This is a genomic window from Pannonibacter indicus, assembly GCF_001418225.1.
Taxonomy (GTDB): Bacteria; Pseudomonadota; Alphaproteobacteria; order Rhizobiales; family Stappiaceae; genus Pannonibacter; species Pannonibacter indicus.
The window spans coordinates 54,548-112,218 of record NZ_LIPT01000008.1 but is presented as its reverse complement, the minus strand read 5'-3'; the positions used below and the strand labels follow the sequence as shown (position 1 = coordinate 112,218).

Sequence of the window (57,671 nt, the reverse complement as noted above, 5' to 3'; positions counted from 1 at the left end):
GACCTGGAACCCTCTCGTCTCCTCGATCATGGAAGATCCCTCGGCCCGCAAGGTCTTCGACAGCTCGCAGATCCCGGGCGAGATCATTGACCTCATGGTGGCAAAAACCGAAGTGCTGAAGGACAATCCGGAGTTCGGCAAGGCGCTGGCCGGCATCTGGTACGAGACCATGGGCATCATGCTGGCCGATAGCCCCGAGGGCAAGGCTGCGCGTGAGGCCATGGGGGCGGCGTCGGGCACGGACCTTGCCGGCTTCGAGGCGCAGATGGCGGCCACGAAGCTCTTTGGCAAGCCGGATGAGGCCTTGGCCTTCACCCTCTCGGAGAGCCTGCCCAAGACCATGGACCTGGTGCGCAACTTCCTTTTCGAGAAGGGGCTCTTGGGCAGCGGTGCCGCCTCTGTGGACGTGATCGGTATCGAGATGCCGGACGGCAGCGTGCTGGGCGGCAAGGAGAACATCCAGTTCCGCTTCACCGGCACCTTCATGGAAGCAGCCGCCAAGGGCGACCTCTGATCTCCTGCCCGGTCCGGGAATGGCGGAGAGCCCCCATTCCCTCTCCCGTTGTCCCGAGAGGTACCTATGCGCTGGATCAATTCACGCCCGGGAAAAGGCGCCAGCCTGGCGCTGATGATGCTGCCCTTCGTGCTGCTGCTGGCGGCCTACATACTGGGCTCAGCTGCAAGGCTGGCGGAAAACCCCAATGACAAGCTCTTGCCGGGCCTTGCGGCACTTGGCGATGCCATCAGCCGCATGGCGCTTGAGCCCGATGTGCGGACGGGAGACTATCTCCTCTGGTCCGATACCTTGGCAAGCCTGAAACGGCTGTTTGCGGGTCTCGGGATTGCAACGGTCATCGCGCTGCTGACCGGTCTTGTCACCGGCATCCTGCCCTATGCACGGACGCTGCTTTCGCCCTTCGTCGGAGCCTTTTCCATGGTGCCGCCGCTGGCGCTGCTGCCGGTGCTTTTCATCGTCATGGGGCTGGGGGAAGCTTCCAAGATTGCCTTGATCGTCATCGGCGTTGCTCCCGTCATGATCCGCGACCTGGCGCTCAAGGCCATCGAAATGCCGCGCGAGATGATCGTCAAGGCGGAAACCCTCTCCGCCTCCTCCTGGCTGATTGCCTTGCGTGTGGTGCTGCCGCAGGTGCTGCCCCGGCTGATCACCTGCCTTCGGCTGCAGCTTGGGCCTGCCTGGCTGTTCCTGATCGCGGCGGAGGCCATTTCGGCGGACAGCGGTCTTGGCTACCGCATCTTTCTGGTGCGCCGCTATCTCTCCATGGATGTGATCTTTCCCTATGTGGTGTGGATCACCCTGCTGGCTGTCGTGACAGACATACTGCTGGACCGTCTGCGCATCGCCGTCTTTCCCTGGTCTGAACTGGAGAAGGGCAAATGAGCGCGCTGTCCGTCAGGCACCTCTGGAAGGAATATGGCGACCAGATCGTGCTGGAGAATGTCTCCATCGAGATCGAGTCCCGTGCCTTCGTTGCGCTGGTCGGCCCTTCCGGCTGCGGCAAATCCACCTTCCTGCGCATGCTGCTTGGGCAGGAGGTGCCCACAAGGGGCGAAATCCTGCTCGACGGGATGCCGCTGCCGAAGGAGCCGGGCCCGGACCGGGGTGTTGTCTTTCAGCGCTATTCGGTGTTTCCGCATCTGACGGTGCTGGGCAATGTGATGCTGGGCAAGGAACTGCAAGCCTCGCGCATTGCCGGGCGGCTGTTCGGCGCGGCCCGCCGCACCTGTGCAGATGAGGCGCGTGCGATGATTGCGGCGGTTGGCCTTGCCGGCGCCGAAGCCAAGTATCCGGCCCAGCTTTCCGGCGGCATGCAGCAGCGGCTTGCCCTGGCGCAGGCGCTGATCATGCGGCCCAAGGTGCTGCTGCTGGACGAGCCCTTTGGCGCGCTCGACCCCGGCATCCGCGCCGAGATCCATACATTGATGAAGAGGCTCTGGCACGAGGCGCCCATGACCGTGGTCATGGTCACCCATGACATGCGGGAGGCTTTTACCCTCGCCACCCGCGTTGTCGCCTTCGAGCGCCCGCGCGATTGGCCCGAGGAGAAGCTGCGCTACGGGGCCACCATCACCCGCGATATCGGCATCTGGCCGCCCCGCAAGGCGGGACAGCCCTCACTCTTTCGCCCTGACCGGGACGGCCCGGTCTCTCTGGACGGGCAATAGCCGGGACGGCCCGGCCATCCATCCACAGGAGCTGCAACCGTGCACATCCGCCGTTCTCCCGAAGAGATCGCCGCCAACAGGGCGCGCTATGAGGAACATCAGAAGAAGGGTCTTGAGTTTGCCCCCAAGGCCCTGCCGGGCAAGAGCGTGAAGCCCGCGCCTGCCATCGCCGCAGACAGGATCATCCACCGGGAGGTCATTCCCGGCGGCTGGCACTGGACGACACGGGTCAAGGCCGGAGAAACCCTGCGTGTTGCGCTGGATGAGGGCCTGTCCACCGTGTCGCTGGTTGCCTGGAGCGCATTGGACCCGAGCGAGCGGCTGAACCTGCCCGATACGGTGAAGGTTCAATGGACCACGGCGCTGGCAAAGGGCCGGGTGATCTTCTCTGATATGGGCAAGGTGATGTTTTCCATCGTCGAAGACAGCTGCGGTGCCCATGACTGTCTGATGGGGGGCTCCACGGCGGCGTCCAATGCCCGCAAATATGCCGGCGCAAACGGAGCTTCCTTGCGCAACACCCGTGACAACTTCGTGCAGGCCGCCACCAAGGCCGGGTTGGACAAGCGCGACATTCCCGCCGCCCTTGCCCTGTTTGCCCCTGTGCGTGTTGATGCAGAAGGCCGGTTCTGCTGGATGGCGGAAATGGTCTCGGCCGGGGACTACGTGGAGCTGCGCGCCGAGATGGATATGACCGCCGCCTTCTCCAACTGCCCGCATCCGCTCGACCCGAACCTGGTCTATGCGCCCAATCCCGTCACCATCACCCGCATTGCAGCCAGTCTGCCTGCTGCGGATGACCTGTGCCGCACGGCAACCGCCGAAGCCGTTCGCGGCTTTGAAAACAATGCGCTGGCAGCACTGTGAGGGGGAGACAGACCGATGACCGCATTCATTCAGACATCTCCCGCCCGCACGCCTGAAACGGCTGTACAGGACCATTACATTCCTGCCGAAGCGCCGTTTTCCACCTTTGTCCGCAAGGGGCAGGTGCTGCGCATTGAGGACAGCCATGGTCAGCAGGCCGTCGACACGCTGTTCTACAACGCCCATGACTTCTCCGAGCGCTATTCCAGCCAGGACACCATGCGCGAGCAGGGGGCGGCCTATGTCTCCACCGGCACGAAGATCATGTCCAGCGAAGGCCGGGTGATGCTGACGGTAACCGCGGACAGCTGCGGCCGCCATGACACATCCGCCGGGGCCTGCTCCTGCGAGAGCAACACGGTGCGCTTTGGCGCCTACACGAAATATCTCCACGCCTGCCGCGACAATTTCGTCATCGAGGTATCGAAGCACGGCATGAGCAAGCGGGACGTGGTTCCAAACATCAACTTCTTCATGAACGTGCCGATCGAGCCGTCCGGCAAGATGACCATTGTTGACGGCATTTCCTCGCCCGGCGACTACGTGGAAATGAAGGCGGAGATGGATGTGCTGCTGGTCATCTCCAACTGCCCGCAGATCAACAATCCCTGCAATGGCTTCGATCCGACACCCATCCGGGTGCTGGTCTGGGATGACGGGGCGGCGTGATGTTCCAGAAGGTTCTGATCGCCAACCGCGGCGAAATCGCCGTGCGCGTCATCAAGACGCTGCGCAAGATGGGGATCGCAAGCGTTGCGGTCTATTCCGATGCGGACCGGTTTTCCAAAGCGGTGCTGATGGCCGGTGAGGCTGTGCGGCTGGGGCCCGCCCCGGCGGCTGAAAGCTATCTGAATGTGGATGCGGTCATCGCCGCCTGCCGGGAGACGGGGGCAGAGGCTGTCCACCCGGGCTATGGCTTCCTGTCGGAGAACATCGGCTTTGCCGAAAGGCTGAAGGCGGAGGGGATCACCTTCATCGGCCCCTCGCCGGACCATATCGCGGCCTTCGGCCTCAAGCATACGGCACGGGAACTGGCGAAGGCCAGCGGCGTGCCGCTGCTGCCGGGTTCGGGCCTCATTGCCAGCGGGACTGAAGCTCTCGCAGCGGCGGAGGCCATCGGATATCCGGTGATGCTGAAGTCCACCGCCGGGGGCGGGGGCATCGGCATGCAGCTGTGCGAGACGCCGGAAGCGCTGGGCGCCGCCTTCGAGACGGTGCAGCGGACGGCGCAGGCCAGCTTCGGCGATGCCCGCGTCTATCTGGAGCGCTTCGTTGCAAGAGCCCGCCATGTTGAGGTGCAGATCTTCGGGGACGGCAAGGGCAACGTGGTGGCGCTGGGCGAGCGGGACTGCTCGCTGCAGCGGCGGAACCAGAAGGTGATCGAGGAAACTCCGGCGCCGGGTCTCTCTGATACTGTCCGGCAGAAACTGCATGCGGCAGCCGTGGCGCTGGGCCGTCAGGTGAACTACGCCTCGGCCGGTACCGTGGAGTTCATCTACGATCCGGCGCGGGAAGAGTTCTATTTCCTTGAGGTCAACACCCGCCTGCAGGTGGAGCATCCGGTGACGGAAGCCGTCTTTGGCATCGATCTGGTGGAATGGATGATCCGTCAGGCCGCCGGGGAGGATGTGCTGACTGGCGCAGAGTATCTGAGGCCAAAGGGAGCGGCCATCGAGGCGCGTGTCTATGCGGAAATGCCCCATGCGGGCTTCCGCCCCAGCGCGGGCCTTCTGACGGAGGTGCGCTTTCCTGAAGACGTGCGCGTGGATGGCTGGGTGGAGACGGGCACGGAGGTGACCGCGTTCTATGACCCGATGCTGGCCAAGATCATCGTCAGCGGCAAGGACAGGGCCTCGGCCATTGAAGCTCTTTCATCTGCACTGTCACAGACATCCCTGTGCGGGATCGAGACCAATCTCGGCTATCTGAGGGCGATTGCCGCCTCGGACCTGTTCCGCAGCGGTCAGGTGGCGACGACGGCGCTCAGGGATTTTGCCTTTGTGCCGGATGTGATCGAGGTGATCGCGCCGGGGGCTCAGTCGAGCCTGCAGGAGCTGCCGGGCCGTCTTGGCCTGTGGCATGTGGGGGTGCCTCCCTCAGGACCGATGGACGAACGCTCCTTCCGCCATGCCAACCGGCTGGTGGGCAATGCGGATGAGACGGCAGCGCTGGAACTGACCGTTGCCGGCCCGGTGCTGCGGTTCTTCTCGGATGTGCGAGTGGCGCTGGCCGGAGCCCTGATGCCTGCTTTGCTGGACGGCACGCCGGTGCCGCACAACGAGGCCTTCGAGGTGCTTGCTGGCCAGACGCTCTCCATCGGAGCCATCAAGGGGGCCGGACAGCGGACTTATCTTGCTGTTGCAGGCGGGCTTGATGCGCCAGTGGTGCTGGGCTCACGTGCCACCTTCGGGCTGGGCCAGTTCGGCGGCAATGCCACCGGCACTCTGCGGGCGGGCCATGTGCTGCGGCTGGCGCGGGCGGAGCAGGCTCCGGTCAAGCCTGCCGGTGTGCCTGCGGAGCTGACGCGGGAATGGCAGGTGGGCGTGCTGTATGGCCCGCATGGTGCGCCGGATTTCTTCCTTGAGGAAGATATCGAGACGCTGTTTTCCGCCGCTTACGAGGTGCATTACAATTCGGCCCGCACGGGCGTGCGGCTGATCGGCCCTGCACCGAAGTGGGCACGGGCTGATGGCGGGGAGGCGGGGCTGCACCCTTCCAACCTGCATGACAATGCCTATGCCATCGGCGCCATCGACTTCACCGGCGACATGCCGATCATCCTGGGGCCGGATGGCCCCAGCCTTGGCGGCTTCGTCTGCCCGGCGGTGATCGCCCGGGACGAGCAGTGGAAGATGGGACAGTTCAAGCCCGGCGACCGGATCCGTTTCCATGCGGCCGGGCGCAAGGGCGATCCGCTGGCGGGGCCTGCCGTCCGCAAGCTGGGTGAGGAGGCGGGGCCGCCTGTGCTGGCAACGGGCATGGCCGGAACCGTTCCCGTTGTCTACCGCCGTCAGGGCGATGACAACCTGCTGGTCGAATATGGCGCGATGCAGCTCGACATCGGCATCCGCATGCGTGTCCACCTGCTGATGGAAGCGGTGAAAGCGGCAAAGTTGCCCGGATTGATCGACCTGACACCGGGCATCCGCTCGCTGCAGATCCATTATGACGGCATGAGCCTGACCCGCAGCCGCCTGCTGGGGCTTCTGTCGGAGATCGAGCAGACCCTGCCGCCGGCCTCGCAGGTGAAGGTGCCGAGCCGCACCGTCTGGCTGCCGCTGTCCTGGAACGATCCGGACGCGGAACTGGCGATGCGCAAGTATCAGGAACTGGTGCGCCCCAATGCGCCCTGGTGCCCGTCCAACATCGAGTTCATCCGCCGTATCAACGGCCTTGCGGATGAGCAGGCGGTGAAGGACACCATCTTCAACGCAGCCTATCTGGTGATGGGGCTGGGGGATGTCTATCTCGGTGCACCGGTGGCAACGCCTGTCGATCCGCGCCACCGGCTGGTGACGACCAAGTACAATCCGGCCCGGACCTGGACGCCGGAAAACGCGGTAGGCATCGGCGGCGCTTACATGTGCATCTATGGCATGGAAGGGCCTGGGGGCTATCAGCTGTTCGGGCGCACCATCCAGATGTGGAACACATGGCGGCAGACGGATGTGTTCGGCAAGGACAAGCCGTGGCTGCTCGATTTCTTCGACCAGATCCGCTTCTTTCCTGTCTCGCATAAGGAACTGACCGAAGCGCGGGCCGCCTTTCCCCATGGCGGTTATCCGGTAAGGATCGAGGCGGGCATCTTCTCGCAGGCAGAGTATGAGGCTGGCCTTGCGGCTAATGCGGCCAGTATCTCCGCCTTCAAGCAGGGCCAGCAGGCTGCCTTCGAAGCAGAGCGCCAGCGCTGGAAGGACGCGGGGCTCGACAGTTTCGTGGCGGACGAGGGGGCCGGGCCGGGCCTTGGCGGTGACATTCCGCAGGGGTGCACGGGCATTGAAAGCGCCGTGCCCGGTAATGTCTGGAAAGTACTGGTGGAGCCCGGTCAGAAAGTGGAAGCTGGCGAAACGCTCGCCATCATCGAGTCAATGAAGATGGAAATCACGGTCACCGCCCATGTGGCCGGACGGGTCAGCGAGCTGCGTGCCGCCCCCGGCCGCAGCATCCGGGCGGGTGACGTGCTGGTGGTACTGGAGGATGCACTATGATCCCGGTGATGCTTGACCTTGCCTCCCTGCGGGCAGCCTATCAGAATGGCCTGACGCCGCTCGCTCTGGTGGAAGAGGTGATTGCCCGGTGCAATGCCTGTGATGACCCGGCAGTCTTCATCACGCGTGCGAAGGACGAGGATCTTCGGGCCGCCGCCATGGCGCTGATGGCGCGGGCGCCGGAGCCCAACAGCCTGCCACTCTGGGGAATTCCCTTTGCGGTGAAGGACAATATCGATGTGGCAGGCCTGCCGGTGACAGCAGGCTGCCCGGCCTATGCCTATCTGCCGGAGGCGGATGCGGTGGCGGTGGCGCGGCTGAAGGCTGCGGGGGCTCTGGTGGTGGGCAAGACCAATCTTGACCAGTTCGCCACCGGGCTCAACGGCACCCGCTCTCCGCACGGGGCACCGCGCTGCGTCTTCAACAAGGACTATGTCTCCGGCGGCTCTTCTTCCGGTTCGGCGGTTGCCACGGCGGCGGGGCTTGTCAGTTTTGCACTTGGCACGGATACGGCAGGATCTGGCCGCGTGCCTGCGGCCTTCAACAATCTCGCCGACATCAAGCCGACGCCGGGACTGGTGCCCAACACGGGCGTCGTGCCCGCCTGCCGCAGCGTGGATGTGGTGTCGGTGTTTGCCGCGACTGTGGGCGATGGCGTTGCCATCCGCAAGGTGATGGATGGCTTTGACGCGGGCGACCCCTATTCCCGCAAGGCAGAGCCTGTGAGCCTGCCCGTCTCCGGGATAAGAGTTGGTGTGCTCTCAGGTCCAGAGCGGGAGTTTTTCGGCAATGCCAGCGTCGAAGCGCTTTATGATGCGGCCATCGAGCGGGCGCGGGGGCTGGGGGCAACCATCGTGCCTTTCGATTATGCGCCGTTCCGGCAGGCGGCGGAGCTGCTCTACAACGGCCCCTGGGTGGCGGAGCGGCTGGCGGCGGTGAAGGATTTCTTCGCCACGAATGCCGCTGACTTCGACCCCACGGTGCGCGCAATCATTGAAGGGGCGAGGGCCTATGATGCGGTTGCTGCCTTCGAGGGGCAGTACAGGCTGGGCCACCTGCGCCAGAAGACGCTGGCCGAGTGGGCGAAGGTGGATGTGCTGATGCTGCCGACCTCGCCCACGATCTATACGGTCGAGGAGATGCTGGCTGATCCTGTCACCAGAAACAGCCACTTTGGCCGCTACACCAACTTTGCCAATCTCTTCGGCTATGCCGCCATTGCCGTGCCGGCCGGGTTCGGCCCGGATGGCCTGCCGGGCGGGGTGACCCTGTTCGGTCCTGCCTTCAGCGATGATGCGCTCGCTCCCTTCGCCGATGCCCTGCACCGGGCAGCTGCCTGCGGCATGGGCAAGGACAAGACGGCGGAGCTGCCTCAGGCCAGCCGCGTGCCGGAGCCCGATGACGGGCTGGTGCCGGTTGTGGTGGTTGGCGCGCATCTGAGCGGCATGCCGCTCAATCACGAGCTGACCGGTGCGGGCGGCAAGCTGGTGAAAACCTGCCGCACGGCGGGCGACTACCGCCTCTTCGTGCTGCCGGGCACCACGCCGCCGAAGCCAGGGCTAATCCGCGAGCCGGGCTTTGCAGGAAGCGGGCTTGAGGTGGAAGTGTGGAAGGTGACGCCGGAGGCTTTTGGCCGGTTCGTCCAGAAAATCCCGGCACCGCTCGGCATTGGCAAGGTGACGCTGGATGACGGCAGTGCCGTCTCCGGCTTCCTGTGCGAGAGCCATGCCGTGGCCGGAGCGCAGGAGATCACCAGCCTCGGCGGCTGGCGGGCCTATATCGCGCAGCGAAATTGAACGCAGGAGCGGCAGAAGGGCAGGGACTTGCTGCCGCTCGTCCACAAGGCGATCGCAGAAGAGCGGGGGAAACGGCTTCACCCCCGCCTGAAAATCGCTATGTTTGCGGCGCAGAGCATTGACCTTGCCCACCTTGAGGGAGTACCGCCGGACGGCCGGGTTTGACCGGCAAGTCTCAGGCGGCGGCAATGCCATGCCCGAGGTCTGTAGACCTAACCGGATTTCAGCGGCACGGGACGGGGAATGACGGTCAGCATCGATATCGGCGAAATGTCAGGCGGCGCAAAGGCGCTGATGGATCTGGAAGAACTGCTCGCAACGCGCCTGCTGGTGCAGGGCAACTCCGGCTCTGGCAAATCGCATCTTCTGCGCCGTCTTCTCGAACAGTCCGCCAGCTGGGTGCAGCAGGCGATCATCGATCCGGAGGGCGACTTCGTCAGCCTTGCCGAGAAATTCGGCCATGTTGTGGTGGATGCCGCCGGAACCGAGCGCGACCTGCAGATGATCGCTGCCCGCGTGCGCGCACACCGGGTTTCCGTCGTGCTCAATCTGGAAAGTCTGGACGCCGACCGGCAGATGAAGGCGGCTGCAACGTTCCTTGACGGCTTGTTCGATGCGGACCGTGACCAGTGGTATCCGATGCTGGTGGTGGTGGACGAGGCGCAGCTTTTTGCCCCTGCGGCTGCCGGTGAAGTGAGTGAAGAGGCGCGCCGCCGCTCGCTGACCGCAATGACCAACCTCATGTGCCGCGGCCGCAAGCGCGGGCTGGCCGGCATCATTGCCACGCAGCGCCTCGCCAAGCTTGCCAAGAACGTGGCGGCGGAGGCTTCCAACTTCCTGATGGGCCGCACCTTCCTGGACATCGACATGGCCCGCGCGGCCGATCTCCTCGGCATGGAACGGCGGCAGGCGGAAGCCTTCCGCAATCTCGACCGGGGGCATTTCATTGCCTTGGGGCCTGCCATGTCGCGCCGTCCGGTGCCGGTGCGCATCGGGCCGGTGGAGACCTCCGGCCGTGGCGGCGGGCCGAAGCTGACGCCGCTGCCAGACAAGCCGGCGGAAGACGCCAAGGATCTGATCTTCACGCCCATGCCGGATGAGGCCTTGCGCATCCGCCCGCGTGCGCCGGAGCCGGTTTCGACGGCGGAGATCCTGACGCAGCTGTCGGCTGCGGGCCGCATGGAAAGCGCTCGCAACCAGCCCGCACCGCAGCCGGACGAACCGCCGGTGGACACGGCCGAGCGGGATGCGGCAATCGACGAAATCATGACGGCAATTCTGGCTGAGCCCGAGGCGGCCTTCCAGCCGGTGGCGGCGCTTTATCAGGACTTTCAGGTCCGCTGCCGTATCGCCAAGGTGCCCGGCGGCGTGCCGGATCTCTCCGTCTTCCGCGAGAAGCTGTCGGTGGCCCGTGCGGGCGTCCACAGCGGCGAGGTGGACACCAATGACTGGGAGCGGGCAGCGCTGATTGCCGCGGAACTGCCGGAGGACATGCGCGGGGTCTATCTGCTGCTGGCCAAGGCGGCTCTCGCCAAGGCGCCATGCCCGCCGAATGCGGAAATCGCCAAGGCCTATGGCACCCGCTCGCCGGGCCGTGCCCGCTGGCTGCTGGCCCATATGGAGGAGCGGGGCTTCCTGCTCTGTGCCACCGACATGCGCGGCAACCGCATTGTCACGCTGACGGATCTGGGCTGGCAGACAGCACCGGGCGATGCGGAAGCGGCAGCCTGAGAGCATTCTCAAGGCCTGACACGCCAGAGCTCGCTCCTCTGACATGAAAAGGGGCGCCGCAGCGCCCCTTCGGTTCCTTATGACGGTTGTTGCCTGTCAGGCGGCGCGCACGCGCTGCAGGAAGCTCGCTATTGTCTCTTCCAGCTTTGCCGCCTGACGGGTCACATCCTGCGAGGCCTGCAGAACATCGCTGGCCGAACCGCTGGTCTCCTGGGCCGACTGCATCACATTGCCGACACTGCCGCTCATGTCGCTGGTGCAATCTGCGGCGCGCTGAACGTTGACCGTGATTTCACGCGTTGCCTCTCCCTGCTGGGAAATGGCATCGGCGATGGTGGTGGTGAACTGGTTAACCTCACTCATGGTCTCGGCAATTTCCTGGATCGAGCCAACCGCCTCGCGGGTGGACGACTGGATGCCGCTGATCTGCGACGAGATTTCCTCGGTCGCCTTCGCGGTCTGGTTGGCGAGTTCCTTCACCTCCGCCGCCACAACTGCAAAGCCCCGCCCGGCTTCGCCCGCACGGGCCGCCTCGATGGTGGCGTTGAGGGCCAGAAGATTGGTCTGCTCGGCAATGGCCTGAATGAGCTGCACCACTTCGCCGATCTTCTGGGCCGCGGTGTCAAGGCTCCCAACCCGCTCGTTGGAGAGGGCGGCAGCGCGGGCCGCAGCTTCCACCACGCCCTTGGTCTGCTCCACCTGGCGGCTGATTTCGCCGATGGAAGCGGACAGCTCCTCCGCCGCAGAGGCAACCGTCTGAACGCTGATCTGGGCCGTTTCAGAGGAGGCAGCCACGGTGGAAACCTTGCTGGAGGTCGCCTGGGCAATCGAGGTCAGTGCACCTGCCGTTTGTTCCATCCGGCCCGAGTTGGCCGATACCTCGGAAATGGCCTGGCGGACCTCTGCCTCAAAGTCCTGGATGAGCGCCTCGACATGCTCCTGCCGGGCAAGGCGCGCCTGCTGCGCTGCTTCGCTTTCGCCCTGGAGCTTCACCCGTTCAATCGCATTTTCCACGAAAACGCCGAGGGCGCCGGCCATCATGCCGATCTCGTCCTTCCGCTCCCGGTGTGCAACGGGGCTGTCCACATCCCCGGCCGCAAGGGCACGCATGCGCTGGGTGAGCTGGGAAATGGGGCGGGAGATATTGCCGCCCAGCAGCCACATCAATGCCGTGCCCGCCGCCAGAATGACCAGAGCCAGGATGATGGCGGTGTTGCGGGTGGTGATGGCGGCAGCCAGCAGCTCGCTTTCCTCAACGGTAAGGATGACGAACCACTTCTGGCTGGTGTTGACCAGCGGAATGGCGCGGATTGCTTCATAGACGCCATCCGTCTCCTTCATGCTGATGCCGTCCTGCACCTGCGAAAGGCGGGAGATTAGGCTCTGGTCCGCCGTCTTGCCCAGCAGGCTGCTGTCGGGATGAGAAACCCAGACGCCGCCCTCGCTGATCAGGCCGACGTAGCCTGTCTTGTAGGGATCGAAGGAGGCGACCTGCTTCTGCAGTCCTTCCAGAGACACGTCGATGGTGGCGCCGCCTGCGCCGCTGCCCCTGACATCGATGATGGGAGAAGACGCGGTGGCCATGAGGACATCAACGTTGTTGACCGGGTAGAGATAGGGCTCGGTCACCGTGTCCTGCCGCAGCTGGCGGGGCTTGTCGTACCAGTCCTCCGATCCGCTGTCGCCGCCAAAGATCAGCGGCTCCATCGCCACCTTGCCGTCCGCATGATAGAAATAGGGAATGAAACGGCCGTTCCCGTCCGAGAAGCCTGTTCCCTTGTTGTCCGCATCAAGGCCGGCGAGATCGGGTTCCAGGATGGCGCCGCCGCCGACAAACTGCGGGTTGCGGGCAATGATCTGCTGCATGACCGCGCCATAGGCATTGCGGTCCGTGATTCCGGCATGGAGCAGGCCTTCCATCGCATCTGCGGCAGAGCGTGCGGCCAGCTGAGCTTCGGCCACGGTCTTGCTGACCTGTGTGGCAAGCGACAGCGTTGCCTGTTCAACCTGCTTTTCGCCTGACCTGCGGGCAGACGATTGCATCATTGCCGAGATCACCGCGATGACCACGACAAACCCGATGATGAATACGGCACTCGCCGAAATGAAGATGCGGCCCTTCAGTGACATGGAATGCTCCAGACATATTGAATTAAGTGCCAGAATTCTGCGTGTGTGCGGTGAAAAAAGTGTAACCCTTCAGGAATAAATATAAATTCGGTAGTCGGCTATTGAATATATAGTCCAGTATTCCTCAGCGTAAGACGGGGCTGCCACAGTTTATTGCGCACGGCGCATCCGTGTCATGGGGGCAGAGGATGGCTGCACCGCTGGGACCGGAAACTCCGGGGCCGCCAGTAAAAATTTCAGCTGTGCCAGTTCCAGCTCCAACCCCTCAATGGTACGGGCGAGCACTGTGTCGAGGTAGCTTCCGGCCGGGGCGTTGCTGCGGATGCGGCTGGCCTGATTGAGCGTTGCCCGCAGATAGCGCGCAATGTCTTCCACTTCGAAGCGGGTGATGCTGATATCCATCTGTCCGTCCATGTCAGTGACTCTGGTTTGTTCTCTTTTTGTTCTTATACCCCGTTCCTTCAAGACAGGCAAGGGGAGTCTGCGCTCCTGTCTGGATCCACCCGGTCAGCTCCTGCCGGATCAGTATCAATGCCTGTCCATTCCCGGCTTGCGCTTTGCCGCAAGGCTGACATGATCGCCTGAGAGAGAAAGCGGCATGGCAGGGATTCTGCCGCTTTAAAACATGCTGCAGTCCCGGCGGGGCCGGGTGCGCCAGATGGGGTGAGTGCCGGAAATGCTGAAGACAGCCGTGTTCACAATTGGGCTTGTCCTGCCGGGGGCCGTTCTTGCCGCCGATGCCACCGCGCCCGTGCGCGAGATCATGAAGTTGACGGAAGCGAATTGGTCCGAGAGCGGGGCTGAGTATCAGGACATCTTTGACGCCAGCCGGCTGAAAGTGCTGTTCAGCTCCGATTTTGCTGCCCGCTACGAGAAGGCGATGCAGGGCGAATATGCCCGCGAGAGCGGCTCGCCCTTTGATTATGATGTGATCGTCAACGGTCAGGATGGCTGTCCTCTGAAGAATATCACGATCACCGCCGCTCCGCCGCAGGGCGCCGTGACAGATGTGAAGGCCCGTTTTCAGGCCGTGACCTGCTTCGGTCAGGAGGCCGAATATCAGGTCTATAACGAGACGCTGTTCAAGGTCATCGTCGAGAACGGCAAGCCGGTGGTCGATGACATCGTGCTGTCGATGGATGGCACGCCCTTCTCGATCAAGGCGGAACTGGGCGCTGCCGCAGGTCAGTAATCTTCCCTCGCGGGAGGTCATGAAATGGCAGGCGGAAGGCCTTCCTAACCTTCCGCCGTCAGAATCCTGTTGCGTTATTTATTTCGGGCAAGCGCCTGCTCTTGAGTCGAGGCTGCGCCGCCCCGGGCTCGGAGCAGAGTCAATCCGCTGAAGAGTGCGGTTTTAAAGCTGTGCCCTCTGCTGCGCATAAGGCCTGATTTATTTAACCTGGCGGAATTTACTGAATTTTTATTCCGATGCCCCGTAATTCCTGCAAGAGTAACGGGAGTTGAATATGCCGGGGCTGCGCGGGTTTTTTTCCCATCTGAAAGTTTCCACCAAGCTGGCGGGCGGTTTCGCCGCCATGATCCTCCTGACAGGTCTTGCTGGAGGCGCGGGCACGCTGGCCGTGCTGGACCTCAAGGACAAACAGGCAGTCAGCAGTCTGGCAACGGAGTCGATTGCCGCGCTTCAGGAGGCGTCGGCAGCCAGTCAGGCCTATCTGGCAGCGCCTGCCCCGGAAGCTGCGCAAGCGGCAGAAGACAGGCTTTCGGCACTGGCGGGCCAGCTCATCCAGCTCCAGTCCCGTCTCACTGACGGCCAGGCCCGTGCCGCGACACAGGCGGCATCGGGCGCTGTCGCGGAGCTGCAGGCGAATTTTACTGAAGTGGTCGGTACCATCGCTGCCCGTCAGGCTCAGCTTGAGCGGCTGACGGCTTCTGCAGGCAAGCTCGACACACTGGTAACCTCGATCAGTGACCAGATGCAGCAGGCGCAGCGCGCCGCCATTGACGAAAGCAAGAAGGCTGGCGGCACACGTGACCGGGCTGACCGCGTTGTGCGGCCGCTCTCCGCTATTCTTGAAAATCTGCTTCTGGCCGAAATCACACTGCTGCGTGCCGGCCGGGATGGAAATCTGGCCCTGATCGGCGAGGCCGTCTCACTTGGTGGAAACCTGACGGATAGCGCCGGGGTGATTGCAAAAGTGAAAGGCAGCGGCATAGAGCCGTCTGATCTGGCAGCTCTGACCGAGGGGCTGACAGCCTTTGCTTCCCGCCTGCAGCCGCTTGGCGCGATGGACAACCCGTGGGGCCGCCGCGCGGCGGTGGCTGTTGTGGCCGGTGAGCTGGAAGACGTGCGCAAACAGGCCTCCAGCCTGCAGCAGCGCCTTTATGCCGTGCAGGACGATGCCCGCAAGTCGGCTGCTTCCGCCCAGAGCCGGGCTGGAATTGTAGACATGGTGAAGGGCAACGTGGACAAGCTGACCCGCGCCGTGCTGGAGCTGCGCTCGGCCACGATGGAAACGCTGGCCGCAGATGGGCCGTTCAAGCCCGATCCGGTGCTGAACCGGATGGAATCCCTGCGGACCCTTGCCAACACGCTGGCTGCTGACGCAGGGGCCTTTCCGGAAATCAAGCCCGCCGTGGATGCGATTACGGCCGAGGTGGATGTTTATGCGGCCGAATTTACCAGCTTGACCAGCGCCCTGCAGCAACTGGCCGAAACGGCCACGGCACTGGATGCCTTGTCGGCAGATGTGCGCCAGCAGATCAGCCAGCTTGCCAGCGCTCAGTCCCAGGCTGCGTTTTCCGCCGCCAATGGCGCTCTGGGCACCATTGGTGGTGCGGTCGCGCTTGCCATTGCCGCGGGCATCGGCCTTGCGGTCCTGCTGGCCATGCTCATCACCCGGCCGCTGCGTGCCATTGGCGTGCAGATGGAGCGGCTGGCGGAAGGGCGCACGGATATTGACCTGTCGCAGGAGGCGCGCCGGGATGAATTCGGCGGCATGATGCGCACCATCCGTGTCTTCCGTGACAATATTCTCGAGCGTCAGCGGCTTGAAGCGGCCAATGAGAAGGAAGCCCGCGCTCAGGTGGAGCGGCAGGAACGGATGACGGCCCTGATTGCCAGCTTCCGGGACCGGGTGCAGGAAACGCTGGCGGCTGTGGGCGAAACCGCGTCCGGCATGGAAGGCACTGCGCAGGCGCTGGCCGGGATTGCAGGCGAAAGCGCGCGCCAGGCCGGCGATACGCTGGATGTCAGTGGCGTTGCGGCCCACAGTGTCGAAAGCGTTGCAGGCGCCGCCGAGGAACTGGCCGCCTCCATCGGCGAGATCGGCTCCCAGGTTCAGCGCACCAGTCAGGTTGTTGAAATGGCAGCCGCCTCCGTGGACGACACCAACCGTAAGGTCGAAAGCCTGTCTGAAGCGGCCGACCGCATTGGCGAGGTCGTGACCCTGATCCGCGCGATTGCCGAGCAGACCAACCTTCTGGCCCTGAACGCCACCATCGAAGCTGCCCGTGCCGGTGAAGCCGGCCGCGGCTTTGCGGTGGTCGCCTCAGAGGTGAAGGAACTGGCGACGCAGACGTCCAAGGCAACCGAGGAAATCTCAGGACAGATTTCCGCCATTCAGGATTCCACCCGGGCCGCCGTCGATGCCATCGCGGGAATTGCCCGTATCATGTCGGACGTCAACAGCTACACCACGGCCATTGCAGGAGCCGTGACGCAGCAGGGGGCGGCAACGGGTGAAATCTCCGGCAACGTCCAGAAGGCCGCCGAAAGCACGCAGGCCGTGCGCGACAACATGAACGCCCTGTCTGCCACCGTGGAACAGGCCAGCGAAGTTTCAGGCCAGGTGCTGGAAGCCAGCGAAAAGCTCGCCGCCCGCACCACGGACCTGCGCAGTGAAGTGGAGCGGTTCCTCAACGGTATCGCGGCGGCCTGATACCAAGGCGTGATGAGCGGATACCGCAAGCGCGGACGTCATCCCAGGTCTTATGATGCTGACGCATCACGCCTTGAAACTGCTCAAGCGCTGCACGGGCCTAGCCACCTCTCGATGTGCCATTCTCATTGAGAGGTGGCGTCAGCCGAGGGGCGGATTCCGGCGCTTGACGGGCTGTGACTTGACGATCGAAGTGTTGGTCTCTGCCTTGCCGGCGATCCGGTCCAGCAGCTTGTCCAGTTCATCAATCGACCGCACGGCAATGCGGGCAATGTAGCAGTCGTCACCCGTCACCTTGTCGCATTCAAGCACCTGAGGCAGATCGGCAATCATCTGCTGCACGATATGCAGCTTGCCCGGCAGGGGGCGGATGCGGGCAATGGCCTGCAAGGTGTAGCCCAACGCCTCGTGGGAGAGATCAGCCGTGAAGGCGCGGATGATGCCGCGCTCCTCAAGACGGCGCAAACGCTCCGATGTGCTGGGCGATGACAGGCCGGCGGCTTGCGCCAGTTCCTTCAGTGAAACGCGTGCGTCCCGGGTGCGGATGTCAATGATCCGGCGGTCGGTGCCGTCAAGCATCGGTTTTCTATCAGGTGTCTGGCCTGTTTCACCTTCGTAAATAAGATCTGGGTAAGATATTACCTACTTTAGATCATGTTTTGCGCTTCTGTCTGCCCTTATCATGAGGGCCTTCAGGATGGAGCGCCACGCAGATTTTCTGGTTTCCGGGATCAGGCTGGAGCCGCTGCAAATGGCTGGTGTGGCCGTCATCCTGCTGGCTGCAGCCGGTGCCGCATCCGGCTGGTCCCTTACGGGCCGCCCGGCTGAGCGGACAGGATCTTGTTAAACGGAAACCGTCCAGAGCACTGTGGCATTGTGCCAGGACAGTGATCACGCTGTCTGCATAGCAAAAAAGGGCTCAGCTAAGGCTGTGCCCTTTTTGATGGTGCGGCGCAAGGGCTTGGGCTCAGTAGCCCGAGCAGCGCGTCAATTCGTTGACCAAGGTCATGACGATGATTTTCAGATCGCCGCGCGTGCTCTGGGACCTCAGATATTCGAGATCATACTCGAGACGCATGGACGCATGATAAGGGTCGGTCGTCTCGCCGCGAAAGCCGTTGACCTGTGCAAGGCCGGTGATGCCGGGGCGCACCTGATGGCGGGAAAGATAGCGGGTGTCGAACTCTTCATAAAGCTTGCCGGCGGCGAGCATACCCGGAACATGCGGGCGCGGGCCGACGAGAGACATCTCACCCTTCAGCACGTTCCAGAGCTGCGGCAGTTCGTCGAAGTTCGACTTGCGCAGGAAACGCCCGATCGGCGTGATCCGCGGATCGTTTTTCCGGGTCTGGACAACGCCGGTGGCATCCTGCTTGGCCACATACATGGAGCGGAACTTGAGCGCCATGAACAGTTCGTTGTTCCGTCCATAGCGGGCCTGACGGAAGATTACCGGGCCGGGGCTCGACAGCTTCACGCCAATGGCAAGACCGGCGAGCAGGGGGCTCAGCAGGATGAGGCCCGCAGCGCTGCCGGCAATGTCGATGCTGCGCTTCAGGAAAGGACGGATACGGCTGCGAAGGCCGCTTTGAATACCGCTGGCAGCGGATAGAGCATTTTGAAGCGCCTCTTCAGGTGCCTGAATGGAAGGACGAAGCGCCTGTCCCACGCCTGAAGACTGTGCTGCCAGTGGGCCGCCCAGTTCCGCTGTTTGGGTGACGCCATGCTGCCGGCCGGCGGCCAAAGGGCCAAGATGCCGGGCAGGCGCAAGATTACGCTCTGAAAGGGCTCTGGAGAGAAAGGGAAGGCGTTTCGTGGGCTTCTGCGGGGTGGATCGCTTGCGTGCTTCACCTTCAATAAACTCGTGCACCATTGCAATCTCCAAACTCACAAGAAATTAACACGTCAGGTGCCTGAACGGCGTTCTGTCCGATGCGATCTCCGCTTCAAAACCAGCGCGGATGTTGATCAATTTAAATCAATTCTCAGATTTACTTTAGGTCTTTGGTAACATATTCCGCACCGCAGCGCAATCGGCGGGATGCGGCACTTTTAGGCACGGTCTCCTTCAAGGCGCTGAAATACCGGCGTGACACGCCTTGAAATTGCTCACGGGCCGCGCCGGCTGGACCGGCATTCGCTGCATTCGGGTCATCGGACACCGGTCCATACGCCGTCTTTTCAGCCAATCTGCATCCGGCGCGGGAAGTCTGCGCGGCGATGGAACCTGACGTAGCTTCAGGCAGCCTCCGGCCATGAAAAAACCGGCTGCGCAGCCGCAGCCGGCCAGTTGTGGGGCTGATTGTCAACGGCCGTTGATGAGCCGGCTTGTCCATCGCCCTCCGGCGGACAAGCCGCCCCCTGCGCCCGTACCTACTCCGTGTAGTAGTCGGAATAGGTGTTGTAGAAGGTCGTCTTGCCTTCCTGCTGGTTCAGGGCGATCAGAATGCGGCAATGCTCGCTCTTTGTCTGGCTGAGGCGCTGGATGGCGTTGACGCACATGCGTTGCGGCGTCCGGGCCCAGCGGATGACGAAGGTGATCACATCCGCATATTTTGCGAGATAAAGGCCATCGACCACCGGCTCGATCGGGGGGGAATCCAGCACGATATAGTCAAAGCGGGGACGTGCGGTCTGAATGAGGCGGGAGAACTTTTCCCGAGTCAGCAGCTGATCCGTCGGCACGTCTGCCCGGCGGGCGCCGACCACGGCCGTGAGCGACGTTTTGGGATCAGACCTTACGATGTTCTGCAGCAGTTCATCCGAGCCGATGTCACCAATCAGGAAGTCCACCAGCCCATTGGAGGGCTCGATGTTCAGATGGCGCTGGATACTCGGCTTGCGGAAGTCGCAGTCGATGATCAGCGTGCTGGCGCCCGAAAGAGCGAGCGTGCGTGCCAGTGACAGGGCGAGAGTCGACTTGCCTTCTCCGGGCATGGCCGAAGACAGCATGATCACACGGCCAGACTTGCGGGCCTCTTCCGGCTGCTGTACCCAGGAGCTTTGAAGCGCATTGTCGAGTGTCGCCCGGAGCCTGCGGATGGATTCCGCATACATGGACAAAGGACTGTCGACAAGCGCATCTGAAATGGAGTGCATGCCGGCCACATTGCTGTTGTGCCGGGGGACGACGGTTGCAAGCGGCAGGCGTGTCACCGCCTGAACCTGCTCCTCGTCCGTAAAGCCGCCAACGAAATTCTCGAAGATGAAAGCCAGTGCAAGGCCGGCGCCAATGGCAAAGAGAACAGCCACTCCGAGAATCAGGGGCACTTTCGGCGAACTGGGCCTGTTCGGCGGATAAGCCGGAGAGACGACACGGCTGTCGGCAATCTGCAGGGCGGCTTCCGTTTCCAGCGTCTGCGAGCGGGCAAGAAGCATCTGGTACTGGGAAGTCGCGTTACGGGAGATCTGCTGGAGCCGGTAGATCTGCGCCAGCATGTCAGCAGGCAGATTGCTGTTGAGGATGGCGCTGCTGAGGTCCCGCCGCAGCGTTGCAGCTTCCTGCTCATACTGAGATGCGGAGTTCTGCAGCTGTTGCAGCGCCGAGGTCGTTTCCTGCTGCAGGCTGGCGTTGATCTTGTCCAGTTCCTCGCGCAGATTGATTGCCCGTGCAGAGCCGCCTTCTACCTGTGCCAGGCTGCGCTCCAGTTCCATGCGCTGACGGTTCAGCTCGGTTACAGCGGCCGTCTGGAGATTGTCGGCAACGCTTTGCCAGTCGCTCCGCGCCACGCTTTGGCGCAACGCCATGGCCTGGCTTTCTGCCAAGGACCGGTCCGCGATCAGCTGATCGATCCGCCCGCGCATGCTGGTCAGATCAGTGCGTCCTGTCTGCTCGGCAATTGCGTTGACATTGGAGAGAATGAAATCGTCGTAGGCCTTCTCGGCGGCGATGACGGCATTTTCAGCATCGGCCACCTGGCGCTGCACGATATCGCGCGCCTCTCTTGTATTCGATGTCTTGGACTCGATCTGCAGCCGGATGTAGGTCGTGGTGATTGTGTTGGCGAGCTCGGCAGCACGGGCCGGATTCTCTGACCGCACGCTGACCGCAATCAGATAGGTAAGGCCGCGGCGGGACACGGATACATTGTTCTTGAGCTTGGCCAGAACCGAGCCAAGTGCCTCTTCGCCCGTCGGAATCGTTATGTCTCTGATACGCAGGAATGCGAGCAGTTTGTCCCGAAGGCCAATCTTCACACCGAACTCGGGATCGGTCACAAGCCCCTTTTCAGCAATGACAGAAAGAAGAACAGCGTCGGAATCGACTATTTCCACTTCGCTCTCGACGCGCGCGCTGTCAGCTGCCGAAGATCCTATGGAATTGCTGGGGTCCAGAAGATTTTTGCGGCTGGGATCAACAAGAACGAGGGCGGTTCCGGTGTAGAGCGGTGTAATCGAGAAAAGTGCGATGCTCGCAATGGCGAGGATGATTGCAATTGTTGCAATGATTAACTTGAGCTGGCGGCGAACTATGCCAAAAAGGCGGCGGAAATCAATCTCTGCGTCATCCATGAAAAGACATCTTTCCTGTCAGACTGAGGGGAAGGCTCAGATCTTGGGTCAATGATTGGAGACAAAACATTATCGCGCAAAGTCATACTTGAGCAGCGCCTTTGCGTCCAGCGCTTGCCTGCAGGAAGGAAATATGCCCGTCGTAGGTCACGCGCAGAGCTGTCAGTACTCCGGTTGCATATGCGCCGGTATCGATGGCGATGCGGTTGCTATGGACCTCGGGCGCCTGAACGACCGTATGCCCATGCACCACGATGGCACCATGGTCGGCGGTGCTGGACAGAAAATCCTGTCTTATCCAGGCCAGATCCAGATCGTCCTGCAGCGCAAGCGGCACATTCGGGCGGATGCCCGCGTGAGCGAATATGATGCCGGGCATCGCGTATGCCGCCGGCAGGCTGTCCAGCAGCTGCACATGCTCTTCCGGGATGTAGCTGCGCAATAGCATCGCAGCCGTTCTGGGATTGCGCCGGAGGTTGTCAATTTCCTCCGCGCTCATGCCGTAGGAAAAGAGCGCCTCCTTGCCGCCGTGGGCCAGCCAGGCCATGTTCGCTTTCGGATCCTCCAGGAAGCCGAGCATCATCATTTCATGATTGCCCGCAAGAATGGTGCGCCTCATGCCGCCGCGAGGCGGGGCCAGCATGCGATCGAGCATCTGCGCGGTCGAAGGGCCGCGGTCGACGAGGTCGCCGAGCAGAATGAGGTCTGCAGGGCCGGAGAACTGGGCCGCGTCCTCCAGGATCATGGCCTCGAGCTCTTCATAAAGATCAAGGCATCCGTGGATGTCGCCTACGGCATAGAGCACCTGTGGCCGGTCTTCGCGCAGGATAACGCGCGGATTGACGCCTCCGGTTTCCCGCGCTCTGCCCGAAAAGAGGCCGCCAAATGCAGTCAGCAGGCGCCTCATGCGCTGCCTCCTGCATCTCCCGCGGCGCGCGCAGCGCGTTCACGCGCTGCGGCATAGCCAAGGCCCAGCATGATGACAAAGAGGAAGGTGACGGCTTCGATCTCAAGACTGAAATCGACAAGCGAGTGAACGGCGCCCAGGACGATCGCTCCTGATGCCGCGCAGATTTCGATCTGCCGGTTGCCGCGAAACAGAGCCGCCGGCAGAAGCGAGGCGGCAATGACAAGGACGATGACGATCGGCAGGCTGCCGAACAAGAGGCCCATCTCGCTCCAGTGTGCCAGGTACGTGGAGTGCGCCTTGTCAAAGACGACGGAGGTGGACCGGGGCATGACATTGTAAAGCGGATAGGCCGCTTCGAACGTGCTTGCGCCGAAACCGAGAAGGGGGCGGTCGCCGATCATTCTGAAGGTGTTTTCGTAGACTGCCCAGCGGACGTCGGCATCCCGTTCAACGGTCAGGCTGCGTTCCAGCGTGCCTTGGCCATAAACGGCAACGATCGCCAGTCCGCCCGCTATCAGCAGGCTGAAGGCAATGAGGCGGCTGCGCAGTGAGGGCAGGCGCAGGAGCACGGCGGTTGCGACGCCGCAGCCGCCGGCAAAAAGACCCATGCGCGAATTGGAGGCGGCAAGTGCCGCTATGATGATGAGGAAGGCGGTGGCAGCCAGGACCTGCTGGGATGAGATCCTGAAGCCCCGCTTGGGCAGGCCGCTGCGCTCGCCGACGCCGCGCAACTGCGGCGGGGGCGAGCCGGGTTCGTTCTCAGCCGGTGGCAGGACAAGCAGGGCAGCCAGAATGGCGCCAAACCCCATGAAAGTGGCAAAGGAGTTCCGGTTGATGAATGTGCCTGTGGCATCGCCCATGTACTGCGACTTTTCGACGAACAGCACGCCATCACCCAGGTAAAGCAGGGCGATGATGGCATAGAGCGCCTGGGCCGTGACGATGCCTGTCAGAAACAGCGTGATCCGCCGCGCGCGGTTCTTGCGCACGCCTGCCTGTACTGCGAGGAAGAAAAGCACGCCATAGGACAGCCAGCGCAACAGGGCGAGAAATGTGTCGCCCGGCACAAGGCTGATGCTGCGGCTTTCGAAAACGGCACCGGTCTGCCCGGTGAAGGTGAAATTGCCGAGCGGCAGGGTCTGGGCCAGCATGAAGGCAGCAACGGCGAAAAACGGGATCGCCACCGGCCATGTGGCGGAAAGAGGCATCCGCAGGCTGACGCTGCCGGAGCGGCTGAACTGCAAGCAGTACCAGGCGAGCACAAGCCCGAGCACCAGGGCCCAGAGCGCCCAGAAAACAGGCCTGTTGCTGCCGAATGGCACCGGGGCCACAAGCATGACGGCAAGGAGAACCCTGCCGGCGGCGTCATTGAGACGGGTGGTGCCGCTGCCGTGTGAGGACAGTCTGTCCCGGGTTGCTCTGGGCCTGCTGCTGAACATTTAGGGGTCTCTGAATAACGTCGTTCTTATGGACCGCGTCAGGCGCCCTGACGCGACTGGGCCCGTAGCTGCCGCAAGAATTGCGTCTTTGGCTCATTCGGCAAGTTGTCGATTATACCGATCAGAGCCTGACCGTTTTCACCGTTCTGCTGGTAGAGTTCCGCAAGGCGGGCCGGACCGTTGCGTGACATGGCCAGCAATGTCACGTCAGGCACAAGGATGGCCCGTCCCTCCTCACCCATCGCCGAAAGTCTCGGCAGCAGAAAGCGGATGCGTGAAACGGCGAGCCAGCCTTCTCCCGCCGACGCCTCCTGGGAGCGCCGGATCGCCGCCGCTGCCGCTGCCCGATCTCCGAGCACGTCCTGTGCCTTTGCCTGAATGAGCCATGCCACGCCGCTGGCAGGCGAGCTGCCTGTCACTTCCCGTGCAAGGGCAAGGCAGTTGCGCGCTCCGGCCTCCCGCTGCTCCTGGGGAAGAAGACGGGCATAAACGGAGGACAGGGCTTCGTCGCAGTCCCGCATCAGCAGCTTGTTCGAGTAGGTCGACAAGCTGGGCCGGGCCTTGCCATCATAAAGCGGCTGCAGCCGTTCGGCCTGATTGCCCGACCGGGTGAAGAAGGCGCTGCTTTCGCCGATGACCGCATCCAGCCCGGCAAGGGCGAGGCCGAGACCGGCGATGCAGCCGGCAAGCGCCAAACGCACCGGCCGGCGCCCGGTTGGGAAATTTCCTTTACGAGACTTCAAGGCTAAAGTTGCTCTGCTTTTTTGCCTGCAGTGCCTGCAGGACGTGAACATAAACCCATCCTGATGCGTCTGACACGGCAAAATCTGTCATTGGCATCACGTTATTGCGTATTACACCAAAATTCTAAATAGATGTGGAAGGAGGGCGGAGGGCAGTGTCCCCAGAAAGTGCCGCCAGGCGGACTTTCCTTCGCGGAAAATGGCAGGTAACCATGATCCTTGCATGGGTTAACGGAATCTGTAAAAACTGATGACAAGTTTTGAAAGGTATGGCATAGAAGAGTCCGAGATTGCCGGACTTTACGGCATGCGCTCCGTTGCGTGATGAAATTTATAGTTTTAGGAGACACAAAATGGCTCTTTTGAAGATGGTCCAGGCTGCTGCCGCAGCCGCAATGATCGCAGGTGTTTCTGTTCCGGCGCATGCTCAGCAGGCGTTGACTGTCGAGGCGGTCGTTGCAGGCTGCGCGTCCGGCAGTGATTGTGCCGCGCTCGTCAATGCGTACCTCGCCACTGTGCCGGCTGCCCGCCGTGTCGCCGCGATCGCCAATCTCGGAGCGCGCCTTGCAGAAATTCCGGGTGCCGGCGCAAACGTGGCCCGCGGCATTCAGGCCGCAGCCGCATACAGCCCGGATGCCGGTCAGCGCGCCCAGCTTGCCAGCCTCGCCAGCACCCTCAGCGCAGACGCCGGTGGCCTTGACATCGAGACGGCTGCCAGCGAAAGCTGATGCTGCTGCCTGACCTCGTCAGGCTTGATGTGAATTCCTGACGCTTTGCGGTAGAATGAAAGCGCGCCATTTGGCGCGCTTTTCTTTTGTGTGGCACGCCTTTTCCTCATCCGGTCTCACGCCGCTGCGTGCAGCGGGAGGGCGGGGGCGCAAACAGCCCGCGAGAGAGAACATGCATGATCTCCCGCAGCGCCATTTTGAAAAAAAAGCACCGCCTGAGGCGGAGCCAGGCGGCGCTTTGGCACTTCAGGGCCCAATGCGTTTGTGTCATATGTCCCGTGTCAGAGGCGTTCCCACTTCAGCGGGTCGGCAGAGGCAAGGCCGATCCAGCGGTAGTTCGTCTGTTCGCGGGTGAGGACTTCATCCTTGGTGTTGTCGAGAACGAGGTCGCCTTTGGTGGTGCGGACCACCAGAACAGCATGCCCTTCGCCCTTGCGTGTCTTCACGACGGCCATGCGCAGTGCTCCGGCAGGAACGCCCATGCGGACCAGGCGGCTGCGCTTGGTCAGGGCAAAATCCTCACAGTCGCCGGCTGCGCCGCCAACCTTCCAGATATCGCGCTCGTCCTGCCTCCACTTCATTGAGCGGTTCACGGACAGGTTCACCCGTTCGATCTTGGCGGCGAGGGCGGCCGAGTAGGGAACAGACGTTGCGCCCTTGGACTTCCGGCACTCGGCACTGTTGCGCAGGCAGAAGATCTGATAGGCCAGCGGCGCGCGAACAGTGTTCTTCGGCTCGATGCGCGAGATTTCCGGGTCTCCGAGTGTGCGGGCACCGCCAAACCAGCTGGCTTGGGCCGGTTGATATGCGGTTGCGCTGAGAAAAAGCGCCGCGGCCGCCGCTGCAAGTACTTTCTTGAACATGACCTTTTCCCATCTTCGAATGGTGGAAGCAGCAGCCATCGGCTTGAGACCTTACGGCGCATGACTTTCCCTTGATCCTGTTCCGTTGATACAGCGTCTCCTCCTGAAAGCATTTTAAATGGATCGGGACAATTTTATCGAAGTGCTCTTTTTCTGGCGCTTGAAGAGAAGTGTGGCGGGGCCGTGGAGCCGTTACGGAAGTTCAAGCCTTGTTAATGATTTCCAGTCTATGAATCGAATTGCTCAAATGCCGTGGATCTCCACCGGGTGGCAGTGCCCGCGGAGCCTGGCATCGGCAGTTGACCGGCGTGGAGTTTGCGATGACTGGAACCCTTGTTCTGAGCCTTCTCGGTGGCGGGATCTATTGCATTGTTGCCGGATTTTTCCTGACGTTCTCCTTTGCCGAGCTGGTTGAAACCCGTAACTTCTCCCGCTTCTCCGCCGCACTTGCCGTGGTTTCCGCGCTGTTCTGGCCTGTTGCGCTTATGGTGGCGACGCTGGCAGCGCTGATGATGCGGCCGAAGGCTGGCTCCGTCCTTGGCCAGCAGGCGCGTGCAAGGGCTGGAACCCAGCCCGCAGAACGTCTTGCGGCCTGAGGGCTTTCAGCGAAGCCGCTGATTTCATTCGCAACTTCTGCTGCCAATTTCCGCTCGCGCTGCACAGCTTTCCTCTGTATGAGAAGAGCAGTGTAAAGCGTGGGGATCTGGTGTGACGGAGCTTGGCCATATGGCTGCGGCGAGAGAAGCTGCCATCGACTGCAAACCTCTGATCAGCATGGCGCTGGAGGCGGGGCGGGCTATCCTCGAAATCTATTCCGGTGATCATGACGCGGCCGAAAAAAAGGACGGATCGCCCGTGACCCTGGCTGACCGGGCGGCTGAAGCGGTCATCCTGAAGGGCCTTGCGGATGCCTGCCCGGACATTCCGGTTATTGCGGAGGAGGCGGTTTCGGCCGGGCATGTGCCGGCTGCTGCAAGCCGTTATTTTCTCGTCGACCCGCTTGACGGAACCCGCGAGTTCATCAGCCGCAACGGCGAATTCACGGTCAATATTGCGCTGATCGACCGGGGTGTTCCGGTGGCCGGCGTCGTCTATGCTCCGGCTTCAGGCGAAATTTACTGGACCGGCGGTGCGGATGCCCGCATGGCCAGGGTCAGCCCTGACGCGCTGGAGGCGGGGGACGGTGTGCCGGTCCATGTTCGCCCGGCGCCTGAGGGTGGTTTGACGGTTCTGGCCAGCCGTTCCCATGCCTGCGCGCGCACCAAGCAGCTGATTGAGCAACTGCCCGTCTCGGATGTCACGTCTGCGGGATCTTCATTGAAATTGTGCCTGGTGGCGGCAGGACGCGCGGATGTCTATCCGCGCCTGTCGCCGACCATGCAATGGGATATTGCTGCCGGTCACGCGGTTCTGCGTGCAGCCGGCGGAAGGGTTTTGTCTCTGACCCCGGGTGGGGCAGAGGCCACGGAACTCGCGTATCACGCTCCCGCCTCACGGGATGGCAGCGGGCTCGAGAATTCCGCTTTCATCGCAATCGGCGATCCGGAGCTTGCTCCGGTGGTTCTGAAAGCAAGTCATATTTGATTAAATGAGGTTACCGCCATGCGCGTGACAATGATTGGGACTGGGTATGTCGGGCTTGTTTCCGGCACCTGCTTTGCGGATTTTGGTCATACGGTCATCTGCGTCGACAAGGACGCCAGCAAGATTGACGCACTGAACCAGGGACAGATCCCGATCTATGAGCCGGGCCTGGCTGAACTTGTTGCCAAGAACGTGCGCGAAGAGCGCCTGTCCTTCACCACTGATGCGGCAGACGCCATTGCCGGTGCGGATGCGGTGTTCATCGCCGTGGGCACGCCGTCGCGCCGTGGCGATGGCCATGCGGACCTGAGCTATGTCTATGGTGCGGCCGAAGAGATCGCCGCCGCCATCAAGGATTTCACGGTGGTGGTCACCAAGTCCACCGTTCCGGTGGGCACCGGTGACGAGGTGGAGGACATCATCCGCCGCGTCAATCCGGCAGCTGACTTTGCCGTCGTATCCAACCCGGAATTCCTGCGCGAAGGCGCGGCCATCGAGGACTTCAAGCGTCCGGACCGTATCGTCGTCGGTACGGATGATCCGCGTGCCGTCGAGGTGATGCGCGAACTGTACCGCCCGCTTTATCTCAATGAAACGCCGATCCTGGTGACGCGCCGCCGCACGTCCGAGCTGATCAAATATGCCGCAAACGCCTTCCTCGCCGTGAAGATCACCTTCATCAACGAGATGGCCGACCTTTGCGAGAAGGTGGGGGCCAACGTTCAGGAAGTGTCGCGCGGGATCGGCCTTGACAACCGCATCGGCTCCAAGTTCCTGCATGCAGGTCCCGGCTATGGCGGCTCCTGCTTCCCGAAGGACACTCTGGCCCTGTCCAAGATTGGCCACGAGGCAGGGTCTCCTGTGCAGATCGTCGATACGGTGATCAAGGTCAATGATGACCGCAAGCTGGCCATGGCCGACAAGGTGATCCGTCATCTGGGCGGTGACATCGCCGGCAAGACGGTGGCCGTGCTTGGCCTTGCCTTCAAACCAAACACCGACGACATGCGCGAGGCGCCGTCCATTCCGATCATCAAGCGCCTGCAGGAAGCCGGTGCCACGATCCGCGCCTTCGATCCGGTAAGCATGCATGAGGCGTCCAAGTCCATGACGGACGTGATGTTCTGTGACGGCCCGTATCATGCGGTCGAGAATGCCGATGCGGTAGTGATCATCACGGAATGGGACCAGTTCCGTGCGCTGGATCTCAACCGGCTGAAGTCGATCATGCGCGCGCCGAACGTCATCGACCTGCGCAACATCTACCGCATTGATGACATGACCCAGCGCGGCTTCAACTACGTCAGTGTTGGCCGCAGCTACTGATATCTGTCAGGTCTCATGAAACAGCAATGCCCCGGCGGTGAGCCGGGGCATTTTCCATTTCGCAGGGGGATTGGACTCATACCAATTCTCGATGTGCTTGACTCATCGAGAATTGGCTAAGCCCGTGCGGCGCTTGAGCATCTTCAAGGCGTGATGCGTCAGCATCGAAAGCCTTGGTATCAGTTTCCGTCCATGACCTCGACGGTGACGCGGCGGTTGAGCGCGCCGGTGCGGCCGAAGCGGCGGGTTTCGCCGACGGTGACAATGGTGATGCGGTCCGCGCTGGCGCCCTTTTCCGTCAGGAAACCTGCCACGGCCTGCGCACGCGCATGGGCAAGGGCCTCGTTCGTCTTGCGCGGGCCGGCGACACTGCTGAAGCCGGTCACCTCCAGCTTGCAGCCCTCTTTTGCACTCAGCTCCGCCAGCGTCTTCAGCGGCAGGTGCGCTTTGCCGGGCAGGTCCGAGCGGTTGAGCGGGAAGCCGGTCACATCAACGCGCTTGGGCGCGCATTTGGCTTTCGGGCTCGGCGTTGCCGTGTTGGCCGATGCCTTGGACTTCGGCGCGTTCGGCACCTTTTCACCAGCGGCAGGCACGGCAGCTTCCGGCGCAGAGGCCTGAGGAACGGCCGGGGCGTCAGGAACGGCCGGGGACGTGGACGGCTCGGCAGTGGCGTCAGCCTGTGCTTCCGGAGCCTTGTCCGCGGGAGCAGGCTCGGCCGGAGGCAGGGCCCCCTGTCTTGGTGCGTCCGGTGTTTGCGTCTCTTGTGTTTGCGCGTCCGCAACCGGAGGCACCGGATTTTCGGAAGGCGTGTTTTCCCCGGCCTGTGCAGAGGCCGGCAGCCAGCCGGTTGCCGGCGGCTCGATCACGGCAATGCTGGAATTGTTGCTAAGCCGGGCGCCGCGCGGTCCGGTGGCGTTGTCCTTGGGCTGAGCCTTGTCAAGCACCTTGATGTCTTGCGCTGGAACCTTCACGCTGCCGATTTCCGCCGACAGCACGTAGAGGTTCCGGTCCATTGCCGTGCCTGCGCCGCCCCATTTGTCATTGGTGAAGTGGACGGAGAAGGGCTGGTTCTTTTCAAGATCGGCAGAATCGACGGTGAAAGTGACTGCCTTCTGATGATCCTGCCAGTCCGTCAGCTTTGAGAGCGGTCCGTCTGTTGATGTATCGATTGCGTTTTCAACAGTGCCCTTGGCTATTTCCTGGTCACCATATCGGATTTCGTATGCGGGCGGGCCATCGAATGCCTCGCCAGCCAGAGTGAATGTAACGTTGATGCTCCCGGCATTTGCCGGGAAAACGAACAGGGAAACGCCGGCAAGGGATATGACGGCGAGCCGGGCAAGAGAATAACGGGTTGAAATCATCTGGTCCGCTCCGCGAATAGAAATCTGGAGCGGCATTAAGGCCAGAGAATGCGGCGGCAAGATGAAGCCGCAGGACGGCGTTCAGGCGTCCTGCGCGGCGGCTTCCGGCTCCCGGCAGACATCCACCCAGATGGCATCCGTCAGTTCGGCCATGCGCTCCGGGGTGATGCAGACGGCAGCATTGACGGCACCAGCTGCGGGATAGACCACATCAAAGGCCTTCAGCGACACATCGCAGTGGACCTTCAGAGGGCGGGCGAGGCCGAAGGGGCAGACACCGCCGACCGGGTGGCCGGTGATCTCTTCCACCACATCCAGCCCCAGCATCTTCACCTTGCTGCCAAAGGCGGCCTTGGCCTTCTTGTTGTCGAGGCGGGCATCGCCGCGTGTGACCAGAAGGATCGTCTCATCGCCGGCAGCGATAGAGAGCGTCTTGGCAATCTGCGCTGGTTCAACGCCAAGAGCCGCAGCAGCTTCTACAACGGTGGCGGTGCTGGCATCCTTCACCATCACCTCGATATCCGGTGCCTTGCTGGCAAAGAAGGCGCGCACGCTCTCAAGGCTCATAGTCTTCCCCTGCAACTCTGGTGATGATCCGCGTACCGAACCGTTCGGTTCGCTTCTGGGAGGGTAACGACCTGTTGGCGGAGTGTCCAGCCCTTCACCTCACATGTGCAGCGTACCTGCGTCCCTTGGAATGGAAGCCTCTCCTCGGCGGGAGGCGAATGTCAGCGCCCTCCCGGGGCTTTGCCGGATGGGCATAGGGAGGCCGGAATGCCAGATGGTCAAACTGCGGGGTCAGGCAAAGTGGGCGCTCGTGCGGAAGGTCGGGGGCAGGGGGTGCTCAGGCTCCTTGCCGCAAAGCTCGGCGGCAAGGGCCGCACCAACAAGATGGGCAATGCCAAAGCTGATCTTGAAGCCGCCGGTGGCGGTAAAGATGCTGTCGAAGCCGGGAACGCGGCCAACCAGCGGATCACGGCCAAACGGCTTCGGACGCACGCCGGCCCAGGTCTCCACAAGCGCGCGGCCCGCCAAGGCGGGGCAGAAGCGTATGGCACGGGCGAGCAGGGCCGCGGCGGGGGCCGCCTCCGCTTCGGTGTCCGTGCGGCCGGCGATCGCGGTGCTGCCGATGGCGACGGTGCCGTCCCCGTGGGGCACAACGTAGAGGCCGTCGCAGTAGACGGCGGGCATGGCGGAAAGCTCCGGGGCGGCGACGCGCAGGGCCTGTCCCTTCTCGCCCTCGCCAAGCGGTTTGCCGGTCAGCGCCTCCAGCATGGCAAAGCTGGAAAAACCCTGCGCCAGAACGATGGCACCGGCACTGAGAATCTCTCCATCCGCGAGGGTGACGGAAGGGGCGCTGCCGCTGACGCTAGCAACGGGCGCACCGGTGATGAGTCGGCCGCGCGCGGAAAAGGCCAGCGCCAGCGCCTGAAGATAGCGGCGGGGGCTGATGCGCGCGGCCAGCGTCTCGCGGACAACGCCAAAGGGGGCGGCTTCGGGGGCAAGCCAGGCAGCGTGGTCCCCCGCCTCCTCGATCTCGTAGGCAAAGCCGGTAACAGGGGTGTTCCAGTGCGTCCGCGCCTCAGCCGCCCGGGCGTGGTGGTGCGTGAGAAGATCCGCCGTGGTGATGGGAAGAACCCGGCCGCAGCGGCGGTAGCCGGTCTCAAGGCCCGTCTCGGCCTCAAGTTGGGCAATGTGCCCCTCAAGACCGGCAAGGGCCTCAAACTGAAAGGCCTTCTTGGCATTCCAGCGGGCAGGCATATGCGGCATCAGCGCACCAAGAACGCCGCCGCTGGCACCTGACCCCACTTGATCCGCTTCCACCAGTGTGACCGACAGACCGGCCTCTGCCGCAGCCCGTGCGATGGAGAGGCCGAAGACGCCAGCACCGATGACCAGAACATCCGGTGCCCCCTGAAGGATGGCGGGGCTGGGCTGCTGGGTCATGCGGGGCGTCCTTGGCTTGTACTGATGGCGCGGGCAGAAGGATGGATTGGCTTTGACATCTCGTCCGGAAGTGATGCAATCCAAGGCAACTGTCACGATCCGATCAGTAGCGCATGACACAGGCAGGGCAAGAGGATTTGAGGGCTGAATTGCCGCAGGCAGGCACAGCGCCGGAGCTGGAATGGCTGGAAGACGGAGTGCCCCGCGCCGGGCGCTTCGGCGACACCTATTTCTCCCGCGCGGGTGGTCTGGCCGAGACGGGCCATGTGTTCCACGCAGGCAATGGCCTGCCGCAGCGCATGGCGGGGCGTCAAGGCTTCACCATCGGCGAGCTTGGCTTCGGCACCGGGCTGAACCTTCTGGCCACACTGAAGCTGATCCGGACACTGGAGGCGCCGCCGCAGCTGACCTTTCTGTCCTTCGAGGCTTATCCCCTGACGCTGGCGCAGCTGGAGCGGGCGCATGCGGCCTTTCCCGATGTGGCCGGGGAAGCGGCTGAGCTGCGCGCGGCGCTTGCCGGCATGGCTTCAGATGACGGCGCGCTGGCGCCGGGCTGGCATCTGGCGGCGGTGGACGGGGCGCGCCTGTGGCTTGGCATTGGCGACGCGCGCGTTCTTCTGCCAGCGCTGACATCGGGACAGGGGCCTGACGGGCTTTTGTCCGCGCTGCCGGTCGAGGCGTGGTTCCTCGATGGCTTCTCCCCGGCGAAGAATCCGGAGCTCTGGAGCCCGGAGCTGATGGCGTCTGTGCATGGCCTGACGGCAGCGGGCGGCACCTTTGCCACCTATAGCGCCGCTGGATGGGTGCGGCGCAATCTTGAGGGTGCGGGCTTTGAGGTGGAGCGTATCAAGGGCTTTGCGGGCAAGCGGCAGATGATGCGTGGCATGCGGCGCTGAGCGCTTCAGAAGCCGATGGAGAGGCGCCCCGTGGCGCTCCAGCTCTGGCTGCTGGCGCCGATGCCGGACACCTGGCCGCCCAGATTGAGGCTGGCCCCCCCGGCGGCCTGAAAAGTTGACGCCGAGGCTGGCGCTGGTGAGGGCAGACCAGGCTCCGGCCACCATTGGCTCGGTATTCGGCTGGCTCAGGTCGAGGGCCTGCGAGTAACGCAGGTTGGCATAGACGCCCGCATAGGGAAAGGCCTTGATATCGGGGGGTGAGTGTCTGGGTGATGCTGGCCCGCGCGCCGAGGGTCGTGCGCCCCAGAAACACATCCATCGCCTCCATTGAGGTGCCGTTGCTGGCCGTGCAGCTGCCGTGCCGCTCATAGGCGCTATAGAAGCGCGCTTCCGGAGAGAGAGGCCCGCCCCTGTGCCTCCCGGAAACTCCGGATGCTGGCAGCTTCCGGGCTCATGGGGCCTGTCTCTCGCGATGGAACGCAGGCGGCGGTAACCGTGACCGTGTCGAAATAAAGCCCCTCAGTCCGGAACTGCAGCGTCAATGCACTGTTTGCCCGCTCGATGGTGCGGGTGATCGTCATCGCACCGGAGGGAGCGGCAGATCTGGGCGGTTCGCCGGTTTCGGACAGGGTGTAGCGATAGGGCGTGCCGCTGTTCGGCGTGAAGGTGATGGTCACCGTGTCGTGTCCCCAGTGCCGAAGCCGGCTGCCGTCCGCTCGATCTGATTGAGATTGCCGGACATGGCGTTGAAATGCCCGGCGTTGATCTCAAGGCAGCCTTGCGAGACGGCCTGTGCATTGGCCGGTGCCTCTCCTGCCAGCAGCAGCACCACGGCCGGAAGCAGACCGTACCGCAGGCGCCGGTAGCTGTAGAGCGGATGAGGCACGGGGCTGGCTCCGTGAATTCCTAAATCAAAAACAAGATCTTCGCCTTGCCGAAAACTGGAAAATCGGCGCTACCTGAAAAAAGATGGGCTGTCTGTTTGGTGTTTATGTGGCGATTTTTCAGAAAAATGTTGTAAGCAATTCTGAAATAAATAGAGATTTATTGATGGATCGTTTCAGATCTCGGTGAGAAGCGACCTGCGCAAGACTGAAAAATACAAATGCCGCCGGAAGGTCCGGCGGCACCTGCGTCAGATGTTGGAAGAAAATCAGCCGCGGCCGATGAAGGGCATATTTGTGGCCATCACGGTCATGAACTGGACATTGGCCTCCAGCGGCAGGCTGGCCATGTGCAGCACGGAGCTGGCGACATGGGCCACATCCATCACCGGTTCCGGGGCGATGGTGCCATTGGCCTGCGGCACGCCTTTCTGCATTGCTTCCGTCATGTCCGAGGCGGCGTTGCCGATATCGATCTGGCCGCAGGCGATGGAGAAGGGCCGCCCGTCGAGCGAAAGGGTGCGGGTGAGGCCGGTGATGGCATGCTTGGACGCGGTGTAGGCAACAGAACCCGGACGCGGCACGGCGGCGGAGATCGAGCCGTTGTTGATGATGCGCCCGCCCTGCGGCGTCTGGTGGCGCATCATGCCGAAGGCGCCACGGGCAATGAGGAAAGCGCCGTAAACATTCACATCCAGCACCTTGCGGAAGTCCTCGGGCTTCATGTCGTCGATCAGCGTCGAGGGCAGGCTGATGCCGGCGTTGTTGAACACCACATCCAGACGGCCGAACCGCTCGCCCAGACGGGCAAAAAGACCATCGGTGAAGCTTTCGGTGCTCACATCTCCTGCCAGGATCAGGGCCTTGTCAGCAGCAGCTTCCGAGCGGGCGAGTGTATCCGCCAGCGCATCCTCCCGGCGGCCGGTGAGAACCACATTCGCGCCGGCCTTCAGGAAGGCAATGGCGGTGGCACGGCCAATGCCGGAGCTTGCGCCGGTGACGAGAACGGTCTTGCCGGTGAAATCCATGAAACATCTCCCATACGGCCACAAGTCTGTGCGGCCATGTTGTCTGACAACTCCGGCTGCAGGCTAGCCCGCAGTCCCGCCCTCCGGCAAGACCGGAAGGCGGCAAAAGTGTTCTGCAACAAGGGAAAGCTATTCTGGCGCGGCAAGCGCCGCCGCATCTGCCTGGTTCATGCCGAGGCGGACCTGGGCCAGATGTTCCACGTGGGCGCGCAGATCCGCCGAACGCTTCATCAACGCGCGGAAATCGGAGGCCGAGAGCACCAGCAGATTGCAATAGCCAAGGGCGACCACATCGGCACTGCGCGGCTGGCCGGTCAGAAGGGCGATTTCGCCCACCACATCGCCACGTCCGACGGCATGCGTGCCGAAGGCGGTCCGCACCTCTGCGGCTCCCGATGAGATGAAATAGGCTGCGTCGCCTTTCTCGCCCTTGCGGATGATGTATTCGCCGGGCGTTGCAAAGCGCGGGCGCATCAGCCGGACGATTTCCTCACGCTCGGCATCCTTCAGCCCGGAGAAGAACGGGTTCTGGGCAACGAGATCGCGGGTCTTCAGCCCAAGGTCCAGACGCGGGCGGCCGCCGCCGGTGGTGCGGCGCTGGGCCAGCTCGTGCTTGAGGTCGTTGTAAAGCTCGGTGCCGATCAGCGTCTGGGTATAGGCGTCGGAATAGGCGGCCTCCTCGAAGCGCTGGCCGGTGCGGCGCAGGAAGTCCAGCTCCAGCGCATCGGCATAATCGGGATATTGCAGGCGCATGGCATCCAGCCCCTGGACGATATCCTCGCGGCGGATGTCGAGGGTTTCGTGCAGGATCGAAGCCACACGGTCGCCCAGGAGCGGCTTGATGCGGTTGCTGTTGAACTCGATCAGCTCGTTCAGGACGATGCGGGTCAGCAGCAGCCGCTCGAAACGGTCGGCCACGACGATGCGCAGCGGCAGGTCGATCTTCAGCCAGCGCTGGGTCCACTGGGCGAGGCGGAACAGCTTGCCGAAGGAGACGATCCGCCGGGCAGAGCGGTTGTAGCCGGTCCGGCCCTTGGTGCGCGCCTGATCGGCGATCCGGCCGACAATCGCCAGGTGGCTGGTGATGGTGCGGTTGGAAACCGTGCCTTCGCGGAAATGCTTGAGAACGAATACCCTTTCCCGGTCGGCAAGGGCGATGAGGCCCAGCAGCACGCGTTCACGGTCCATGATGTCTTCGGCAAAGGCATTGATTTCCGCCGCTTCGGCCGAGCGCGCCGCATAGTCATCGCTGACCTTGCGGGCGATGGCATCCGAAATGGAATAGGCGTGCGCGGCCTCGTCCACCTTGTCCCGCACATCCGAGAGGGCAAGCGCCAGGAACTGGTGCCGCAGCGCCTGATCCAGCGGCGACAGGGTGTTGAGCTTCAGGATCTTGATCAGCGGCTTCAGCGTGGTGCCGTAGATCAGCAGGGTGAAGAGCACGAAGCTGGTGGCCAGAACGGCCACGAAGCGCTGCACATCATCCGGCAGGGTCCGGTGCTCGGTGATGGACAGGGCAAGGATCAGCGTCACCGCACCGCGCATGCCGCCCCAGAGAATGACGGTCTTGTAGCGTGTATTGACCGGTTCGCTGAGTTTCATCACCTCAAGCAGTGGCATGATCCCGAATATGACCACGGCGCGTGCGGCAAGGGCGGCAACGATGAGAACGACCAGCAGCAGGGCGTCCAGCATGCGGAAGCCTGTCAGCAGTTCGGGGATCAGGATCGAGGCAAGCACGAAGATGAGGGAACTGGCCCAGAAGGCGATCTGCTCCCACACATCATGCAGATAGGACCAGGCATCCGGGGTGATGCGGGCCGGGCCGTAAAGATTGAAGACGATGCCGCTGGCGACCACGGCGACTACGGCCGAAACATCCGCCAGATGCTCGCTGACCACGTAGACGAGATAGGGCAGGGCGACGGAGAAGGTGACCTGCGCCAGCTTGTTCTCCCGCATAATCGGCAGGAAGGCCACCGCTACGCGCCCCGCAACGAGGCCCAGAAGGATGCCGCCGATGAAGGAGCGGAAGAAAGTGACGACAGCTGCCATCGGCTCGGGGGTCTGCGCACCGGTCAGCATGCCCAGAAGAATGACGAAGAGCACGATGGCGGCGGCGTCATTCAGCAGGCTTTCGCCTTCGACGAGGCGCCCGAGGCGCCCTGGAGCGCCGATGTCGCGGAAGATGGAGACAACGGCCACGGGGTCTGTGGTGGCGACGATGGCACCCAGCAGCAGGCAGGCCACCAGGGAAACACCCGCCAGCGGGAACAATGCAAAGCCGATGATCGCGGTTGCCACCAGCACGGCGATGACTGCCAGCAGCAGGATCGGAACCCAGTCTTCCAGGATCCGCCGCACGTCCAGCGTCAGTGTCGTCTGGAAGAGCAGCAGTGGCAGGAAAATGTAGAGTACCGTCTCGGAATCGATCGGCGGATCGACGAAGACATAGGCCAGCGCGTTGAATGTGTCGGTGCGCGGCGTATAGAGCAAATAGGCCGCGAGAACGCCGATCATGGCGCCCACCGCGGCAATGAGAACGCTGGGCGCAAGGTCAAGCCGCCGCGCCAGAGGCTGCAGCAGGGCGATGACAACAAGGAGGCTGGCGAAGGCCGCGATGACGACAGGAGTGTGCATGTGCCTATCTTGGCGGGCGATGTGGCAAAATGTGGTTAAAATTCTCTGCCAAGCTGCTTTGAAAGCAGTTTTTTATGTGCTTAGCCCTCACCTGACGCAGAGGCGGCCTCCGGTGCCTTCCGCCGCTCGGACAGCCAGATGCCGGTGAACACCAGACCCAGCGCAAGGGCGTGGTAGAGGTGGAAAGGCTCGCTCAGGATCAGCACGGCCAGAATGGCGCCGAAGATGGGCACCAGATTGATGAAGATGCCCGCCCGCGCCGGGCCGATCAGCTCCACGCCGCGCATGAAGAAGATCTGCGACAGGAAGGACGGAAAGATGGCGATGAACAGCACGATCAGCCAGCCCTTGGGCGTCGGCCACAGGGCGTTCCCGGCCATCACCTCATAGATCACCGGCGGAACGGAGGCGACGGCGGAAATGAGCGCCATGACGCCGAAGAAGATGGCGCCCGGCACGAGCGGACGGTTGCGCAGGGCGAGCGTGTAGCCTGCATAAAAGACGCAGGCGATCAGCATGATGCCGTCGCCCATGTTGATCTCCAGGGCCGCCAGATTGCTCAGGTCCCCCTTGGCCGCCACCAGAGCGACGCCTGTCATGGTGACAAAGATCCCGGCAACCTGCAGCGCCACCACCCGTGTGCCGAAGGCAATCACTGCGCCGATGAGCACAAGGGCAGGCATGGCGCCCTGGATGATGCCGAGATTGACTGCCGACGTTGAATGGGCAGCAATGTAGAACAGCATGTTGAAGCCCACGAAGCCGAAGAGGGCCATCAGCGTCAGATGCAGGAAATAGGGGCGCATCTGCGGCCAGTGGGCGGTGATACCCTTGCGCATGGTCACAAGCACAATGCTGCCGACGATGGCCCACCGCAGGAACACGATGACCATCGGTGACACTTCGCCAATCGCCATTTTGCCTGCCACCGAATTGCCGCCCCAGGCCAGTGTCGCCAGCATCAGCATGAGAACGGGACGGTCATAGGCGCTCCGCAGGAGGCGTGAAAGCGGCTGGATCATGATGGCTCCGTGACGGACGCCCCGAAGGGAGGCTCCGGCGCCTGCAGGCGCTTCTGGCTGGAGGTCGGACGTTGCGCGGTGTGCCCAAAGAAGTTGCACGGCTGATCCGCTGCTGGCAAGCGGCCCCGCCTGAAAATTCCTCTCTGCCTTGCGTCTGCATCAGGTCCGGCTCCCTTTCTCAAAGGGAGCCGGGAGATTTGATTTGTTCCCTCAGGGAAAAGGTCATGTGGGATTTCGTTGGATTGACGCAAGGCCTGCTCGCGGAGAGAGTGCGGGCATGATGCGGCGGTATCTGCCGCGAGAGGTGTTTGCACAGGGCAGTTGCCGGGAGCTGGACATGACAGAGCGGATTGAAATCGATGGCCTGAAGATTGCGCGCGCGCTTCATGACTTCGTGAATGATCAGGCCCTGCCGGGCACTGGCATCAGTCCGCAGGTGTTCTGGAGCGGCTTTGCGAAGATCCTGGCGGATCTGGCGCCGGTGAACCGGGCCCTCCTTGAAAAGCGCGACGGGCTGCAGGCCGCCATTGATGCCTGGCACCGGGCCAATCCGGGTGTGCCGGATATGGAGGTCTACAAGGCCTTTCTGACCGAGCTTGGCTATCTGGTGCCGGAAGGCGCGGATTTTGCGGTTGGCACGCAGAATGTGGACCCGGAAATCGGCGAAGTCGCCGGGCCGCAGCTCGTGGTGCCGGTGATGAATGCGCGCTATGCACTGAACGCGGCCAATGCCCGCTGGGGCTCCCTATATGATGCGCTGTACGGCACCGATGCCATGGGCACGCCACCGGCAGGCGGTGGCTATGACGAAGCGCGCGGGGCGCAGGTGATTGCCTATGCCCGCAAGGTGCTGGATGAGGCGGCGCCTTTGGCCGAAGGCTCCTGGTCGCAGGTGACAGGGCTTGCCGTCGAAGGCGGGGCGCTGGTCTGTTCGCTCATGTCCGGCAAGACCGGGCTTGCTGCACCGGAGCAGTTCGCCGGTTATACGGGCGGGGCTCAGGACCCGGAGAAGGTGCTGCTGCGCCGCAACGGCCTGCATCTGGAAATCCTGCGGGACCGCACCCACCGGATCGGCGCCACGGACAAGGCGGGCATCGCCGATGTCGTGGTGGAGGCGGCGCTGTCCACCATCATGGACTGCGAGGATTCCGTTGCCGCCGTGGATGCGGAAGACAAGGTGACGGTCTATGCCAACTGGCTGGGCCTGATGAAGGGCGATCTGGAAGACACGTTCGAGAAGGGCGGGCGCCAGATGACCCGCCGCCTCAATGGCGACCGGACCTATCTGTCGCCGCGAGGGGACACCTTCACGCTGCATGGCCGCTCGCTGATGCTGGTGCGCAATGTCGGGCATCTGATGACCATCGATGCGGTGCTGGATGCGGAGGGCAACGAGGTGCCGGAAGGCATTCTCGACGGCATGGTGACGGCGGCCATTGCGTTGCATGACATCGGGCCGAAGGGCCGGCGCGCCAACAGCCGGGCGGGCTCGGTCTATATCGTCAAGCCGAAGATGCACGGGCCGGAGGAGGTGGCCTTTGCCGACACGCTGTTTGCGCGCATCGAGGATGTGCTGGGCATGGCCCGTAATACGCTGAAGATGGGCATCATGGACGAGGAGCGCCGCACCACGGTGAACCTGAAGGAGTGCATCCGCGCTGCGAAGGACCGGGTGTTCTTCATCAACACCGGCTTCCTCGACCGCACGGGCGACGAGATACATACCTCGATGGAAGCCGGGCCGATGATCCGCAAGGGCGACATGAAGGCCGCCGCATGGATCTCGGCCTATGAAGCCAATAACGTTGATGTGGGTCTTGCCTGCGGGTTGCCGGGCCATGCGCAGATCGGCAAGGGCATGTGGGCCATGCCGGACCTGATGAAGGCGATGATCGAGCAGAAGATCGGCCACCCGATGGCCGGCGCCAACACCGCCTGGGTGCCGTCGCCCACCGCTGCCGCACTGCATGCGCTGCATTACCACAAGGTTTGCGTTGCCGCCCGCCAGGAGGAGCTGAAGAGCCGCCCGAAGGCAAAGCTGGAGGGCATTCTCTCCATCCCGGTGGCCACACGGCCGAACTGGAGCGCGGAAGACATCCAGGCCGAACTCGACAACAATGCCCAGGGCATCCTTGGCTATGTGGTGCGCTGGGTGGATCAAGGCATCGGCTGCTCCAAGGTCCCGGACATTCACAACGTGGGGCTGATGGAGGACCGGGCGACACTGCGTATCTCCTCGCAGCATATCGCCAACTGGCTGCGCCATGGCGTCTGCTCACGCGAACAGGTGATGGAAACCATGAAGCGCATGGCTGCTGTGGTGGACCGGCAGAATGCCAGTGATCCGGCCTATCAGCCGATGGCCGCAGATTTCGACGGATCCGTTGCGTTCCAGGCGGCCTGCGATCTGGTGTTCAAGGGCGTTGAACAGCCCAATGGCTACACCGAGCCGGTGCTGCACGCCCGCCGCCGCGAAGCCAAGGCCCGCCAGCGCGGCTGAGACCAGCAGCAAGGGAAAAGCAGGAGGCGCAGGCAGCGGTTGCCTGCGCCTTTTCTCTTGGGGGTGAAGCCGCTGAAATGAGCTGTGATTCTCGATACTTGTCCGCGCGCCCTGTGAACGTGTGGGGCGGTTGTGTCGTTTTGGTGCGTCTTTAAGCGTTTTCGTTAAACATTGTAAGACTTTGGTGGGATTCATCTAGACAAGCTTTCTGCATGCTTCTCATTCGGCTTGAAAGCGCAAGGGGACAAGCATACCTTGACGTTGGTACAGAACGCATAACGCGCCCCATCGACGCTGTACCACCGGTGCGAGAAGAGCCAGAAGGCGCCCGGTACCGGGCTCCGGTTGCAAGGCCAGCAGCCGGGGAGACTGGACGGAAAGTGCTTGTTTCCAGTTCGATGCAGGCGTGTGCCTGTTCTGGAGATTGCACTGACTGTCCGTCTTGGGCTGGTCAATTGTTTGAAGAAGGCAACCCCGCAGCTGCGGCAGCGGGGTTGCCGTTTTTTGCGGACCCACCCGGTGTTTTTCCATCTGACGGGCATAGTGCCTTGCGTTCTGCTGCGCCCGCTATAGCCTTGCCGCAAATGGGATGTCGCGGATGGAGACGGGACTGTCAACATGCTGATTGCGGAAGGGCTTGCACGCAACGAGCGGATCGATCTGGCGCTGGCCTGCTCGCTTGCTGCGATTTCTGGCGCGCTGAATGCGGCAGCTTTTTACGCTGTCGGTTTCTTCTCGGCCAACATGACGGGCAATGTCTCGCTGTTCTCCGACAAGGCGGCTGAGGGCAACTGGCTGCCGGCCCTGTTTTTCCTGACGATCGTCGTGGTGTTTGTCGCCGGTGCTGCCGTGTCCGCTCTGATGATCAGTGCCGGGCGCCGCAGAGGAAATATCGGCATCTATGCCTACAGCATCTTCAGTGAGGCCGTTCTGCTGGCGGCGCTGGCGGCAGCCGACCTGTGGCTGCTGGCGGAATGGCGCAGCACGGTGCTGGTGCTGGGCCTTGCCTTCCTTATGGGGCTGCAGAATGCAACGGTTACCCGCATTTCCGATGCGCGGGTGCGCACGACGCATGTCTCCGGCATGGCGACGGATATCGGCATCGAGATCGGGGTTGCCGTTGATATTGCGCGCGGGCGCGATACGCAGACGGATGCAGCCCACAACATGGCCAAGCTGCGCCTGCACGGAGCGACGATCCTGTCGTTCCTTGCCGGAGGCGTGGCGGGTGTTCTCGTCTACCGGGAGATCGGGGCGGGGCTCTTGTTCATCTGCTCCGGCGCGCTCAGCCTCATTGCCACGCGGGCTATCTTCCATGTGCGCAAGCGCAGCCGCCAGAACGGCGCCTCGGGCGCCGGGGCTTGACCGCTCCGGAGCATTGTCCGGAGCGGTCAGGCAGAAGGCATCTGATCAGGCCTTGGCCAGTTCTTCCAGCACGCGGGCCCAGGAGCGGATGCCCTTGTGGAAGCTCTTCAGCTCGTATTTCTCGTTGGGCGAGTGGATCTGGTCGTCATCAAGACCGAAGCCGATGAGCATGCTGTCCATGCCGAGCATGCGCTTGAAGTCGCCGACGATCGGAATGGAGCCGCCCATGCCGATGAGGGCGGCTTCCTTGCCCCATTCGGCCTTCAGCGCCGCCTGACCCTTGGCAATGGCCGGCATATCCGGGTTGAGGGAAATGGCCGGGCTGCCGTCCTTGGCGATGAAATCCACCGTGCAGTCCGCGGGGATCTTGGAGCGTACATAGGCGCGGAAGGATTCGCGCACCTTTTCCGGATCCTGATCGCCAACGAGGCGGAAGGTGAACTTGGCATGGGCTTCCGCCGGAATCACCGTCTTGGAGCCGGGCCCCTGATAGCCGCCCCACATGCCGTTCACTTCGGCGGTCGGCCGGGTCCAGATGTGCTCCAGAGGCAGGCGGCCCTTTTCGCCGCGCGGATACTTGAGGCCGATTTCTCCAAGAAATTCCTCTGCCGAGAAATCGAGCTTCGACCACATTGCGGCGAGGCTCTCCGGCAGGTCATGCACGCCGTCATAGAAGCCGGGCAGGGTGATGCGGCCGTTCTCGTCATGCAGGCCCGCAATGATGCTGGCGACGATATGGTTCGGGTTCTGTGCCGAGCCGCCGTAGCTGCCCGAGTGCAGGTCACGGGCGGCGGCCTTGACGATGATCTCGTCCCCCACCATGCCGCGCAGCATCAGGGCAATGGCCGGGGTGTCCCGGTCCCACATGCTGGTGTCGCAGACAAGCGCGAGGTCGCAGGAGAGTTCGTCACGGTTTGCTTCAAGGAACGGGTGCAGCGAGGGCGATCCGGATTCTTCCTCGCCCTCGAACAGGATGGAGACATCCACCGGCAGATCGCCCGTTTCGGCGATATAGGCGCGGGCGGCTTCGACGAAGGTCATCAACTGGCCCTTGTCGTCGGCGGCACCGCGCGCAACGATCATCTTCGAGCCATCGGCGCGGGTGACAATGCGCGGTTCGAAGGGATCTGTCTCCCAAAGGTTCAGCGGATCGACCGGCTGCACGTCATAGTGACCGTAGAACAGCACATGCGGGCCGGGCTTGCCGGACTTGCGGTGGCCGACGACCATCGGATGACCCGCCGTATCACGCACGCTTGCAGGAATGCCGATGCTGGTCAGCTCTGCCGCCAGCCACTCGGCCGCCTTGCGGCAATCGGCCTTGTAGGATGGGTCGGTGGAGATGCTGGGGATCTTGATAAGGTCGAAGAGGCGCGCAAGGGCGTTGTCGAGATCCGCGTCAATGCGGGCGAGAACCTTGTCGATCTGGCTCATAAAGAGGCTCCTGGGGTGTGTCTGCCATCAAGAGGCAAAAGGGGGGCAAAAGGCGGGGGCGAAGGCATGGGACCTTGCTCCGGTTGCGCCACAATGGCGGCATCGGACCAGCGGGGCAAGTGTGCCGCGGACAAAGGACACAGATGGCTGCGCCCTGCGTCAATCCGTTCCTTCCGGCCAAATTGCATCTGGCCGTGCCGGTGCTAGGATCGCTGGCACAAGCTGAAGGAAAAACTCATGTTCTCCATCTCCCGCCGCGAATTCCTGACCGGGACAGCCGCAAGCCTTGCGGCCTTCGGGGCGGGCGGTCTTGCCGCAAGCCGGGCAAAGGCGGCGGATTTCGTGCTGCCGATCCGCCCTTGCGAGCATGAATTGCGCCCTGGCACCGTTACCCGCGGCATGATGGGTTTCGGCGATACGGGCGTGCCGCCTGTGCTGCGGCTCAAGCAGGGCCAGCCTTTCATTGTCGATGTGCAGAACCAGCTGGAAGAGGCTTCCGTGGTGCATTGGCACGGCCTGCGCATCGCCAATGCCATGGACGGCGTGCCCTACCTGACGCAGGACCCCATCGAGCCGGGACAGAGCTTCCGCTACGAGCTGACCGCGCCGGATGCGGGCACCTTCTGGTATCACCCCCATTGCAACACACTGGAGCAGATGGCCAGAGGGCTGACGGGCACGCTGATCGTGGAAGAGGCGGAAGACCCCGGCTTTGACCTCGATCTGCCGCTGAACCTGCGCGATTTCCGGCTGGGCAGCGACGGGCAGTTCATCGAGTTCTACAAGCTGCGCAACGCGGCCAGAGGCGGCACGCTGGGCACGGTCTCCACGGCAAACTGGCGGGAAGAGCCCGTCTATGAGGCCCCGGCGGGCGGGCTTGTGCGGCTGCGCCTGATCATGACGGATGTAACGCGCGTTGGAACCTTTGCTGTTTCAGGCGGCGAGGCGCGGGTGATTGCGCTGGATTCCAACCCGCTGGCTTCGCCGCTGTCTGCTGACAGCATTCTTCTTGCCCCCGGCCAGCGCGCTGATGTGGCGCTGCGCATGCCGGATGGGGAAGGGCAGGAGGTGCAGGTGACGCTGGCCACCCAGAAGGGGCCGCGCGTGATGGCCCGGCTGAAGGCGCAAGGGCAGAGCCTTAAGCGCAGTCTGGCGGAGCTGAAGCCGCTGCCCGCCAATCCCGTGCTGCTGCCGGATCTGGCCTCGGCGGAAACCATCGATTTCGTCTTTGGCTGGACGCCGGATGGAACCGCGCCGCAGCCCAGCATCTGCGGCACGCTGGGGCTGAATTTCTGGTCCATCAACCGGGTGGCCTGGCAGGGGGATACGCCGGGGCCGGTCGATCCGTTGGCGGTGCTGCGCAAGGGCAGGTCCTATGTGCTGCGCCTGCGCAACGAGACGCAGAACGACCACCCCATCCATCTGCACGGCCTGTCCTTCCAGCTGCTGCGCTCCAACAAGCGCGAACTGCCGCCGCTGGTGACCGATACGGCGCTGCTGATGGCGCAGGAAACCATCGAGGTCGGCCTTGTGGCCGACAACCCCGGCAACTGGGCCTTCCACTGTCACGTCATCGAACATCAGAAGACCGGCCTGACGGGCTATATTTCCGTTGAGGCGTGACGAAAGGGCAGCTCACACCCGCGGCATCACCTCTACATTGTCGATCAGGCGCACGCCGTCGAGCCAGACGGCGGCGAGGAGGCGGGCGGGGCGGTCGGCGCGGGACATGGGCGTCAGGTCGCTTTCGGCGCGCAGTTCCAGATATTCAAGGTCGCCGAAGCCGGCAGCTGCAATGGCTGCGCGGGCATCTGCCAGAACGGGCTCTGCCGCTTCACCGCCAGACAGGCGCTCTGCGGCGGCGAAGAGGACGGCGGGCAGGGCTGCTGCCGTGTTGCGGGCCTGCGCTGACAGGCGCACATTGCGGGATGACATGGCGAGGCCGTCCGCCTCGCGCACCGTCGGGCAGGGGACGATCTCCACCGGGATGTCGAGATCACGTACCATGCGCTTGACCACTTGCAGTTGCTGGAAATCCTTCTCGCCGAAGAAGGCAAGGTCTGCGCCGGTCTGCAGCAGAAGCTTGCTGACGACCGTTGCAACGCCATCGAAGTGCCCCGGCCGGTGCGCGCCGCACAGGCCTTCGCTGACGCCGCTGACGGAGACATTGGTGGCAAAACCGTCCGGATAGATCTCTTCCACTTCCGGCGCGTAGAGCACATGGGTGCCGAGCGGTGTGAGCTTGGCCGCATCGCTTTCGGCCGTGCGCGGATAGGCGGCGAGATCCGCCGCGTTGTTGAACTGCTTCGGGTTGACGAAAAGGGTGACGATGACCCGGTCGGTGCGGGTGAGGGCGGTGCGCACGAGGCTGAGATGGCCGTCATGCAGCGCGCCCATGGTGGGCACCACGCCAATGGTCAGCCCCTCGCGCCGCCAGCCGGCAGTGCGGGCACGCAGGGCGGCAAGGCGGTTGATCGTCTCAAGGCTCATGCTTTTTCTCCCTTGGAGCGAGGCGCGTCAGCGAAGACATGTTCGGGGCCGGGGAAGCTGCGGGCGCGCACCTCTTCGGCATAGGCAGCAACGGCAGCCTTCGCCGTGTGGCCCAGTTCGGCGTAGCGCTTGACGAAGCGGGGGCGGAAGGCGGTGAACATGCCGAGCATGTCGTCGATAACGAGGATCTGCCCGTCGCAATCCACCGAGGCGCCGATGCCGATGGTGGGAATGGCCAGCTCCTGCGTGATCTGACGCGCGAGGCTGTCCGGCACTTTTTCCAGCACCACCGAAAAGGCGCCGGCCTGCGCCACCGCATGGGCATCGGCCAGAATGCGGGCGCGATCCTCGCCCCGTCCCTGCACCTTGTAGCCGCCAAAAGCGTTGACCGCCTGCGGCGTCAGGCCGATGTGGGCCATGACGGGAATGCCGCGCCGGGTGAGGAAGGCGATGGTCTCCGCCATTGTCTCGCCGCCCTCAAGCTTGACCGCGCCAGCACCCGTTTCGCGCATCAGCCGTGCGGCATTGCGGAAGGCCTGTTCCGGGCTCTCCTCGTAGGAGCCGAAGGGCATGTCGATGACGAGCAGGGCCTTTTCGACGCCGCGCCGGACGGCCTGGCCATGCAGGACCATCATCTCCATGGTGACGCCGAGCGTGGAGGGCAGGCCATGCAGCACCATGCCGACACTGTCGCCCACCAGGACCACGTCACAGGCGGTGTCGGCAATGCGGGCGACGGGGGTGGTGTAGGCGGTGAGGCACACCAGCGGTGTGCCTCCCTTGCGGGCCTTGATCTCGGGCGGCGTCAGGCCGCTGACGGAAGCCGAAGCGCTCATGCAGTTCCTCCCAGATGCCTGATGGCGGAGACTGCCGGAAGGTCCGGGCGGGGCCGCCGCAGGCCGATGCGTTGCGCATGGCCTGCGTCATTGGCATATTTTCTTGCGTCTGCGAAGTGAATTGTGCGCCGCAGTGGTGAAGCAGGGCTCAGAAGCCCCGCTTGAGCGAGCCCAGAACACCGCGCACCAGCGCCCGGCCCAGCGAGGAGCCAAGGCTGCGGGCGGCGGATTTCATGCCTGCTTCCAGTGCAGTGTCGCGGGAAGAGGCCCGCTGCCGCCGCTGGGTCTGGCTGTCCTGCCGGGGCCGGTCGTCGCGGCCGAAATCCGGCAGTTGGAAGCCGGTGCGCGTGCGGCGGGCTGGCTCTTCCCGGTCATAGGCGCCGGTGCGCAGATCGTCTTCCCGCTGGCGCTCCTCGATCCGCGCCTGATCACGCGCGCGCTCGGTTAGCATTTCATAGGCGGATTCCCGGTCACGGGCGCGCTCATACAGGCCGAAGAGGGGGCTGGACTGGATGCAGTCGCGCCGCTCTGCCGCGCTGATGGGGCCAAGGCGGGAGGAGGGCGGACGGATGAGCGTGCGCTGCACGACAGAGGGCACACCCTTGCCTTCAAGCGTCGAAACCAAAGCCTCGCCAACGCCCATTTCCATGATGACGCTGCTGGTATCAAGGTTCGGGTTGGGGCGGAAGGTTTCGGCGGCGGCCCGCACGGCCTTCTGCTCACGCGGGGTGAAGGCCCGCAATGCGTGCTGAACCCGGTTGCCAAGCTGCGCCAGCACCGTCTCGGGCACGTCCATCGGGTTCTGGGTGACGAAATAAACGCCCACGCCCTTGGAGCGGATCAGACGCACCACCTGTTCCACCTTCTGCAGCAGCGCCTTGGGGGCACCGGTGAACAGAAGATGCGCCTCGTCGAAGAAAAAGACCAGCTTTGGCTTTTCCGGATCGCCCACCTCGGGCAGCTCCTCGAACAGCTCCGACAGCATCCACAGCAGGAAGGTGGCATAGAGCCGGGGCGAGTGCATCAGCCGGTCGGCGGCCAGAATGTTGATGGTGCCGAGCCCATCGCGGCTCTGACGGGCAAAGTCGCGGATGTCGAGGGCAGGCTCGCCAAAGAACTTGTCGGCGCCTTCGCGTTCGAGCACCAGCAAGGCGCGCTGAATGGCGCCCACAGAGGCGGAAGACACATTGCCATAGATGCGTGACAGCTCGGCCGCCCGCTCGCCCACATGGGCGATCATGGCGCGCAGATCCTTCAGATCCAGCAGCAGCAGGCCCTCATCATCAGCCAGTTCAAAGGCAATGTTCAGCACGCCTTCCTGCGTTTCGTTGAGATCCAGCATCCGGGCCAGAAGCAGCGGTCCGATCTCGGAGATGGTTGCCCTGAGCGGATGGCCCTGCTCGCCGAATAGATCCCAGAAGACGGTGGGGAAGCCTTCAAATTCATAGCGGTCTGCATAGCCGATGTCCTTTGCCCGCTTCAGCAGGAAGTCCTTGGGATCGCCCGGCATGGCAATGCCCGACAGATCGCCCTTCACATCGGCACAGAAGACCGGGACGCCGGCCTTGGAAAAGCCCTCCGCCAGGATCTGCAATGTCACCGTCTTGCCGGTGCCGGTGGCCCCGGTGATGAGCCCGTGCCGGTTGGCAAACTTCAGGTTCAGAACCTCATCCTTGCCGCTGCTGCCAATGAAAATGCTGTCCGTCACGTTTTCCCGTCCTTTGGCGTCATGTCCCTTGGTGATTTCTATCACCGCATGTGACCCGGTCCAGAGGCAAATCACTCCCGGGAAAATGTTGCGGCATGGGTGATTGCATTTTTTGACGCAGCGGCTTCAATGCATTGGTGGTGGTGCTGCGGCGCCGGACCGGTGGGAGCTAAAGGGAGTAATGCGCATGTCTTATCCAGTCATTGATATTGAAGGCATCGGTCCTGTCTATGCAGAAAGGCTTCACGCGGCGGGCATCCGGACGACCGGCGATCTGCTGGAGCTTGCCAAGGATCCCAAGGGGCGCGAGGCGCTGGGCGCGGAAACCGGCATCGAACACAAGCGGATCCTGAAATGGGCCAACATGGCCGATCTGATGCGCATCAGGGGCGTTGCAGAGGAATATTCCGAACTGCTGGAAGCAGCTGGTGTCGACACTGTGAAGGAACTGAAGCACCGGGTGCCCGCAAATCTGACCGCGAAAATGGCCGAGGTGAATTCGGTGAAAAGACTTGTCCGCCAGGTGCCGTCGGAGACGATGGTGGCCCGATGGATCGAAGAGGCCAAGCAACTGCCGGCCATCCTCACATACTGACAGCCGAGCTTCGCAGCTGCCTGAAAAACAAAAGGCCCGCCGGATGCAACTGGCGGGCCTTCGGAATCTTGCCCTCATCCGCGCTCAGACGCGGATCTGCCCGTAGCGCAGGGCCTCAACGACCGTATGGGTCTTGTTGGAGGCGTTCAGCTTGACGCTGGCGTTCTGCAGGTGGGCATGCACCGTACGCTGGGAAATATCCAGAAGCTCGGCAATTTCCCCTGCAGTCTTGCCGAAGGCGGTGAGTTCAAGCACCTTGCGCTCGCGGGTGGACAATGCGCCGGGGCGCTGGGCGGTGATGACACCCATGTCCTGCAGCTTCACGAAGACCGCTTCCGCAATCATTTCGATGGCCGCGAGCGAGCATTTGTCGGACTTGAGGCTGGGGCCGGCGCAATAGACGAAGGCCTGGAAGGGCTGCAGTTCGGTCACCGGCACCGCGATGATCTGGTAGCCTTCTCCAACCGCAGCCATCAGGCGCGAATGCTGTGTGTCACCGGCCGACACTGTCCAGACCGACGTGCGGTCCGAGGCAAGGCCGAGGGACAGGACCGCATCATTGGCCGAGAGCGGCGGATTGTCAGCCGAACCGGTGCGTGCATCCGGCCAGCGGTAGCGCTGTACCAGGCTCTCGATGGAGCGCTTGGGCATCGGCAGGCCGGTGACGAGAATATGGGTCGCCCCCAGACGGCGGAGATTTGTCTCCAGAACGTCAAGGACAATCTGGGCAGAGTCCGACTCTGAAATGGTACGCAGCTCTGTGCTGAGTTCAGCTTCATCCATCATTGTGCACATCCACTTGCAGGCGGCATGAACCGCTTGTTGTTATACTTCCGGGTGACCGGAAGTTTGACCTTATTCGGGTCTGCAGGCCGTCCGCTGTTTTTTGATGGGAAGCGTTTCCGGTCTGCGGGCTGCCGGGAAACAGGCGTTTTGCTTGCCGGAAGCTTGTCTTTGCTTTTAGCCTAGAAACCATAAAAATACCAACCGTAATATGAGCAGAGTTTTTGCCAAATCCGCCAATCTGCACCTGATGCCGGAACAATCAGGCAAAGACGGGCAAACGGCGGCTGGATGGTTATCATCATGATAACGCTGCGTCCGTTGGCGGAAAGGCTTCAGCCTTTGGGCGAGCTTGTCTCACTCTCCCTCAAATGAAATAAAGGTGACAATCCCGAGGAGTTGAGCGTCGTGGCAGAATTGCACCCGGACTGGACACCTGATGAAGCTGCATGGCTGGCAGCCGTTGACAAGGCGCTGAAGGGCGCTCCGCGCGAGCGTCTCGTCTCGCGCAGCGAGGACAGCCTTGCCATTGCGCCCTTGTATCCGCGCAAGGCGGAAGCCTCCCCGCGCGCTGGCCGCCCGGCCGGGCAGCCCTGGAAAATTCTGCAGCGCGTTGACCACCCGGATGTGGAAGCTGCCAACCGGCTGCTGCTGGAGGATCTGGCGGGCGGTGCCGATGGCATCGACCTGGTTCTGACCTCCTCAGCCAATGCCCATGGCTTTGGCTGCGGGGCGCAGGATGCAGCCGGGTTCGACCGTCTGTTCGAAGGCGTCTACACCGATCTCATCACCATACGGGTCGATGGCGGTTATGAAAGCGGTTCGACGCTGGCCCTGCTGATTGGTCACGCTCAGCGCATGGGGCTGGACGTGTCGAAGCTTAATATCATTTCTTGCAGTGACTATGTGACCAAGCTGGTGCACACTGGCACGCTCAAGAATTCCATTCCCGTATTGCGCAAGCGGATGGCCGATCTGGACCGTTTCGCGGCGGATCGCGGCCTGAACGGGCCGTTGATGTGCAGTGATGGCCGCAGCTGGCATAACCGCGGGGCAACTGATGCCCAGGAACTTGCCTGGACGCTGGCAGCCGCCCTGCAGTATCTGCGCGACTTTGATGCAGAAGGAGCAGGCGGGGACAACCCGGCCGCCCGCATCAGCATGACGCTGGCCGCCACGGCCGACCAGACCGGCACCATTGCAAAGGCGCGGGCGATGCGCCGTCTCTGGGCGGCTGTGCTGGAGCAAAGCGGGTTGCCGCAACACCACCTGCATCTGCATATGGAAACCTCCTGGCGGATGCTGACCAAGGCCGATCCATACGTGAACATTCTGCGCGGCACCGTGGCCTGCTTTGCGGCCGGCGTGGGCGGGGCGGACAGTATCAGCGTGCTGCCCTTCACCACCGCCTGCGGCCTGCCGGACAGCTTTGCCCGGCGCGTTGCCCGCAACACCCAGACCATCCTGATCGAGGAGAGCAACCTGCACCGGGTGGCCGATCCGGGCGCCGGTTCCGGCGCCATCGAGGCCCGGACTGAAGATCTGGCCGCTGCTGCCTGGGCGCTGTTTCAGGAAACGGAAGCAGCCGGCGGCATCGTTGAGGCCATGATGGCCGGTACCGTCCAGAAACGCGTGGACGCGGCAAGGGCGGAGCGCAGCCAGAAGATTGCCAGCCGCCGCCAGCAGATCACCGGCGTCAGCGCCTTCCCCAACCTGCAGGAAGGGCCGGTGCGGGTTCTCTCCGGTGAGCATCTGCTGCTGGACGCTGCCTCTTCAACCCTCGCTCTGCCGAGACCGGGGGAGGGATCCGTCATGCAGGCGGTTTTCGACGCGCTGGAACAGGGCGCGACGCTGACGGACATCATGGCGTCCCGCCCGCTGATCGACGAGATCAGCCTCAACACCAGGATGCCGCGGCCGGAACGCCAGTCCGAGCCATTCGAGCGCCTGCGGGAGGCCGCCGCCCTGACCAATCCGTCCAGGCGTACCGTTTTCCTGGCCGCGCTGGGGCCGCTGGCGGATTTCACAGCGAGGGCAACCTGGGCCAAGAATTTCTTCGAGGCGGGCGGCCTGCCGGTGACCGGCGGGACAGAGACGGACGGCATCGGCGCCACCGTCGAGGCCTGGCGCGCCAGCGGGGCGCCGCTGGTCTGCCTCGTCTCTTCCGACAAGATCTATGCCGCGCAAGGCGCGGAGGCGGCCGCGGCCCTTTCCGCCGCCGGGGCGGAGCACATCTATCTGGCCGGAAAGCCGGGCGAACTGGAGGCCTCCTTGAAGGAAGCAGGCGTCAGCACCTTTGTCTTCGAGGGCTGTGCCATGCTGGACATCCTCGCCGACGCGCACAGGCGTCTTGGCTTGCCAGTTGAGGTGGGAATATCAGGGGAGGGGCTGCTGTGAGCCGTATTCCGAATTTTGCGGGCCGTCCGTTCCGTGACGCACTGGGCAAGGCCGAAGCGCCTGAGGGCCTGGACAGCTGGATGACGCCGGAGGGCATCGCCGTGCCGCCGGTGCCAACAGCTGCCGATCTTGAGGGCCTCCCGCATCTCGACAGCTACCCCGGCCTGCCGCCTTTCGTGCGCGGGCCTTATCCCACCATGTATGTGCAGCAGCCCTGGACCGTGCGCCAATATGCGGGCTTCTCCACGGCGGAGGATTCCAACGCCTTCTACCGGCGCAATCTGGCGGCCGGCCAGAAGGGGCTCTCCGTCGCCTTCGACCTTGCCACCCATCGCGGCTATGACAGCGACCACCCGCGTGTGGCCGGTGACGTGGGCATGGCGGGCGTGGCCATCGACAGCATCTTCGACATGCGCACGCTGTTTTCCGGCATCCCGCTGGATCAGATGAGCGTGTCCATGACCATGAACGGCGCCGTGCTGCCGGTGCTCGCGCTCTATATCGTTGCCGCCGAAGAGCAGGGCGTGGCGCAGAACCTGCTGTCGGGGACCATCCAGAACGACATCCTCAAGGAGTTCATGGTCCGCAACACCTACATCTACCCGCCTGCGCCCTCGATGCGGATCATTTCGGACATTTTTGCCTATACCTCGCAGAACATGCCGAAGTTCAATTCCATCTCCATCTCCGGCTATCACATGCAGGAAGCCGGGGCGACGGCGGATCTGGAGCTGGCCTATACCATTGCCGACGGCATCGAATACGCCCGCGCCGGGGTGGCGGCGGGCATGGACATCGACCAGTTCGCGCCGCGCCTGTCGTTCTTCTGGGCCATCGGCATGAACTTCTTCATGGAAGTGGCAAAACTGCGCGCCGCGCGCCTGATCTGGGCGCAGCTGATGCAGCAGAATTTTGCGCCGAAGAGCGGCAAGTCCCTGTCGCTGCGCACCCATTCGCAGACCTCCGGCTGGTCGTTGACGGCGCAGGATGTCTACAACAACGTCATCCGCACCTGCGTGGAGGCTATGGCGGCGACGCAAGGCCACACCCAGTCGCTGCACACCAACGCGCTGGACGAGGCGCTGGCCTTGCCGACGGACTTTTCCGCCCGGATCGCCCGCAACACCCAGTTGTTCCTGCAGCAGGAAAGCGGCACCACCAGCCCCATCGATCTGTGGGGCGGGTCCTTCTATGTGGAGAAGCTGACGGCGGATCTCGCCGCGAAGGCCATGGCGCATATCACAGAAGTCGAGGCGCTGGGCGGTATGGCCAAGGCCATCGAAAAGGGCATCCCGAAGCTGCGCATCGAGGAGGCCGCCGCCAAGACGCAGGCGCGCATCGACAGCGGCGCGCAGACCGTGGTGGGCGTCAACAAGTACAAGCCGGACTTCGAAGAGCCCATTGAGGTTCTGAAGGTGGACAATGCGCAGGTGCGCGCCATGCAGATCGAAAAGCTGCAGCGCCTCAAGGCCGAGCGCAACGAGGCCGAAACACAGGCCGCGCTGGCCGCCCTCACCGCCTGCGCTGCATCCGGCGAAGGCAACCTGCTGGACCTTTCCGTCAAGGCGGCAAGGGCGAAGGCGACGGTGGGCGAAATCAGCCTGGCGATGGAGCAGGTGTTTGGCCGCCACAAGGCGGAGATCCGCTCCATTTCCGGCGTCTACAAGCGCGAGGCAGGGGCCATGTCGGACAAGGTGGGCAAGGTGCAGAAGCTTGTCGAGGCCTTCGAGGAGAACGACGGGCGCCGCCCGCGCATTCTCGTCGCCAAAATGGGGCAGGACGGCCACGACCGCGGCCAGAAGGTGATCGCCTCCGCCTTCGCCGACCTCGGCTTCGACGTGGACATCGGCCCGCTGTTTGCAACCCCGGAGGAAGCCGCCCGGCAGGCGGTGGAAAATGACGTGCATGTGGTAGGCGTGTCGTCGCTCGCCGCCGGCCACCTCACCCTGGTGCCCGCCCTCAAGGCGGCACTCGCCGCAGAAGGGCGCGAGGACATCATGATCGTCGTCGGCGGCGTCATCCCTCCGCAGGACTACGGCGCCCTCTACGCCTCCGGCGCCACCGCCATCTTCCCCCCCGGCACCGTCATCGCCGACGCCGCCGTGGACCTCATCGCCAAGCTGAACGCGAGGCTGGGGTATGAGGGAAGCGCGGCGGCGTGAGGGATCAGGAGTAACCGGCTTCTCTCTGGTGCCGGATTGCGAGAATGATGACGGTTTCACCGTCGAATTGGTGGCGCGCGGTATAGCCGCTATCGCCGAAATCGACGAGCCATTCCCTGAACTGCTCCGGCAGGCCTTCAACAGGGCGGCGGATGCGGGGCTGTGTACCGAGTATCTTCAGCCCCAGCGGATGGCGTCACCTGCATGCTGTGCGGCTGTGGGGTTCTTTTCGCGCAGAAACTCGCGCAGCCGGTGACGGTCCCGTATGGCTGCGGGGCGAGGATTACTTGCGGCATTTGGGGGCGGGCAGGTCGGCGTCAGAGCCCAGCTCGCCAGCCATTGGTCCACCTCTTCGGCGGTGGCGTGCATGCCGGTTTGCTGAAATTCCTGCCATGCCTTGAGGGTTTCCTGACGCAGTGCCTCGCGTTTTTCCTCACGCTCGACATACTGGGCAATGGCTTCGCGCATGATCCAGTGCGAGCTGCGCTGACGCGCCTCCGCCAGATTCTGGATACGCTCTTTCAGGCTGTCATCCAGCTTGATGGAGGTTGCCGATGCCATCTCATGTTCCGGAGTAAAAGGTATTACCTTTTGATACTTCACCGCGTTCGTGCCTGATGTGCCCATTCACGGGCCGCTACCAAACGTGAGCAGATCGTACCGGCCGGACGGCCCAAAAGACCGCAGATCTGGCGGCATCGTGAGTGATTTCGGCGCATTGTTTTGCCCGCATGGTGCGATGAAGGGCTGATCGGGCCTTTGTGTCCGCAGTCCTGCAGCCGAGGTTGATTGGAACATGCCGCCCATTGCCGGACGCATTGCGGGCGATGAACGCCTTCCGGTTGAGGCCGGTGCCGTCATTGTTGGCGGGGACATCCTCGGCGCCACCGCTGCCTGCTTCCTGGTAAGGCGGAACCGGCACTCGCCGCGCCTGCCATCGCGGAAAGGGCCAGAGCTTTGGGCGCCACGATCCATCAGGGATGCGCCGCCCGGGGGATTGATCTGGCCAATGGCAGGATCGCCGGTGTGCACACGGAGAAGGGCTATATCAAGACCAGTGCCGTGCTGTGTTCGGCGGGCGCCTGGTCCTCGCGGTTCCTGAGGCCGCTTGGGGTCAGCTTCCCGCAGGCAAGCATCCGCCAGACTGCGCTGCGCTCCGCCCCGACGGTTAACATCGGCGAGGCGATTTCCACGCCCTATTGCACGATCAAGCGTCGGCTGGACGGAAGCTGCACACTTGCCATCAGCGGCAAGGCGAACCTCGAAATCACACCCCAGGCTATCCGCTATAGCCGGGAATTCATGCCGCAGTTCATCCGCCGGCTGAAGAATGTCAAACTCGGCATTGGCAAGCTGTTCCTGTCCGGGCCGGATTCACTGTCTGCCCTGCTGGCCACCGACGGCCGGATCTTTGAAACGAACCGGGAGCTGGACCTGCCGCCGTTGAAGTGGCTGGTCCGCATGTGGTGGAGAGCGTGCGCAAGACCTTCCCCCAGCTGGACGTCTCCGCCATCTGATACCCGGGCGTGATGCGTCAGTGCTGAGCGGGCGGCCCGCACATTGGCCGGGGGAGCTGGCATCTGCCGTGCCCCCGGCCCGGTGTGTCAGCCCTGCAGCGTCCGGGTGCCCGTTCCTTGATGACGCCGCCGATCTGGATGACCTTCAGAGTGCCCGCGTCAATCTGCTGCCGCGCGTGCTGGAAATCACCGATCTGGACGGATTGGGACAGCCGATCGCAGAAAAGGCGCGCACGCGGATAGAGACCGGTTGGCAATTCGTGCTTACCGGGCACATCCGGGCCCATGTTGACCACATGCCTGCCGGGACGACCCGAGCCGGCATCGAACAGCGGTTCACGCGAAGGGGGGGCCGTGACGGTGATATCGGCGGTGGCGGTCCGGCAGGTGTTGACCTTGCCGCTCTAAAGCACGGCGGGCAGACGTCGGGTCCGCGGGTCGAGCAGCACGATGGTCGAATTGTGCCGCGGCAGGCCGATGGCCGGGGCAGCGTCGGGGGGCTGTGTCAGGGGGCAGATTGCATCTTTGCCCGCATGGCCGCCGCCAATTGTGCCGATTGAACGGCAAAAACGAATGATTTTACTGGCTTGATTGCGGCAAACGGCAGGGGCGACTGGCCGGGGAGTGTCATTTTGTCCGTGACTTCAGCAGAAGCCGGACCACGTTGCACCTGTGGCAAGCCAGAGCGTGAGAGAGGTTGCGGCTTGCATGACCATCGCCACGCCTCCGGCGCAGGGCAATGGCATCCGGTTCTTCAAAGACCTGCCTGGGCCGCAGGACGGCCCTCAGGTACGCCCCTGAAAATCAATCCTTTGGCCAGTGATGAGGATCGCGCCACCCATGCAAACCGCAGAACAAACCAGCCCGCACCCGCCATCGATCCACGGTCCCGTCACGCCATCACTTCTGCTCGACCGCAGCAAGTTCGACCGCGACGTCACCCGGCTGGCTGATCACGCGCGGCAGTTGGGCATGGTCCTGCGCCCGCATATGAAGACCGCAAAGAGCATTGACGTGGCACGGCGTGTCTTTCCGGATGGGCCGGGGCCGATCACCGTCTCCACGCTTGCCGAGGCCGAGTACTTCGCCAGCCACGGCTATCGTGACATGACTTATGCAGTGGGCCTGTTGCCGGCTTCTGCCCTGCGCGCCATGGAGCTTTGCACCCGCACAGGCGCAGACC

45 protein-coding genes and 2 pseudogenes (2 of these 47 running past the window's edge) are annotated in these 57,671 nt (G+C 63.2%); 23 read left to right on the top strand and 24 right to left on the bottom strand.

Going from position 1 to position 57,671, the window contains the following annotated elements; translation table 11 throughout:
• The 8 genes from ASC48_RS12845 to ASC48_RS12810 all read left to right on the top strand — a co-directional run.
• Positions 1-514 carry the 3' end of a putative urea ABC transporter substrate-binding protein gene (locus ASC48_RS12845; RefSeq protein WP_055456142.1) on the top strand. The gene continues 557 nt to the left of window position 1, outside the view, so the window shows 514 of its 1,071 coding nt (coding positions 558-1,071); the start codon falls outside the window, past its left edge; its stop codon occupies positions 512-514.
• Between the two features lie 66 nt (positions 515-580).
• Positions 581-1,399: an ABC transporter permease gene (locus ASC48_RS12840; RefSeq protein WP_055456141.1), complete on the top strand. Its 819-nt coding sequence runs from the start codon at positions 581-583 to the stop codon at positions 1,397-1,399.
• Entirely contained in the window at positions 1,396-2,184 is a 789-nt protein-coding gene (locus ASC48_RS12835; protein ID WP_055456140.1) for an ABC transporter ATP-binding protein, read from the top strand. Before ASC48_RS12840 ends, ASC48_RS12835 begins: the two co-directional genes overlap by 4 nt.
• A 39-nt stretch (positions 2,185-2,223) precedes the next feature.
• Complete coding sequence (locus ASC48_RS12830; RefSeq protein WP_055456139.1) at positions 2,224-3,051, top strand: urea amidolyase associated protein UAAP1; 828 nt, start codon at positions 2,224-2,226, stop codon at positions 3,049-3,051.
• 15 nt (positions 3,052-3,066) lie between these two features.
• Complete coding sequence (locus ASC48_RS12825) at positions 3,067-3,720, top strand: urea amidolyase associated protein UAAP2 (RefSeq protein ID WP_055456138.1); 654 nt, start codon at positions 3,067-3,069, stop codon at positions 3,718-3,720.
• Entirely contained in the window at positions 3,720-7,259 is a 3,540-nt protein-coding gene (uca, locus tag ASC48_RS12820; RefSeq protein ID WP_055456137.1) for an urea carboxylase, read from the top strand. The genes ASC48_RS12825 and uca overlap by 1 nt, the downstream gene beginning before the upstream one ends.
• Positions 7,256-9,055: an allophanate hydrolase gene (atzF, locus tag ASC48_RS12815; protein ID WP_055456136.1), complete on the top strand. Its 1,800-nt coding sequence runs from the start codon at positions 7,256-7,258 to the stop codon at positions 9,053-9,055. Before uca ends, atzF begins: the two co-directional genes overlap by 4 nt.
• 243 nt (positions 9,056-9,298) lie before the next feature.
• Positions 9,299-10,786 (top strand): helicase HerA domain-containing protein, encoded by a 1,488-nt coding sequence (locus tag ASC48_RS12810; protein ID WP_055456135.1) that lies wholly within the window; start codon positions 9,299-9,301, stop codon positions 10,784-10,786.
• A 96-nt stretch (positions 10,787-10,882) separates the two neighbouring features.
• On the opposite strand, the gene ASC48_RS12805 is transcribed toward ASC48_RS12810, so the two are convergent.
• Positions 10,883-12,916, bottom strand: coding sequence for a methyl-accepting chemotaxis protein (locus ASC48_RS12805; RefSeq protein ID WP_055456134.1), 2,034 nt, complete (start codon positions 12,914-12,916; stop codon positions 10,883-10,885).
• A gap of 150 nt (positions 12,917-13,066) precedes the next feature.
• The gene (locus tag ASC48_RS12800; RefSeq protein WP_208975707.1) at positions 13,067-13,318 is read right to left on the bottom strand and encodes a hypothetical protein; all 252 of its coding nucleotides are present in this window, start codon (positions 13,316-13,318) and stop codon (positions 13,067-13,069) included.
• Positions 13,319-13,592: 274 nt separating this feature from the next.
• Here ASC48_RS12800 and ASC48_RS12795 point away from each other — a divergent pair, with 274 nt between their 5' ends.
• Complete coding sequence (locus ASC48_RS12795; protein WP_055456132.1) at positions 13,593-14,108, top strand: hypothetical protein; 516 nt, start codon at positions 13,593-13,595, stop codon at positions 14,106-14,108.
• Positions 14,109-14,382: 274 nt separating this feature from the next.
• Entirely contained in the window at positions 14,383-16,815 is a 2,433-nt protein-coding gene (locus ASC48_RS19810) for a methyl-accepting chemotaxis protein (RefSeq protein WP_055456131.1), read from the top strand.
• Positions 16,816-16,956: 141 nt separating this feature from the next.
• On the opposite strand, the gene ASC48_RS12785 is transcribed toward ASC48_RS19810, so the two are convergent.
• The 6 genes from ASC48_RS12785 to ASC48_RS12760 form a co-directional block, all read right to left on the bottom strand.
• Positions 16,957-17,394, bottom strand: coding sequence for an Lrp/AsnC family transcriptional regulator (locus ASC48_RS12785; RefSeq protein ID WP_055456130.1), 438 nt, complete (start codon positions 17,392-17,394; stop codon positions 16,957-16,959).
• A 388-nt stretch (positions 17,395-17,782) separates the two neighbouring features.
• Positions 17,783-18,688 carry a sugar transferase gene (locus ASC48_RS12780; protein ID WP_082440118.1) on the bottom strand — a complete coding sequence of 302 codons (906 nt, stop codon included), beginning with the start codon at positions 18,686-18,688 and terminating at the stop codon, positions 17,783-17,785.
• 500 nt (positions 18,689-19,188) lie between these two features.
• Positions 19,189-21,327: a GumC family protein gene (locus tag ASC48_RS12775; protein WP_055456129.1), complete on the bottom strand. Its 2,139-nt coding sequence runs from the start codon at positions 21,325-21,327 to the stop codon at positions 19,189-19,191.
• Between the two features lie 82 nt (positions 21,328-21,409).
• On the bottom strand, positions 21,410-22,234 hold the full coding sequence (locus ASC48_RS12770) for a metallophosphoesterase (protein WP_055456128.1): 825 nt from the start codon (positions 22,232-22,234) through the stop codon (positions 21,410-21,412).
• A complete protein-coding gene (locus ASC48_RS12765; RefSeq protein ID WP_167345140.1) occupies positions 22,231-23,574 on the bottom strand; it encodes an O-antigen ligase family protein in 1,344 nt (447 codons plus the stop codon). Before ASC48_RS12765 ends, ASC48_RS12770 begins: the two co-directional genes overlap by 4 nt.
• A gap of 140 nt (positions 23,575-23,714) precedes the next feature.
• Positions 23,715-24,377: a hypothetical protein gene (locus ASC48_RS12760; RefSeq protein WP_141658948.1), complete on the bottom strand. Its 663-nt coding sequence runs from the start codon at positions 24,375-24,377 to the stop codon at positions 23,715-23,717.
• A gap of 395 nt (positions 24,378-24,772) precedes the next feature.
• Between ASC48_RS12760 and ASC48_RS12755 the strand changes: the two genes are divergently transcribed.
• The gene (locus ASC48_RS12755; protein WP_055456125.1) at positions 24,773-25,147 is read left to right on the top strand and encodes a hypothetical protein; all 375 of its coding nucleotides are present in this window, start codon (positions 24,773-24,775) and stop codon (positions 25,145-25,147) included.
• A gap of 281 nt (positions 25,148-25,428) precedes the next feature.
• Here the strand turns inward: ASC48_RS12755 and ASC48_RS12750 are convergent, their stop codons facing one another.
• Positions 25,429-26,010, bottom strand: a complete 582-nt coding sequence (locus ASC48_RS12750; RefSeq protein WP_055456124.1) for a transglutaminase-like cysteine peptidase — start codon at positions 26,008-26,010, stop codon at positions 25,429-25,431.
• 320 nt (positions 26,011-26,330) lie between these two features.
• Between ASC48_RS12750 and ASC48_RS12745 the strand changes: the two genes are divergently transcribed.
• The 3 genes from ASC48_RS12745 to ASC48_RS12735 all read left to right on the top strand — a co-directional run bounded on the left by ASC48_RS12745 (position 26,331) and on the right by ASC48_RS12735 (position 28,920).
• Positions 26,331-26,606, top strand: a complete 276-nt coding sequence (locus tag ASC48_RS12745) for a hypothetical protein (RefSeq protein WP_141658947.1) — start codon at positions 26,331-26,333, stop codon at positions 26,604-26,606.
• A gap of 130 nt (positions 26,607-26,736) precedes the next feature.
• Positions 26,737-27,594, top strand: coding sequence for a 3'(2'),5'-bisphosphate nucleotidase CysQ (cysQ, locus tag ASC48_RS12740; protein WP_055456122.1), 858 nt, complete (start codon positions 26,737-26,739; stop codon positions 27,592-27,594).
• Positions 27,595-27,612: 18 nt separating this feature from the next.
• Positions 27,613-28,920: a UDP-glucose dehydrogenase family protein gene (locus ASC48_RS12735; RefSeq protein WP_055456121.1), complete on the top strand. Its 1,308-nt coding sequence runs from the start codon at positions 27,613-27,615 to the stop codon at positions 28,918-28,920.
• 179 nt (positions 28,921-29,099) lie between these two features.
• Here the strand turns inward: ASC48_RS12735 and ASC48_RS12730 are convergent, their stop codons facing one another.
• The 3 genes from ASC48_RS12730 to ASC48_RS12720 form a co-directional block, all read right to left on the bottom strand.
• Positions 29,100-30,284, bottom strand: coding sequence for an OmpA family protein (locus ASC48_RS12730; protein ID WP_055456120.1), 1,185 nt, complete (start codon positions 30,282-30,284; stop codon positions 29,100-29,102).
• A gap of 81 nt (positions 30,285-30,365) precedes the next feature.
• Positions 30,366-30,851, bottom strand: coding sequence for a YbaK/EbsC family protein (locus ASC48_RS12725; protein ID WP_055456119.1), 486 nt, complete (start codon positions 30,849-30,851; stop codon positions 30,366-30,368).
• Positions 30,852-31,082: 231 nt separating this feature from the next.
• The gene (locus ASC48_RS12720; protein WP_055456118.1) at positions 31,083-32,231 is read right to left on the bottom strand and encodes an NAD(P)/FAD-dependent oxidoreductase; all 1,149 of its coding nucleotides are present in this window, start codon (positions 32,229-32,231) and stop codon (positions 31,083-31,085) included.
• 149 nt (positions 32,232-32,380) lie between these two features.
• Here ASC48_RS12720 and mnmC2 point away from each other — a divergent pair, with 149 nt between their 5' ends.
• Positions 32,381-33,127 carry a tRNA (5-methylaminomethyl-2-thiouridine)(34)-methyltransferase MnmC2 gene (gene mnmC2 / locus ASC48_RS12715; RefSeq protein WP_082440115.1) on the top strand — a complete coding sequence of 249 codons (747 nt, stop codon included), beginning with the start codon at positions 32,381-32,383 and terminating at the stop codon, positions 33,125-33,127.
• Between the two features lie 374 nt (positions 33,128-33,501).
• Here mnmC2 and ASC48_RS12710 read toward each other — a convergent pair whose 3' ends face one another.
• The 5 genes from ASC48_RS12710 to ASC48_RS12690 all read right to left on the bottom strand — a co-directional run bounded on the left by ASC48_RS12710 (position 33,502) and on the right by ASC48_RS12690 (position 38,701).
• Positions 33,502-33,804 (bottom strand): hypothetical protein, encoded by a 303-nt coding sequence (locus ASC48_RS12710; protein ID WP_055456116.1) that lies wholly within the window; start codon positions 33,802-33,804, stop codon positions 33,502-33,504.
• On the bottom strand, positions 33,801-34,013 hold the full coding sequence (locus tag ASC48_RS12705; protein WP_055456115.1) for a hypothetical protein: 213 nt from the start codon (positions 34,011-34,013) through the stop codon (positions 33,801-33,803). Before ASC48_RS12705 ends, ASC48_RS12710 begins: the two co-directional genes overlap by 4 nt.
• 267 nt (positions 34,014-34,280) lie before the next feature.
• Entirely contained in the window at positions 34,281-35,039 is a 759-nt protein-coding gene (locus ASC48_RS12700) for an SDR family oxidoreductase (protein ID WP_055456114.1), read from the bottom strand.
• A 129-nt stretch (positions 35,040-35,168) separates the two neighbouring features.
• Complete coding sequence (locus tag ASC48_RS12695) at positions 35,169-37,679, bottom strand: cation:proton antiporter (RefSeq protein WP_055456113.1); 2,511 nt, start codon at positions 37,677-37,679, stop codon at positions 35,169-35,171.
• Between the two features lie 80 nt (positions 37,680-37,759).
• A complete protein-coding gene (locus ASC48_RS12690; RefSeq protein WP_055456112.1) occupies positions 37,760-38,701 on the bottom strand; it encodes a DMT family transporter in 942 nt (313 codons plus the stop codon).
• Positions 38,702-39,038: 337 nt separating this feature from the next.
• Between ASC48_RS12690 and ASC48_RS12685 the strand changes: the two genes are divergently transcribed.
• Positions 39,039-41,201 carry a malate synthase G gene (locus ASC48_RS12685; protein ID WP_055456225.1) on the top strand — a complete coding sequence of 721 codons (2,163 nt, stop codon included), beginning with the start codon at positions 39,039-39,041 and terminating at the stop codon, positions 41,199-41,201.
• A 618-nt stretch (positions 41,202-41,819) separates the two neighbouring features.
• The gene (locus ASC48_RS12680) at positions 41,820-42,566 is read left to right on the top strand and encodes a YoaK family protein (RefSeq protein WP_055456111.1); all 747 of its coding nucleotides are present in this window, start codon (positions 41,820-41,822) and stop codon (positions 42,564-42,566) included.
• A 45-nt stretch (positions 42,567-42,611) separates the two neighbouring features.
• Here the strand turns inward: ASC48_RS12680 and ASC48_RS12675 are convergent, their stop codons facing one another.
• Entirely contained in the window at positions 42,612-44,000 is a 1,389-nt protein-coding gene (locus tag ASC48_RS12675; protein ID WP_055456110.1) for a dipeptidase, read from the bottom strand.
• A 237-nt stretch (positions 44,001-44,237) separates the two neighbouring features.
• On the opposite strand from ASC48_RS12675, the gene ASC48_RS12670 reads away from it, so the two are divergent.
• Positions 44,238-45,623: a multicopper oxidase family protein gene (locus ASC48_RS12670; RefSeq protein ID WP_055456109.1), complete on the top strand. Its 1,386-nt coding sequence runs from the start codon at positions 44,238-44,240 to the stop codon at positions 45,621-45,623.
• 12 nt (positions 45,624-45,635) lie between these two features.
• Here ASC48_RS12670 and panC read toward each other — a convergent pair whose 3' ends face one another.
• From panC to ASC48_RS12655, 3 genes are all read right to left on the bottom strand, one after another.
• Positions 45,636-46,490 (bottom strand): pantoate--beta-alanine ligase, encoded by an 855-nt coding sequence (gene panC, locus ASC48_RS12665; protein WP_055456108.1) that lies wholly within the window; start codon positions 46,488-46,490, stop codon positions 45,636-45,638.
• A complete protein-coding gene (gene panB, locus ASC48_RS12660; RefSeq protein ID WP_055456107.1) occupies positions 46,487-47,326 on the bottom strand; it encodes a 3-methyl-2-oxobutanoate hydroxymethyltransferase in 840 nt (279 codons plus the stop codon). The genes panC and panB overlap by 4 nt, the downstream gene beginning before the upstream one ends.
• Before the next feature lie 148 nt (positions 47,327-47,474).
• Entirely contained in the window at positions 47,475-49,034 is a 1,560-nt protein-coding gene (locus ASC48_RS12655) for a helicase HerA-like domain-containing protein (protein ID WP_055456224.1), read from the bottom strand.
• Between the two features lie 187 nt (positions 49,035-49,221).
• On the opposite strand from ASC48_RS12655, the gene ASC48_RS12650 reads away from it, so the two are divergent.
• Positions 49,222-49,629, top strand: a complete 408-nt coding sequence (locus ASC48_RS12650) for a DUF4332 domain-containing protein (RefSeq protein ID WP_055456223.1) — start codon at positions 49,222-49,224, stop codon at positions 49,627-49,629.
• 84 nt (positions 49,630-49,713) lie between these two features.
• Here ASC48_RS12650 and ASC48_RS12645 read toward each other — a convergent pair whose 3' ends face one another.
• The gene (locus ASC48_RS12645; protein ID WP_055456106.1) at positions 49,714-50,415 is read right to left on the bottom strand and encodes a helix-turn-helix domain-containing protein; all 702 of its coding nucleotides are present in this window, start codon (positions 50,413-50,415) and stop codon (positions 49,714-49,716) included.
• Between the two features lie 405 nt (positions 50,416-50,820).
• Here ASC48_RS12645 and ASC48_RS12640 point away from each other — a divergent pair, with 405 nt between their 5' ends.
• Complete coding sequence (locus ASC48_RS12640) at positions 50,821-52,809, top strand: methylmalonyl-CoA mutase subunit beta (protein ID WP_055456222.1); 1,989 nt, start codon at positions 50,821-50,823, stop codon at positions 52,807-52,809.
• Positions 52,806-54,971 carry a methylmalonyl-CoA mutase gene (gene scpA / locus ASC48_RS12635; protein ID WP_055456105.1) on the top strand — a complete coding sequence of 722 codons (2,166 nt, stop codon included), beginning with the start codon at positions 52,806-52,808 and terminating at the stop codon, positions 54,969-54,971. Before ASC48_RS12640 ends, scpA begins: the two co-directional genes overlap by 4 nt.
• Positions 54,972-55,254: 283 nt before the next feature.
• Here the strand turns inward: scpA and ASC48_RS12625 are convergent.
• Positions 55,255-55,532, bottom strand: a pseudogene (locus ASC48_RS12625) (CopG family ribbon-helix-helix protein).
• A gap of 342 nt (positions 55,533-55,874) precedes the next feature.
• Here ASC48_RS12625 and ASC48_RS12620 point away from each other — a divergent pair.
• Positions 55,875-56,470, top strand: a pseudogene (locus ASC48_RS12620) (NAD(P)/FAD-dependent oxidoreductase); the annotation flags it as partial.
• 35 nt (positions 56,471-56,505) lie between these two features.
• On the opposite strand, the gene ASC48_RS19960 reads toward ASC48_RS12620, so the two are convergent.
• The gene (locus tag ASC48_RS19960; protein ID WP_244270055.1) at positions 56,506-56,820 is read right to left on the bottom strand and encodes a hypothetical protein; all 315 of its coding nucleotides are present in this window, start codon (positions 56,818-56,820) and stop codon (positions 56,506-56,508) included.
• 508 nt (positions 56,821-57,328) lie between these two features.
• Between ASC48_RS19960 and ASC48_RS12610 the strand changes: the two genes are divergently transcribed.
• Positions 57,329-57,671: the 5' portion of a type III PLP-dependent enzyme domain-containing protein gene (locus tag ASC48_RS12610; protein ID WP_055456102.1), read on the top strand. It continues 101 nt past the right edge of the window; 343 of the gene's 444 nt are visible here — the first part of the coding sequence; the start codon lies at positions 57,329-57,331; its stop codon lies beyond the right edge, outside the window.

Coding starts and splice junctions, on each gene's coding strand:
- ASC48_RS12780 (WP_082440118.1), bottom strand. CDS start 18,688: ATGGTGCACGAGTTTATTGAAGGTGAAGCACGCAAGCGATCCACCCCG.
- ASC48_RS12695 (WP_055456113.1), bottom strand. CDS start 37,679: ATGCACACTCCTGTCGTCATCGCGGCCTTCGCCAGCCTCCTTGTTGTC.
- ASC48_RS12765 (WP_167345140.1), bottom strand. CDS start 23,574: ATGCTTGTGGCCCCGGTGCCATTCGGCAGCAACAGGCCTGTTTTCTGG.
- ASC48_RS12800 (WP_208975707.1), bottom strand. CDS start 13,318: ATGGATATCAGCATCACCCGCTTCGAAGTGGAAGACATTGCGCGCTAT.
- ASC48_RS12775 (WP_055456129.1), bottom strand. CDS start 21,327: ATGGATGACGCAGAGATTGATTTCCGCCGCCTTTTTGGCATAGTTCGC.
- cysQ (WP_055456122.1), top strand. CDS start 26,737: ATGGCTGCGGCGAGAGAAGCTGCCATCGACTGCAAACCTCTGATCAGC.
- ASC48_RS12650 (WP_055456223.1), top strand. CDS start 49,222: ATGTCTTATCCAGTCATTGATATTGAAGGCATCGGTCCTGTCTATGCA.
- ASC48_RS12685 (WP_055456225.1), top strand. CDS start 39,039: ATGACAGAGCGGATTGAAATCGATGGCCTGAAGATTGCGCGCGCGCTT.
- ASC48_RS12690 (WP_055456112.1), bottom strand. CDS start 38,701: ATGATCCAGCCGCTTTCACGCCTCCTGCGGAGCGCCTATGACCGTCCC.
- ASC48_RS12725 (WP_055456119.1), bottom strand. CDS start 30,851: ATGAGCCTTGAGAGCGTGCGCGCCTTCTTTGCCAGCAAGGCACCGGAT.
- ASC48_RS12755 (WP_055456125.1), top strand. CDS start 24,773: ATGGCTCTTTTGAAGATGGTCCAGGCTGCTGCCGCAGCCGCAATGATC.
- uca (WP_055456137.1), top strand. CDS start 3,720: ATGTTCCAGAAGGTTCTGATCGCCAACCGCGGCGAAATCGCCGTGCGC.
- ASC48_RS12810 (WP_055456135.1), top strand. CDS start 9,299: ATGACGGTCAGCATCGATATCGGCGAAATGTCAGGCGGCGCAAAGGCG.
- panB (WP_055456107.1), bottom strand. CDS start 47,326: ATGAGCGCTTCGGCTTCCGTCAGCGGCCTGACGCCGCCCGAGATCAAG.
- ASC48_RS12670 (WP_055456109.1), top strand. CDS start 44,238: ATGTTCTCCATCTCCCGCCGCGAATTCCTGACCGGGACAGCCGCAAGC.
- ASC48_RS12720 (WP_055456118.1), bottom strand. CDS start 32,231: ATGACCCAGCAGCCCAGCCCCGCCATCCTTCAGGGGGCACCGGATGTT.
- ASC48_RS12745 (WP_141658947.1), top strand. CDS start 26,331: ATGACTGGAACCCTTGTTCTGAGCCTTCTCGGTGGCGGGATCTATTGC.
- ASC48_RS12840 (WP_055456141.1), top strand. CDS start 581: ATGCGCTGGATCAATTCACGCCCGGGAAAAGGCGCCAGCCTGGCGCTG.
- ASC48_RS12770 (WP_055456128.1), bottom strand. CDS start 22,234: ATGAGGCGCCTGCTGACTGCATTTGGCGGCCTCTTTTCGGGCAGAGCG.
- ASC48_RS12795 (WP_055456132.1), top strand. CDS start 13,593: ATGCTGAAGACAGCCGTGTTCACAATTGGGCTTGTCCTGCCGGGGGCC.
- atzF (WP_055456136.1), top strand. CDS start 7,256: ATGATCCCGGTGATGCTTGACCTTGCCTCCCTGCGGGCAGCCTATCAG.
- ASC48_RS12785 (WP_055456130.1), bottom strand. CDS start 17,394: ATGCTTGACGGCACCGACCGCCGGATCATTGACATCCGCACCCGGGAC.
- ASC48_RS12680 (WP_055456111.1), top strand. CDS start 41,820: ATGCTGATTGCGGAAGGGCTTGCACGCAACGAGCGGATCGATCTGGCG.
- ASC48_RS12750 (WP_055456124.1), bottom strand. CDS start 26,010: ATGTTCAAGAAAGTACTTGCAGCGGCGGCCGCGGCGCTTTTTCTCAGC.
- ASC48_RS12700 (WP_055456114.1), bottom strand. CDS start 35,039: ATGGATTTCACCGGCAAGACCGTTCTCGTCACCGGCGCAAGCTCCGGC.
- ASC48_RS12730 (WP_055456120.1), bottom strand. CDS start 30,284: ATGATTTCAACCCGTTATTCTCTTGCCCGGCTCGCCGTCATATCCCTT.
- ASC48_RS12805 (WP_055456134.1), bottom strand. CDS start 12,916: ATGTCACTGAAGGGCCGCATCTTCATTTCGGCGAGTGCCGTATTCATC.
- ASC48_RS12735 (WP_055456121.1), top strand. CDS start 27,613: ATGCGCGTGACAATGATTGGGACTGGGTATGTCGGGCTTGTTTCCGGC.
- ASC48_RS12825 (WP_055456138.1), top strand. CDS start 3,067: ATGACCGCATTCATTCAGACATCTCCCGCCCGCACGCCTGAAACGGCT.
- ASC48_RS12645 (WP_055456106.1), bottom strand. CDS start 50,415: ATGATGGATGAAGCTGAACTCAGCACAGAGCTGCGTACCATTTCAGAG.
- panC (WP_055456108.1), bottom strand. CDS start 46,490: ATGAGCCTTGAGACGATCAACCGCCTTGCCGCCCTGCGTGCCCGCACT.
- ASC48_RS12675 (WP_055456110.1), bottom strand. CDS start 44,000: ATGAGCCAGATCGACAAGGTTCTCGCCCGCATTGACGCGGATCTCGAC.
- ASC48_RS19810 (WP_055456131.1), top strand. CDS start 14,383: ATGCCGGGGCTGCGCGGGTTTTTTTCCCATCTGAAAGTTTCCACCAAG.
- ASC48_RS12835 (WP_055456140.1), top strand. CDS start 1,396: ATGAGCGCGCTGTCCGTCAGGCACCTCTGGAAGGAATATGGCGACCAG.